Below are 54113 nucleotides of genomic sequence, written 5' to 3' on the forward strand. Positions count from 1 at the left end.
ATGCCCGTCGTCCTTGTCGAAGACCAGCATCCCGCCCTGCACCGTCGGCAGCCCCCTGGCGGCGTTCCCGTCGAACACCGTGAAGGGCTTGGCGCCGTAACCCAGCCCCGGAATGAAGGCCGACCGGGTCATCATCGTGGCCGTCGCGGGGCCAAGGAAGGTGTCCGCGATCTCGGCCCGCGGCAGGGCGTGACCGGCCCGCAGCGCCTGGACCGCGCCCGGCCAGTCCAGCCGACCGGCCGCCGTGTCAGAGGTGATGAAGCGGGGGGTGGGGGTCTGAGTCATGATGCGGCCCATTGCTGTGGCGGTTGTCGGTGCAGGTCAAGCAGATTCCAGCGGATTGATAAGGCGGCTCCGCCGGTCTGGCTTGAGGTTGGGCGGGGCGAAGGGAACTCACCTCAAAACGTGAGGTATGATACAACGCCGCTGCCGACCGTGATCAACGACAGACCGGCCAGTCTGCTGATATGGTTAGGTCTGGCGCCGGCAGGGCGGGTAATTCGTGGGCCTTACTGCACCGCCCGGATCGCCGGATAGGCGGCGCGGAACGCCTCGTATCCCGCGTCGAAGCGGTCGCGCAGCGTGGCGTCTGGGGCGATCTCCTCGACCACATCGGGGGCGGTCATCACATCGGCCAGGCTGCCCGCGCCCGCTGCGACCATGCCCAGCCGCGCCGCGCCCAGAGCCGCGCCGAATTCGCCGTCCGCAGGCAGGGTCAGCGTCACGTCCAGCGTCGTGGCGATGGCCCGCAGCCAGTACCGCGACCGCGCCCCGCCGCCGATCGCCATCATCCGGTCCAGCCGCGCGCCCGTGGCCTTCAGCGCCTGGTTGCTGTCGCGCAACCCGAAGGCCACGCCCTCCAGCACGGCGCGGACCATGTCGTCGCGCGTCGTGCCCGACCCCAGGCCGGTGAAGGCGCCGCGAATGACCGCGTCGTTATGGGGCGTCCGCTCGCCCGACAGATAGGGCAGGAACCGCACCGTGCCCGGTGGTTGCAGCGCGTCGCCCAGGTCCGCCGTCAGGTCGGCGGGCCGCGCCCCGGTGATCCGCGACAGCCAGTTGAGGCTGTCGGTCGCCGAAAGCATCACCCCCATCTGGTACCACGTCCCCGGCACCGCATGGCAGAAGGTGTGCAGCGCCGTTTCGGGCGCGGGGTGATAGCCGTCGCGCGCCGCCACCAACACGCCCGAGGTTCCCAGCGACACGAAGCCCTGGCCCTCGGCCATGGCGCCGATCCCGCAGGCGGCGGCCGCATTGTCGCCCGCGCCGCCCGCGACGATCACGGGATGCGGCAGCCCCCAGGACCGCGCCAGATCCGCGCGCAGCTGACCGGCGGCGTCGGACCCCTCGACCAGGCGGGGCATCTGGTCGCGGCGCATGCGGCCCGCCGCCAGCAGCGCGTCGGACCAGTCGCGCGCGCCGGTATCCAGCCAGGACGTGCCCGCCGCATCCGACATGTCGGTGACGTGATCGCCCGTCAGATACAGGTTCAGGAAAGCGGCTGGCAGCAGGACGCGGGCAATGCGGGCGTAATGGTCGGGTTCATGCGCCCGCACCCATTCCAGCTTGGGCGCGGTGAAGCCCGGAAAGACGATGTTGCCCGACAGATCGCGGACGCCAGGGGTCGCGTCCAGGGCGGCGGCCTCGGCATGGCTGCGGGTGTCGTTCCACAGGATGCAGGGGCGGATCACCCGGTCGTCGGCATCCAGCAGCGTCGCGCCGTGCATGTGGCCCGCCACGCCGATGCCGCGCAGGGCGGCGAATTCGGGATGGCGGTCGCGCAGCTCGGCAACCGCGCCCTCAAGCGCGGCGATCCAGTCGCCGGGTTCCTGTTCGGACCAGCCGGAATGGGGATGGCTGACGGGATAATGCCGCTCGGTCGAGCCGATGGGCCTGCCGCCGCTGTCCACCAGCAGGGCCCGCAGCCCGGATGTGCCAAGGTCGATCCCCAGAAAACTCATGCTTCCCCCTTTGGAATGCGTTCATCGGTCCGTCGGCTGCCGATCCAGAAGCGCGTCCAGCATCCCGTCCATGTCCGGCAGCACCACGGCGGCCCCGGCATCCGTCAGGCGGCGCGCGTGATCGGCCTGCATCCCGGCCAGGTGGCTGCCGCCGGTAAAGCCCACGGCGCGCATTCCGGCAGCGCGTGCGCCGACGATGCCGTGGGGCGAATCCTCCATCACCGCGCAGGCCTCGGGCGGGACGCCCAGCCGGTCGGCCGCCAGCAGGAACAGGTCGGGGGCGGGCTTGCCGCGCTTGACCTGATCGGCGCTGAAGATGCGGTCGCCGAACCGATCGGCCAGCCCCGCCACCTGCAAGGTCACGCCCAGCCGGTGGATCGAACTGCCGGTGGCGATGGCCACCGCGACGCCGCGCGCCGCCAGATCGTCCAGCAGCGCCGGAATGCCGGGGATCACCCGCAATTCGGCGGGATAGCGCGCCAGCAGCCGGGCTTCGAAATCTTGCGCGAAATGGGGCAGGTCGTCGCGGTCCAGGGACTCGGCGATGTGGCTGACGATGGACTGGATCGACACGCCCAGGAACTTGCGCCGCAACTCGTCGATGGTTGTGTCCAGCCCCTCGGCCGCCATCAGCTCGGCCAGGGTTTGCAGCGACATCGGCTCGCTGTCGACCAGGCAGCCGTCCATGTCGAAGATCACGGCGCGGATAGCGGACATGCGGCCCCCTTCGTGTTGGCGTTAACGGTCAGATCCCTACACCCATCGGGCGCGGATGACAAATGCCGCCGCCTGCGGTATGGCCGGGACCATGACCCATCCCCACCTTTCCCCCGTCCGAGAGCTTTACGTCTCGCCCGACGCCGCCGCCGCCCTGCTGGCCGAGGCGGGCAAGCTGCCCGCCTGGAGGCTGGAGGGGCGGCAGGCGGGCGACCTGGCGCTGCTGATGAACGGCGGCTTCGCCCCGCTGCGCGGCTACATGACCCAGGCAGACCATGACGCCGCCCTTCCGCAGGCGGATTGGCCGGCGCCGCTGGCCTTGCGGGTGACGCAGGATTTCGCGGCGCGGGTCCAGCCCGGCGACGACATCGCCCTGTGCGACGAGGACGGCGTGGCGGCGGTGATGTCGGTAACCGACGCCTGGGGCGATCCGGTGCTGCTGGGCGGCAAAGTCAAGGGATTGCGACGCTTGGGACAAGGTCCGACGCCCAACGCCCTGCGCGCGCTGTTCCGCGACAGGGGTGCCCACCGGGTTCTGGCGGTCCAGCCGGACCGGCCCGATCAGGTCGCTGCTGCCGCCCGGCTGGCGCGGGAACTGGACGCCGCCCTGCTGATCCAGCCGCTGCCGGGCGTGGTGGCCGATGTCCCGGACGGCGCGATCCTGGCACCGCTGCCGGTGGCCCTGCCCGGCGGTCCCCATGTCGCGCTGTGGCAGGGGATGGTCGCGCGCAATCACGGCGCCACGCATCTGATGCTGTTCGACGCCGCCGCGCTGGACAGCTATCGCCCACATCAGGACCGGATCGGGGTGAGGATGGTCGGGCCGGACAAGGCCCCGTGACGGCGCAGCCCGCCCGGTCTTGGGGGGCAGGGCGGGCGTCCGCCCCGCGGAATGTCAGTGGACGCTGACCGGCGTCAGTTCGTTCTGGCGCGCCAGCAGGAAGGCCAGCGAGCGTTCCTTGACCAGGGCCAGCCGTTCGCCGTCCGCGTCGTGGACGGCATAGAGGCTGTCGATGCCCTCAAGCTGCTTGCGGACCTCGATGGGCAGGGTGCTGGTCTCGACCTGCCGGATATAGACGGTCTTCGCGGCGTCGCTGCCGCCGAAATCGAATTTGGTATCCATGATGATCCCCTTTACTTGCGGCTGATCGGAATGGTCTGGACGATCTGCCTGGGCTGCACGCGCTTCAGATCAACATGCAGCAGTCCGTTTTCGATGCTCGCGGCCTCGACCTCGACCCCGTCGGCCAGAACGAAGCTGCGCTGAAAGGCGCGGGCTGCGATGCCCCGGTGCAGGAACACGCGGTCCCCGTCCGGTTCCGCCATCCGGCCGCGGATGACAAGCTGCCGGTCCTCGGTCGTGACGGACAGGTCCGGCTCGGCGAAACCGGCGACGGCCAGCGTGATCCGAAACCCATCGGGCGCGATATGTTCGATGTTGTAAGGCGGATAGCCCTCGGCCCCCTTGGCGGCCCGTTCGGCCAGGCGCTCGATCTGGTCGAAGCCAAGAAGATAGGGATGCGCCCCCAGTGAAATCTTCGTCATGTCAGCCCTTTGCCCATCAAGCGACTGTGGCGCGGACCCCGTTTGCGGCAATCCGCCTGGGTTCAATATGTGAACGGGCCAGGGGCCGTGCAAGGGGCAGTCAGGGCCGGATTCCGCAGGCGGCAGCGGCCTGGGCGATGGCCGCGCGCGATCCGGTCAGCGGAAAGCCCGCGCGCCGGCCTGCCGATGCGACCTCGACCCCGCTGCCCGACATCAGCGCCCGCAGCAGCGGCGATCCCGAATCCGCCGTGGTATAAAGGATGCCGTTCTGCGCGATGAAGGACTGGGAATAGGCCCGGCCGTCCACGCTGATCCGCGTGCCCTGGGCCGACCCGCCCAGTCCCGCCACGCCGATCAGCGCCTTGCCGCCGCGCTGGCAGATATAGTTCAGCGAACGGTCGCCCAGGTGGATCGCGGCGGAATGGGCGCCGCCGGCGCTGTGGGTGATCCAACGCGGCGCCACGGCGCGATCCTGGGCGGGCGCCTCGGACCCGCCGCCGCTGCATTGCCGGGCGACGCAGGCCGCATAGGCGGGGCTGGAAGCGGGGCCGTGATGGAACATGCATTGATTGACGCAAAGCTGTTCTTCATCCATCTGCGCTATCGCCGGGCCGCCCGCGAGGACAATGGCCAGCATCAAGGCCGCTTTCGGCGTCGGAACCATCGTCGCACCCCCTATGACCGCTCTCATTTTCGTGAGGTCTTGAAAATATTCAAGCCGCATTCGCGCGTCACGAAGCATCTTGTTAACATGCGCCGTGCTAACGATTATAGTCGATGCGAAGATCCTTCGCGTCCAGCCGGGCAAGCCAGATGAACATGCACCATGAAATGTCCCATGACGAGATCGCCCGCGCGAAGCTGGCGGCGCTGCGCTGCGAACATCGCGACCTGGACGAGGCGATCGCCGCCCTGTCGGCCCAGCAACTGACATCCTCGCTGGCGCTGCAACGGCTGAAGAAGCAGAAGCTGGTGCTCAAGGACCAGATCGCCCGGCTCGAGGATGAGATCACCCCCGACATCATCGCCTGATTGCGGCGACGCGCCCCCCGCGCTATGGCAGGCGGGCAGATGCGGGGGACAAGGATGGACAAACCTGTGGGCATCATCATGGGCAGCCAGTCGGACTGGCCCACGATGAAGGAGGCCGCGGCGATCCTGGAAGAACTGGGGATCGGTTACGAAGCCCGGATCGTCAGCGCGCATCGCACCCCCGACCGGCTGTGGGATTACGGCAAGACGGCGGTGTCGCGCGGGCTGCGGGTGATCATCGCCGGGGCAGGGGGCGCGGCGCATCTGCCGGGAATGATGGCGTCGAAGACCCGCGTCCCGGTGATCGGCGTGCCCGTGCAGACCAAGGCGCTGTCGGGTGTCGATTCGCTCTATTCGATTTTGCAGATGCCCAAGGGCTATCCGGTCGCCACGATGGCCATCGGCGCGGCGGGGGCGGCTAATGCCGGACTGATGGCGGCGGGGATCCTGGCGATCTCGGACCCCGCGCTGGCCGAACGCCTGGACGCCTGGCGCCAGGCCCTGTCCGATTCCATTCCTCAGGAGCCGCGCGATGAGTGATGTCAAAACAATCGGCATCCTGGGCGGCGGCCAACTGGGCCGGATGCTGTCGGTCGCGGCCAGCCGCCTGGGCCTGCGCTGCCATGTCTATGAGCCCGGCGCGGCGCCTGCGGGCGAGGTGGCCTGGCAGGTGACGAACGCCCCCTATGAGGACGCCGAGGCCCTGCGCGCCTTCGCCGACAGCGTGGACGTGATCACCTATGAGTTCGAGAACGTGCCGACCTCGGCGCTGGACCTGCTGGAAAGCCTGCGCCCGATCCGCCCCAACCGCCGCGCCCTGGCGGTGTCGCAGGACCGGCTGACCGAAAAGACCTTTTTGAACGAGATCGGGCTGGCGACCGCCCCCTTCGCCGACGTGCCGGAACAGGCCGATCTTGAACCCGCCATCACCCGGATCGGCCGCCCCTCGATCCTCAAGACCCGCCGCATGGGCTATGACGGCAAGGGCCAGGTCCGCATCGGCGAAGGCCCGGCGGACTGGACCGGCGCGCCCTCGGTCCTGGAAGGCTTCGTGGATTTCACCGCCGAGATCAGCGTCATCATCGCCCGCGGCGCCGACGGCCAGGTCGCGGCCTTCGATCCCGGCCTCAACGTCCACCGCGAAGGCATCCTGCGCACCACCACCGTGCCCTGCGGGCTGCCCGGAAAGGTCACGACCGACGCGGTTCTGATCGCCGCGCGCATCGCCAATGCGCTGGATTATGTCGGCGTGATGGGGGTCGAGCTGTTCGTGACCCCGCAAGGCCTTATCGTGAACGAGATCGCGCCCCGCGTCCACAATTCCGGCCACTGGACGCAGGCGGGCTGCGCGGTGGACCAGTTCGAACAGCATATCCGCGCCGTGGCGGGACTGCCCCTGGGCGATGGCCGCCGCTATGCCGATGTGGTGATGGAGAACCTGATCGGCGACGATCTGGACCGCCTGCCCGGCCTGCTGAAGACGCCGGACATGCAGGTTCACCTGTATGGCAAGGGTACGCCGCGTCCGGGGCGCAAGATGGGGCATGTCAACCGGATCATCCGGTGAAACCGCCCCGGCTGGCCGTCCGCGCCGCGATCCTGCGCGACGACCGGCTGCTGATGGTCAACGCCTATGCGGGGCAAAGATCCGACCTGTGGTGCCTGCCCGGCGGCGGGGTCGAACCCGGCCAGTCCCTGCCTGAAAACCTGATCCGCGAAGTGGCCGAGGAAACCGGCCTGACGATCATCGTCGGCGCGCCCATCCTGGTGAATGAATTCCACGATCCTGCCAGCGGCTTCCACCAGATCGACCTGATCTTCCGCGCGAAACTGACGACCGGCGACGTAACCCTGAACGACCCGGAAGGCGTGGTGAACCGCGTCGTGTGGGCCAGCCGCGCCGACCTTCGCAGCCTGCGCCACAAGCCCGACACCCTGGCCCGCGCGGTCTGGGGCCAGCACGCCGCCTGGTACGACCCGCTGGAACGGATCGTCCGCTGATCATCTTCTGTGCGCAAATATCCCACAGGGGGCGCGGGGGACGTGAAGTCCCCCGTTACTCCGCCGCCTCGTTCATCGCGGTTTCCGACCCCGCCTTCATGCGGAACCCGCGCTCAAGCTGGTCGAAAGGCGCCACCGGATAGTCGCCGGAAAAACAGGCGTCGCAATATTGCGGGCAGGCGTTGTTGCGGCCCTGCGCCTCGCCCACGGCGCGATAAAGGCCATCCAGCGACACGAAGGCCAGCGAATTGACGCCGATCCAGTCGCGCATCTCCTCGGGCGTCATGTTCGCGGCCAGCAGCTTGTCGCGGTCGGGCGTATCCACGCCATAGAAGCACGGCCAGGCGGTCGGGGGCGAGGCGATGCGGAAATGCACCTCGGCCGCGCCCGCGTCCAGAATCATGTCCTTGATCTTGCGGCTGGTGGTGCCGCGCACTACGGAATCGTCCACCAGCACCACGCGCTTGCCCGCGATCAGCGACCGATTCACGTTCAGTTTCAGCCGCACGCCCATGTTGCGGATCTGCTCGGTCGGTTCGATGAATGTGCGGCCCATATACTGGTTGCGAATGATCCCCATTCCATAGGGAATGCCCGATTCCTGGGCGAAACCGATGGCCGCCGGGGTGCCGCTGTCAGGGACCGGGCAGACCAGATCCGCCTCGATCGGCGCCTCGCGGGCCAGTTCCACGCCGATCTGGCGGCGGGTCTCATAGACCGAGCGCCCGCCGATGATCGAATCGGGGCGCGAGAAATAGACGTGTTCGAAGATGCAGAACCGGCCCTTGGAGGGACCGAAGGGACGCGACGATTCGACCTCTCCGCGAGAAATCACCACCATCTCGCCCGGCTCGATCTCGCGGATGAACTCGGCGCCGATGATGTCCAGCGCGCAGGTTTCCGAGGCCAGCACGAAGCCGTCGTCGCCGACCTTGCCCAGCACCAGCGGGCGCACCCCCAGCGGGTCGCGCACGCCGATCAGCTTGGTGCGGGTCATTGCGATGACGGAAAACGCCCCCTCGATCCGGCGCAGCGCGTCCTTCATCCGTTCGGGGATGTTGCGCTGGATCGACCGCGCCATCAGGTGGATGATGCATTCGCTGTCGCTGGAGGACTGGAAGATCGACCCGCGCTCGATCAACTCGCGGCGCAGGGCGGCTGCATTGGTGATGTTGCCGTTATGGGCGATCGCGCAGCCGCCCATGTGGAATTCGCCGAAGAAGGGCTGCACGTCGCGGATTGCGGTCGCGGCCTTGGTCCCGGCGGTGGAGTAGCGCACATGGCCGATGGCCAGCGGCCCCGGCAGGGTCGCCATTACCTCGGCCTTGGTGAAGTTGTCGCGGACATAGCCGAAGCGATGGGCGCTGTTGAAGCCGCTTTCGGGATCATGGGCGACGATGCCGCCCGCTTCCTGCCCGCGATGCTGCAAGGCGTGCAGCCCCAGGGCCACGAAGTTCGAGGCATCGGCGACGCCGATGGCCCCGAAAATGCCGCATTCCTCGTGCAGGCGGTCCGAATCGAACGGATGGGCCAGGAAGGGTTTCATCGCGGCATCCTGAATGGCTTTGGGCTGTCCCGCGCTATGTAGTGCGGGTGCGTCCCGAAGTCACGCCCCCACGGTGCGGCAGGGGCGGATTTTCGTCATCGAAGCGTCACGCGCAGGGCAGGCATGCAGGCCGTGCATCAGTTCGCGGCAGGCGGGGTTTCCTGGGCCGAGGGGGTGGCCGCAGCCGTGCAGCCCGCCACCATCTGCTCGTAGCGGCTGACGATCCAGCCCGGCGCGTCGTCGGGAACCTGGCTGTCCAACTGGCCGCGCATCCGTTCGAAGACCTGCGCGGACCGGCTGTTTTCCACGACCGCGACCTGCTGGCTTGTCATCACGCGGTCATAGACGATGAAGGCGATGGCGACCAGCAGGATGCCGCGCGCCACGCCGAACAGGAAGCCCATGCCCTGGTCCACCCCGCCAAGCGCCGAACGCTGCACCACGGACGAGAACAGCGGCGTGATGATGGAAAAGACCACCAGGGCCAAGGCGAAGACCACCGCGAATCCGGCGATGGTGGCCAGTTCGCAGCTGTCGCCCAGGAAACGGTCCAGCACCGGCAGTTGCGCGATCAATGGCCGCATGGCGGCGGCGAAGATGAAGGCCAGGATGGCCGCGCCGATCCAGCCCAGGATCGCCAGCGATTCGCGCACGAAGCCGCGCGACCAGGCCAGGATGGCCGAAAGGATGATGACCGCAGCCACCACCGCGTCGATGATCGTGAAACCGTCCATTGAACCTGCCCCTGCGCCGGTTATGCTTTCATTTCAGGCACTTCAGCCGGCGCCGAAGACCTCGCCCACAAATCCCGTCAGGTCGGCGATGCGCCTTGTGCCCATGCCGCCCGCACCCTCGACCTTCTGGCTGTCGGGTAAAATCGCCTGTGAAAAACCAAGTTTCTGCGCCTCTTTCAACCTGTTTTCCGCCTGCGCGACGGGACGCAGCGCGCCGGAAAGGCTGATTTCGCCGAACAGCACCGCATCGGGCGGCAGGGCGCTGTCCTCGCGCGCCGACAAAAGCGCCCCCGCGATGGCAAGGTCGGCTGCCGGTTCGTTGACCCGCATCCCCCCCGCGACGTTCAGGAATACGTCCAGCCCCGCAAAGGGAATGCCGCAGCGCGCCTCCAGCACGGCCAGGATGGTGCTGACCCGGCCGCTGTCGAGGCCCACCACCGTGCGGCGGGGGCTTGCCAGCGTCGAGGGGGCGACCAGGGCCTGAACCTCGGTCAGGACGGGTCGGGTGCCCTCGATCCCCGCGAAGACGGCGCTGCCGGGGACCGGCTGGCCGCGTTCGGACAGAAACAGGGCCGAGGGATTGGCGACCTCGGCCAGGCCGCTGCCGGTCATCTCGAAGACGCCGATTTCATCCGCCGGGCCGAAGCGGTTCTTGACCGATCGCAGGATGCGGAACTGGTGGCCGCGCTCGCCCTCGAAATAGATCACGGTATCGACCATGTGTTCGACGACGCGCGGCCCGGCGATCTGGCCCTCCTTGGTGACATGGCCGACCAGGAAGATCGCCACGCCCTTGCGCTTGGCGAAGGTCACAAGCTCATGCGCGGCGGCGCGGACCTGGGCCACGCTGCCCGGCGCTGCCTCGACCTGATCGGACCACAGCGTCTGGACGGAATCGATGATCGCCAGGTCGGGCCGTTCGTTGTCCAGCGTGGTCAGGATGTCGCGAAGGTTGGTCTCGGATCCCAGCCGGACCGGCGCATCGGCAAGGCCAAGGCGCTGCGCGCGCATGCGGACCTGGGCGCTGGCTTCCTCGCCGCTGATATAGACCGCTTGCAGCCCGCGCCGGGCAAAGGCCGCCGCGCCTTGCAACAGCAGCGTGGATTTGCCGATGCCCGGGTCGCCGCCGACCAGAACCGCGCTGCCGGGGACAAGCCCCCCGCCCAGAACCCGGTCCAGTTCGTCCATTCCGGCCAGATGGCGCGGGGGCGGGGCCTCGGTCGTTTGCAGGCTGGACAGGGGAACGGCCCGGCCCTTGTGAGCGCCGAGGCCCCGGCCTGGTCCCTGGGACAGCGGCGCCTCTTCGACGATGGTGTTCCAGGCGCCGCAGGCGTCGCAGCGCCCGGCCCATTTCTTGTGGGATGCGCCGCAGGCGGTGCAGGTGAACGCGGTGGTGGATTTTGCCATGACGGGTATGTGGCATCTGGGGGTTGCCGTCGCAAGTTGGGTATTTGGGCAAAGAAGAAGCCCTCACGCCTTTGTCGGCTTGATCTTTAGGGGCGGCGCGGTCAGGTTCCGGGCGCAAATCCAAGGCGTTCCGCATGGCCACACCCCGACCGTTCTCGCGTTACGAATTCACCATTGCCTGGCGATACCTGCGCGCCCGCCGGGCCGAGGGCGGGGTCAGTGTGATGACCTGGATCAGTCTGATCGGCATCGCTCTGGGGGTGATGGCGCTGATCGCCACGCTGGCCGTGCGGGCGGGTTTCCGGGCCGAATTCGTGGACACGATCCTAGGGGCGAACGCCCATACCACCGTCTACATGGCGCCGCAGCGGATCACCAACGAGTTCACCGACGATCTGTATGTGGTGCCGGGGCGGATCGCCGATTACGATGCGATGGCGGCCAAGCTGGCGCAGGTTCCCGGCGTCATCCGCACCGCGCCGGTGGTGCGCGGGCAGGTCATGGCGACCGCCAACGACAGTTCGAACGTGGCTGAGGTTTTTGGCATATCCCTTAATGATCTCAAGGAAATGCCGCGGATCGTGGATGCGGCGACATCGGTCGGCAGTCTTGAGGATTTCGACCGGGGAATCGCCATCGGCTCGGGCATCGCGCGGGAGCTGGCGGTCGGTCTGGGCGACAAAATCCGCCTGATCGCCCCGGAGGGCGCGCGCACCGCCATCGGCACCACGCCGCGCGTGAAGGCATACGAGGTGACCTATATCTTCAGCGCCGGGCGATACGACATCGACCGCACCCGCATCTACATGCCGATGGCCGAGGCGCAGTCCTATTTCAACCGCGAGGGCGTGGCGGACGAGATCGAGGTCTTCGTCGTGGATCCCGAGAAGGTGGACGACTGGACCCTGCCGCTGCTGGCGGCGGCGGGCGAGGGGGCGCAGGTCTGGAACTGGCGCGACAGTTCCGGCAGCTTCCTGGCGGCCCTGGACATGGAGGATGACGTGATGTTCGTGATCCTGTCGGTGCTGGTGCTGATCGCGTCGATGAACATCACCAGCGGGTTGATCATGCTGGTCAAGAACAAGGGCCGCGACATCGGCATCCTGCGCACCATGGGCCTGACCGAAGGCGCGGTGTTGCGGGTGTTCTTCCTCTGCGGGGCCTTCACTGGGGTGATTGGCACCATCGCCGGGGTGTTCCTGGGCGTGCTTCTGGCGCTGAACGTGGACAGCATCATGGCGGCGCTGAATGCGCTGACCGGCGGCGGCGCCTGGCAGCCCGAGGTTCGCGGGATCTATCGCCTGCCCGCCGAGTTGCGTGCCTGGGACATCTTCCGCGCGGTCGCCCTGTCGCTGTTCCTGTCCTTCGTGGTCACCATCTTCCCCGCGCGCCGTGCCGCGCGCATGAACCCGGTCGAGGCGCTGCGCTATGAATGACGTGTTGCGCCTGGAAGCGGTCGGCAAGACCTATGGCAAGGGCGGCCCCGCCCCGGTCGAGGTACTGCGCGGCCTGGACCTGACCGTTGCGCGGGGCGAGGTCGTGGCCCTGGTCGCGCCCTCGGGGGCGGGGAAATCGACGCTGCTGCATATCGCCGGGCTGCTGGACACGCCCGATGCGGGCCGGGTGATCCTGAACGGGCGCGACATGACCGGCCTGCCGGACAAGCCCCGAACCGAGGCGCGGCGGCGCGAGCTGGGCTTCGTCTATCAGTTCCACCACCTGCTGCCCGAATTCAGCGCGGCCGAGAACATCGTCCTGCCGCAACTGGCAAACGGCATTTCCCAACGCGACGCCGCCGCCCGCGCCGCCGATCTGTTGGGCCGGGTCGGGCTGTCGCATCGTGCCGATCACCGCCCTGCGCAACTGTCGGGCGGCGAACAGCAACGCGTGGCCTTTTGCCGGGCGCTTGCCAATGCGCCCAGCCTGCTTCTGGCGGACGAGCCGACCGGCAACCTGGATCCCGAAACCTCGGACCGGGTGTTCGACATGCTGATGGCCCTGGTCCGCGATACCGGGCTGTCGGCGTTGATCGCCACTCATAACCACGGCCTGGCCGCCCGCATGGACCGGGTGATCGGCCTGAACGCGGTTGCCTGAGCCATCCCGCCGGGGCAAACTTCCCGAAAGCAACCAGAGAGGCAGCGATGAAGGCGATATATGGGGCGGCCCTGACCGGACTGGCGATGGCGGGCGGGATCGCCGCCTGCGCGCCCACCCCGAACGACCAGGCCCAGGCGCGTAATGATTTCAATGCGCTGTGTGTGGATTGCCACGGCCCCGCAGGGCATGGTGACGGCCCCGCGGCCGAGGGGATGGTGCCGCATCCGGTCGATCTGACCCGCGTGGCCGCTGATAACGGCGGCGTCTTCCCGCGCCTTCAGGTGATGGGCCATATCTATGGCTTCACGCCGGGGCGCAGCGAATCGCCGATGCCGGAATTCGGCGACCTGCTGGACGGGCCGACCATCCCCTATGACGCGGGCGATGGCGTGCTGACGCCCACGCCCGTGCGGCTTGTGGCGCTGATGGAATATGTCGAGGGCATGCAGCGGTGAAGATCCTGCCCGCTGCGGCACTTGCGGCGATGCTGGCCCAGCCAGCAACCGCCGACCCCTTCGAGGATTTCGGCACCGCGATGAAATACGGCCTGCCCCTGGCTGCCGCCGTCTGCGCCGCCCGCGACGACCGGCTGGAGGATTTCGCGATCCGGGGCGCCCTGCAAGCCGTCGTGGTCCTGGGCCTGAAGACCTGGCTGGACGGCACACCGATCTCGGTCCGCCCGAACGGAGAGGGTAGGGGCTTTCCGTCGGGACATTCCGCGTCGGCCGCCTTCGGCGCGGCCGACTTGGCGGGCAAGTGCTTCCCCGACGACCGCGCGGCAGGGATCGGGCTTTACGGCGCGGCGGGACTGACGGCGGCCAGCCGGGTTCATGCGGGCGAACACACGATGCAGCAGGCCCTGACCGGCGCGCTGATCGGCTTCGGCTTCGGCGCCGCCGATTTCGGCATCGGCACCGAGGGCGCCAGCTTCAGTGTCGGAATGCGCTTCTAACGCCCGCAGCGGTCCAGCCAGGCGTCGATGGCGGCCAGCGACTCGGGTTCGTCCAGCCAGGGCACATGGGCGCGGCCCGGCACTTCGGCGAAGATCGTGTCGGGACGGCGGCGGAGCATGTCGGCGGCGACCTCCGCCGACAACAGGTCCGAATTGGCCCCCCGGATCAGTGCCACGGGCAGGCCCGCCGTCGCGTCCCACAGCGGCCACAGGTCGGGGGCTTCCCCTTCGAACGCCGCCAGGAATGCCTCGCGCAGCGCGGGGTCATAGCGGATCCGCAGCCCGTCCGGCGTTTCCTCGTAATGCCGCCGCGCATCCTCCAGCCAGCGGCCGTCGGCAACATCGGCAAAGCCCGGCATCGCCGCAGGCAGCCGTTCCGCAAGCGCCTGATGCGTCCGCGCCGACGGGTTGCGCCCCACATAATCGAAGATCCGCTCCAGCCCCGCCTGCTCGATCACTGGCCCCACATCGTTCAGGCACAGCCCCAGCAGCCGGTCATGCGCCACTGCGGCCAGCAGCAACCCGATCAGCCCGCCGCGCGACGTGCCCAGCACCGCCGCCCGGTCGATCCCCAGATGGTCCAGCAGCGCCAGGGCGTCCTTGCCCTCTTGCGGGACGGTATAGGTGGCGGCGCCGGTGAAATCCGACTGCCCCCGCCCGCGATAATCCATGCGGATCAGCCGCACCCCCGACAGATGCGGCGCGACATAGTCGAAATCGCCCATGTTCCGCGTCAACCCCGACAGGCACAGGACCGGCAGCCCCTCGCCCTCATCGGAATAGGCCAGCCGCGCCCCGTCACCTGCCGTAAAGACCTTGCCCATCTTCTGTGCCCAAATATCCTCTGGGGGTCCGGGGGGCGAAGCGCCCCCGGTGCGACTTCACAAATTCTCGCTCTGCGGCATTCCCAGCACATGATAGCCGCCATCGACCAGCACGACCTCTCCGGTCGTGCAGGCGGCCCAGTCCGACAGCAGCCAGACGGCGGTGCCGCCGATCGCCTCCAGCGTGGCGTTCCGGCGCAGGGGCGCATTGGCCTCGGTGTGGCGGAAGGTCTTGCGCGCCCCGCCGATGGCCGCGCCGGCCAGGGTCTTCATCGGTCCGGGGCTGATCGCGTTCACGCGGATCCCGTCCGGGCCCAGGTCGTTCGCCAGATAACGCACGGTCGATTCCAGCGCCGCCTTGGCCACGCCCATGACGTTGTAGAAGGGCGTCACCCGATTCGATCCGCCATAGGTCAGGGTGATCAGCGACCCGCCTTCAGCCATCAGAGGATGTGCGCGCCGCGCCACCTCGATGAGGGAATAGCAGGAAATTTCAAGGCTGTGCTTGAAGTTCGCCCGGCTGGTATTCATGAACCGGCCGGTCAGTTCGTTCTTGTTGGAAAAGGCGATGGCGTGGATCAGAAAATCCAGTTTGCCCCAACGTTCGGTGATGGCCGCGAAGGCCGCATCCAGCGACGCGTCGTCGGTCACGTCCACGTCCAGCAGGAAGTCCGACCCCAACTGCGCGGCCAGCGGCTGCACACGCTTGCCGAACGCCTCGCCCTGATAGGAAAACGCAAGCTCGGCCCCCTGGGCGGCCACCGCCTTCGCGATGCCCCAGGCGATGGAATGGTCGTTCGCGACCCCCATCACAAGCCCGCGCTTGCCCTTCAGAAGATCGCCCATCAATGACCTCGTTCTTATTCTTTGTATCGCGACATCAGCAGGGTGGCATTGGTGCCCCCGAAGCCGAAGCTGTTCGACAGCACGGAATCCAGTCCCGCATCGTCCACCCGGCTTGTCGCAATCTCGCCCGGCTGGATCTCCGGGTCCAGAGTAGTCACATTTGCAGATGCTGCAATGAAGTCATTTTGCAACATCAGCAGGCTGTAGATCGCCTCGTGCACACCCGTTGCGCCCAGGGAATGCCCGGTAAGCGATTTGGTGGAACTGATCGGCGGCGTGTTGCCCTCGCCCCAGATGCGGCGGATCGCCTTGACCTCGCCGATGTCGCCCACCGGGGTCGAGGTGCCGTGCGCGTTGATATAGCTGACCGACCGCCCCTCGGGCAGGGTCGCCAGGGCCAGCCGCATCGACCGCTCGCCGCCCTCGCCGGACGGGGCGACCATGTCATAGCCGTCGCTGGTCGCGCCATAGCCGGTCACTTCGGCGTAAATCTTGGCGCCGCGCGCCAGGGCGTGTTCCAGTTCCTCCAGCACGACCACGCCGCCGCCGCCTGCGATCACGAAGCCGTCGCGCGTCGCGTCATAGGGGCGCGACGCCGTCTGCGGCGTGTCGTTGTATTTCGACGACATGGCGCCCATCGCGTCGAACAGGCAGGACAGCGTCCAGTCCAGTTCCTCGCCGCCGCCGGCAAAGACGATGTCCTGCTTGCCCATCTGAATCTGTTCCACGCCATTGCCGATGCAATGCGCCGATGTCGAACAGGCCGAGGTGATGGAGTAGTTCACGCCCTTGATCTTGAAGGGCGTCGCCAGGCAGGCCGAATTGGTCGAGGACATGCAGCGCGTCACCATGAACGGCCCCATGCGCTTGGGGCTGCCCTTCTGGATGACGGTCTGGTGCGCCTCGAAGAAGTTGCTGGTCGACGGCCCGCCCGATCCCATGATCAGGCCGGTGCGCGGGTTCGACACGTCGCCGTCCTCAAGCCCCGAATCCTTGATCGCCTGTTCCATGGCGATGAAGTTGTAGGCCGCGCCCGGACCCATGAAGCGCAGGTTGCGCTTGTCGATGTGATCCTCCAGCACGATCTGCGGCATGCCGTGGACCTGGCTGCGGAATCCGTGTTCGGCATATTCGGGGGCGAAGACGATGCCCGAACGGCCCTGTTTCAGGCTTTCGGTCACCTCCTCGGCGTTGTTGCCGATGGGCGAGACGATGCCAAGGCCGGTGATGACGACGCGTCGCATGGGGCCTTCCTCCTTCTGGTTAGATGGCCGCCATCAACTGGATGACAGCGCGACCTTCATGTCCCTGACCTGATAGATGGTCTCTCCATCCGCCTCGACGCGGCCATCGGCCACACCCATGGTCAGGCGCCGTGTCTGCACGGCCTTCGTGAAATCGACGTGATAGCGCAGAAGCTTGCGGTCGGGGCGGACCATGCCGGTCAGCTTGACCTCGCCCACGCCCAGGGCATAGCCGCGCCCCTGCCAGCCCCGCCAGCCCAGGTTGAAGCCGGTCAACTGCCACAGCCCGTCCAGGCCCAGGCAGCCCGGCATGATCGGATTGCCGGGGAAATGGCAGGCGAAGAACCACAGGTCCGGGGTGATGTCGAATTCCGCGACCACATGGCCCTTGCCATGGTCGCCGCGATCCTCGGAAATGTCGGTGATGCGGTCCATCATCAGCATGGGCGGCTCGGGCAGTTGCGCATTGCCGGGGCCGAACAGTTCCCCGCGCGCGCAGGCCAGAAGGTCGCCCTTGTCGAAGCTGGTTTTCTCCATCGCCATGCGGGTCTTGCCTTTCGTGTCGGCACGCGGCCGGGCCTGTCCAAGTTGACGTTCCGTCTATCATCCGCCGCGAAGGCGGTGCAAGTCCAAGCCGCGCGGGACGTTCAGCGTTTGCGCACGAACTCGGTCCGCAGCACCAGCCCCTTGATCGTGTCGTGGCGGCAGTCGAGCTCTTCGGGGTTGTCGGTCAGGCGGATCGACCGGATCACGGTCCCCTGCTTCAGCGTCTGGCCCGCGCCCTTGACCTTCAGATCCTTGACCAGCACCACCTGGTCGCCATCGGCCAGCGGGTTGCCCGCCGCGTCGCGCACTACGGCGCCAGCCGCCGCCTCGGCCGCGATTTCCGAAGCCGGGCGCCATTCGCCGGTCGCCTCGTCATAGACATAATCCTCGTCGGCCATCGCCTGTCCTTTCGCTGCGGTTTCACCGCCCCTACGCCGCCGCCGCGCCCGGTGCAACGCTTGCATCCCGCCCCGCGCCGCGCGACAAGCATCCCAGCCCCCGCAAGGAGAACCGCATGAGCCTGTATGTCGCCCTGCAAATGGACCCGATCGAGGATGTCTCGATCACTGCCGACAGCACCTTCCGCATCGGGCTGGAGGCCCAGGCGCGCGGCCACAGGCTGTTCCAGTACACCGTGGATCAACTGCGCTATGACGAGGGCCGGGTGATCGCGCGGGGCCGCCCCGTCACGCTGCGCCGCGAACAGGGCAACCACGTCGCCTTCGGCGACTGGGCCGAGGTCGACCTGTCCGATTTCGACGTGGTCTGGCTGCGCCAGGATCCGCCCTTCGACATGGCCTATGTCACCTCGACCCACCTGCTGGACCGGGTGCATCCGGGGACGCTGGTGGTCAATGATCCGTTCTGGGTGCGCAACTGTCCCGAAAAGCTGATGGTGCTGGATTTCCCCGACCTGACGCCGCCCACCATGATCGCCCGCGACCCCGCCGCGATCCGCGCCTTCCGCGACCGGCACGGCGACATCATCGTCAAGCCGCTTTACGGCAATGGCGGGGCAGGGGTCTTCCACCTGGACCCCGAGGACCGGAATTTGTCGGCGCTGCTGGAACTGTTCGCAGGGATAAGCCGCGAGCCGATGATCGCGCAGAAATACATCCATGCCGTCAGCAAGGGCGACAAGCGCATCATCCTGGTGGACGGAGAGCCGGTCGGCGCCATCAACCGCGTCCCGCAAACGGGCGAGGCGCGGTCGAACATGCACGTGGGCGGGCGCGCGGAAAAGATCGGCCTGACCGAGCGCGAATACGAGATCTGCCGCCGCATCGGCCCGAGCTTACGCGAAAAGGGCCTGATCTTCACCGGCATCGACGTGATCGATGGCTGGCTGACCGAGATCAACGTGACCTCGCCCACGGGGATCCAGGAACTGGAGCGGTTCGACGGGATCAACGCAGCCGAGGCGATCTGGGTGGCGATCGAGCGGCGGGTAGGGGCAAGCACTTAGCCTTGGGAATCTCAGCAAGCGGATCGGCGCCTCGACGGGCTGCCATCCAGAGTGTGTAGCCGTCGAGGTTATTTGTCGCCGGATCACGCCAGATCTTGCGAAACCAGTGTCTCCATTCCACATGCAGCCCATCGACGCTGTTGAGGTGATGAGCCTGGGCGTCCGGGATCCACGGCGGCCTTCGATGGGCACTGGGTAAGGTGATCCCGCGGGCCTTAGCGATGGCTTTGTAGTGATGCGCTCCGTCTAGGAGGACGATTGCATCGGGTGCCACCTGGGGCGCAAGCGCGGCCTCGGCGGCCGCGCTGCCAGCCAAGGTCCAAGATCACACGACCACGCCCGCGCCCTCGGTCGCGGGGCCGGCGACGGCGCGGAAGGCGGCGAACAGCTCGCGGCCCATGCCCTGGCTGCTGGGGGCGGGGTCGAAGGCTGCGGCGGGGCGAGCTTCGAAGCCGGGGGCCAGGCAGTCGATGGTGCCGGACACCGCGTCCAGGCGGATCGGGTCGCCGTCCCGGACGCGCGCCAGGGGGCCGCCGGCCGAGGCTTCGGGCGAGATATGGATGGCGGCGGGAACCTTGCCCGAAGCGCCGGACATGCGGCCGTCGGTCAGCAGGGCCACCTTGAAGCCCCGGTCCTGAAGCACGGCCAGGATCGGCGTCAGCGAATGCAGTTCGGGCATCCCGTTCGCGCGCGGCCCCTGGAAGCGGACCACCACGATGGTGTCCTCGGTGAACTCGCCCGCCTTGAAGGCCGCCTTGACCTGTTCCTGGTCGGAGAAGACGCGCGCCTTCGCCTCGATGACATGGCGTTCGGGGGCGACGGCGCTGACCTTGATGACGCCGCGACCCAGGTTGCCCTGAAGCTGCTTCAACCCGCCGGTGCGGGCGAAGGGATCGTGGGCGGGGCGCAGGATCTTGTCGTTCAGGGTCTGGCGGGATCCTTCCTCCCACCGGATACGGTCGCCGTCCAGCTTCGGCTCGGCGGTATAGCCGTCCAGGCCGGTGCCGTTGATGGTCTTCACGTCGGGATGCAGCAGCCCCGCGTCCAGCAGCTGCCCGATCATGTAGCCGATGCCGCCCGCCGCGTGGAAGTGGTTCACGTCGGCCAATCCGTTGGGATAGACGCGCGCCATCAGCGGCACGGATTCCGAGATGTCGTGGAAGTCCTGAATGTCGATCAGGATGCCCGCCGCCTTGGCCATGGCGGGGATGTGCATGACCAGGTTCGTGGATCCGCCCGTCGCCATCAGGCCGACGATGCCGTTCACGAAGGCCTTTTCGTCCAGAATCTCGCCTGCGGGCAGGAAGTCGTTGCCCAGGCGGGTGATGGCGGCGGCGCGTTCGACGCCCGCGACGGTCAGGGCCTCGCGCAGCGGGGTGTTGGGGTTCACGAAGCTGGAACCGGGCAGGTGCAGGCCCATGAACTCCATCAGCATCTGGTTGCTGTTCGCGGTGCCGTAGAAGGTGCAGGTGCCGGGCGAATGATAGGACGCCATCTCGGCCGCCATCAGCGCGTCGCGCCCGACCTCGCCCGCCGCGAATTGCTGGCGGATGCGGGATTTCTCGTCATTGGGCAGGCCCGAAGGCATCGGACCGGCGGGCAGGAAGACGGCGGGGATATGGCCGAAGGTCGCGGCGGCCATCACCAGGCCCGGCACGATCTTGTCGCAGACGCCCAGATACAGCGCGGCGTCGAAACAGTCGTGCGACAGCGCCACGCCCGCCGCCAGGGCGATCACGTCGCGGGAGAACAGCGACAGCTCCATCCCCGCGCGGCCCTGGGTCACGCCGTCGCACATGGCGGGGACGCCGCCCGCGACCTGGACCGTGGCGCCCGCCGCCTGGCCCGCGCGGCGGATCAGGTCGGGGTAACGCTCGTAGGGCTGATGGGCCGACAGCATGTCGTTATAGGCGGTGACGACGCCGATATTCGGCTTGCGCGACAGGGCCAGGTCTTCCTTGTCGGGCATGGCGGCATAGGCATGGGCCTGGTTGCCGCAGGACAGATGGGCGCGGCGGGGACCATCCTCGGCCGCGCGGGCGATCTTGGTCAGATAGGCGTCCCGCGTGGTCCGGGACCGGGCGCGGATCCTGTCGGTGACGCGGTCGATGGTGGCGTGCAGGGTCATGGCTGGCTCCTTCTTCCAAGGAGTATATACGATGTTAGCGTTAACGGTTCAACTGTGCTTGTCGCGGCGGCGGGGATCGCGCGACGGCCTTGTGCCGGGCCGGGCGCCATGCCAGATCCGGGGCGCGAAAGGATGATCCGATGACCGACCTGCCCGTGCTGCGCCTGCGCCCGAAATCCAAGCCCCAGGCGATCCGCCACGGCTTTCCCTGGGTCTTCGCCGACGAGGCGGTGCTGGACCGCCGCAGCCGCGCCATCGCGCCGGGCGGTTTCGCCGTGCTGGAGGATGCCGAACGCAAGCCCCTGGGGCTGGTGACGGTCAATCCCAACTCCAAGATCGTCGGGCGGGTGATGGACACCGACCCCGATGCCCGGATCGACGGCGCCTGGCTGGCGGCCAGGTTGGCGCGCGCCTTGCAAATGCGCGAACGGTTGTATGACGCCCCGTTCTATCGGCTGGTCCATGCCGAGGCGGACGGGCTGCCGGGCCTGGTGATCGACCGCTTCGGCGATGCGGCGGTGATCCAGCCGAACGCGGCCTGGGCGGACCGGATGGCCGACGACCTGGCCGATGCGCTGATCCGGGTCACGGGCGTGTCCACGGTGATCCTGAACGGGCAGGGCCGGGCGCGCGGGCTTGAGGGTCTTGAGGAGCGGATGGAGGTTCTGCGCGGGCAGGCGCCCGCCGAACCCGTGGCGGTGCCGATGAACTGCGCGACCTATCTGGCCGACCTGATGGGCGGGCAGAAGACCGGGCTGTTCTTCGACCAGCGGCCCAACCACGCCTTCGCGCAGCGGTTGGCGAAGGACGCATCGGTGCTGGACATGTTCAGCCATGTCGGCGGCTTCGGGCTGGCGGCCCTGGCGGCCGGGGCGGCCCATGCCACCTGCGTGGACGGCAGCGCGGCGGCCCTGGAACTGGCCCAGGGCGGGGCAGCGCGCATGAATGCCGCCGACCGTCTGGAAACCGTGCAATCCGACGCCTTCAAGGCGATGGAGCAGATGGCCCTCGATGGCCGCCGATTCGATCTGGTGGTCTGCGACCCGCCTGCCTTCGCCCCCGCCAAACCGGCCCTGGAGGCGGGCCTGCGCGCCTACGAACGCGTGGCGAAACTGGCGGCGCCGCTGGTCGCTGCCGGCGGCTATCTGGTGCTGTGCAGTTGCAGCCACGCGGCCGACCTGACCGCCTTCCGCAATGTCAGCGCGCGGGGCATCGGGCGCGGCGGGCGGCGCGGGGTGCTGATCCATACCGGCCAGTCCGGGCCGGATCACCCGACGCTGCCGCAACTGGCCGAGACCGGCTATCTCAAGGCGCTGTTCTTCCGGCTGGACTGATGCGCGCGGTCCTTGACGCCAATGTCCTGTTCCCGACCGTCCTGCGGGAAATCCTGACCGATCTGGCGGGGGCGGGGCTTTACACGCCGCTGTGGTCCCCCCGGATCCTGGCGGAATGGCGCGCCGCCGCGTCCCGGCTCGGCAGCGATCAGGACGCCGTGGCGGGGGCCGAGATCGCGCTGCTGCGCAACCGCTTTCCCCAGGCCGAACTGCCCGACGGCGGCAGCCGCGCGATCGACCTGGACTTCCCCGATCCCGCCGACCGCCATGTGGTCGAGGCCGCTTTGGCGGGGCGCGCGAGCCTGGTCGTCACCGCCAACCTGCGCGACTTTCCCCAGGGGCTGATGGCGGGGCTTGGATTGCGCGCCGTCCATCCCGACGCCTTCCTGCTGGATCTGCACGCCGCCGATCCCGGCGCTGTGGCCCTGGCGGTGGGGACCGCGCGCGACAAGGCTGCGGCGATGGGCGGCGACATGACCGTCGCCCAGATGCTGAAACGCAGCCGCCTGCCCCGGCTGGCCAAAGCGCTGAAAGGTTGATCCGAGTTGCTGTTAACGCTAACAAGAGATATGGCGATCCCCAGCCTCAAGGAGGACAGCATGGTCTCGCGCGTCATTCCGGTCGATGACTTCGATCTGGTGATTTTTGGTGCCACCGGCGATCTGGCTCAGCGCAAGATCCTGCCCGGATTGTTCCGCCGCTTCGTTGCGGGACAGATCCCCGAAAGCGCGCGGATCATCGGCGCGGCGCGGACAGATCAGGACGATGCCGCTTTCCGGTCCGAGGCCGCGAAGGCCATCGTGGAATTCGGCGGCATTTCCGCCGACGATCCGCGCCTGGCGCAGTTCCTGGAATTGCTGGGCTATACCCCCATCGACGCCAAGGGCGAGGGCGGCTGGACCGACCTGAAATCGCGAATCCGGCCCGGCGCGGTCCATGCCTTCTATTTCTCGGTCGCGCCGGCGCTGTTCGGCGACATCGCCAGCCGGCTGGCCAGCCACGGCATCGCGGATGAGAAAAGCCGCATCGTGGTGGAAAAGCCGTTCGGTCGCGACCTGGAAACCGCCCGCGCGCTGAACGCGACCCTGGCGCGCCATTTTGCCGAGGAACAGATCTATCGGATCGATCATTACCTGGGCAAGGAAACCGTCCAGAACCTGATGGCCGTGCGGTTCGCGAACATCCTGTTCGAACCGCTGTGGAATTCCCAATACGTCGATCACGTCCAGATCACGGTCGCGGAAACCGTGGGCGTGGCCGGGCGCGGCAGCTATTACGACAAGTCCGGCGCGATCCGCGACATGGTGCAGAACCATATGATGCAGCTTCTGTGCCTGATCGCGATGGAGCCGCCCTATCACTTCGACCCGAACGCGGTGCGCGACGAAAAGCTGAAGGTGATCCGCGCCTTGCAGCCGGTCGAGCCGGGCGACATCGTGCGCGGCCAGTATCAGGGCGACGGCAAGTCCAGCGGCTATGTCGAGGATTCGGAAAACCCCGATTCGCGGACCGAAAGCTATGTCGCGATGAAGGTCTGCATTTCCAACTGGAGGTGGCAGGGCACGCCCTTCTATCTGCGCACCGGCAAGAAGCTGCGCGCCCGCACCAGCGAGATCGCCATCGTGTTCCGCGAGCCGCCGCACTCGATCTTTGACGACAGCGGCGCCCCCAAGGCGAATGAGCTTGTCATCCGCCTGCAACCGAACGAGGGTATGAACCTCAAGGTGATGATCAAGGAACCGGGGCCGGGGGGAATGCGGCTGGTGCAGGTGCCCCTGGACATGTCCTTCGCCGAGGCGCTTGGCGCGGATGGCAGCGACATGCCCGATGCCTATGAACGGCTGATCATGGATGTGATCCGCGGCAACCAGACCCTGTTCATGCGCGGCGACGAGGTCGAGGCCGCCTGGGCCTGGACGGATCCGATCATCGCCGCCTGGGAAGACAGCAAGCGGCGGCCGGAACCCTATGACGCGGGATCCTCTGGCCCCGAGGAGGCGTTGCGCCTGATGCATCGGGACAATCGCCGATGGAGGGAAATTCGCGCATGACCATGGAATTGAAGGAATATCCCGATCGAGAGATGCTGGCCTTGTCGCTGGCCGACCAGATCGCCTCGCAACTGGCGCAGCAACTGCGCACGGGCGACGCCGCCAGCCTCTGCGTGCCGGGCGGCACCTCGCCCACCCTGGTCTTCGAGACGCTGAGCGGGGCCGATATCGACTGGTCCCGCGTCACGGTGTTCCTGGGCGACGAACGCTGGGTGGACGGCGACCACAAGCGGTCGAACGGCCGCCTGCTGCGCCGCCACCTGCTGCGCGACCGGGCGGCCGCTGCGAACTACATCGACCTTTACACGGGGGCGTCCACGCCCGTCGAGGCCGCCCCGGCCTTGGCCGAGGCGATCCGCCCGCACCTGCCGATCAGCGTCGTGCTGCTGGGCATGGGCAACGACATGCACACCGCCAGCCTGTTCCCCGGCGCCGACCGCCTGGCCGAGGGGCTGGCCGCCGACGCCCCCCTTGTCCTGCCGATCCGCGCCGAGGGCGCCGAGGAGCCGCGCGTCACCCTGACCCGGCCCGCCCTTGCCGATGCCATGAACATCCATGTCCTGCTGATGGGACCGGAAAAGCGCGAGGCGCTGGAGCGCGCGCAGAAGCTGGACCCGATCCAGGCGCCGATCCGCGCCTTCCTGGACAACGCGACTGTTCACTGGGCCGAATGATCCGCCCGAAGGAGCCTTCCCGAATGACCGACATCTGGACCCGCCTGGGCGCCTATCGCGCGGCGCAGCACGATACGCGGATCACCGACCTGTTCGCCGCCGATCCGGCCCGCGCCCGCGCCTTTGCGACCCAGGCCGACGGCCTGGTTTTCGACTGGTCGAAGACCATGATCGACAAGGGCGCGCGCGACCTGCTGATCGAACTGGCCGAAAGTGCCGATGTGGCCGCCCGGCGCGAGGCGATGTTCTCGGGTCAGAAGATCAACGAGACCGAGGGCCGCGCGGTCCTGCACACTGCCCTGCGCAATCTGCGCGGCAGCGTGACGGTGGACGGCCGGGACGTGATGCCCGCCGTGCGCGAAACCCATGATCGCATGGCCGATTTCGCCCGCGACGTGCGCTCGGGCGCTTTCACGGGACAGGGCGGCAAGATCACCGATGTGGTCAATATCGGCATCGGCGGATCCGACCTTGGCCCCTATATGGCGGTGCTGGCGATGGCGCCCTATCACGACGGGCCGCGCACGCATTTCGTCAGCAATGTGGACGGCGCCGACATCGCCGACACGCTGAAGGGCCTGGATCCGGCGACGACGCTGGTGATTGTCGCGTCCAAGACCTTCACCACCATCGAGACGATGACCAACGCCCAGACCGCCCGCGACTGGATGGGCCGCACCGTGACCGATCCGGCGGCGCAATTCGTGGCGTTGTCCTCGGCCACCGGCAAGACGGCGGAATTCGGCATCGACGCCAGCCGCGTCTTCGGGTTCGAGGATTGGGTCGGCGGGCGCTATTCCGTCTGGGGGCCGATCGGGTTGTCGCTGATGCTGGCCATCGGCGACGAACGCTTTGACGACTTCCTGGCGGGCGCCGCCGCGATGGACGCGCATTTCCGCGCCGCGCCCTTGGCCGAAAACCTGCCGGTGCTGCTGGCCCTGGTCGGCATCTGGCACCACCAGGTTTGCGGCTATCCGACCCGCGCGGTGCTGCCCTATGACAACCGGCTGCTGCGGCTGCCCGCCTATCTGCAACAGCTGGAAATGGAATCGAACGGCAAGCGCGTGGCGATGGACGGGTCCGACCTGACCGTGGTGTCCGGCCCGGTCGTCTGGGGCGAGCCGGGCACCAACGGCCAGCACGCCTTCTATCAACTGATCCACCAGGGCACGACGCCCGTTCCCTGCGAGTTCATCCTGGCCGCGAAGGGCCATGAGGAGGATCTGGCGCATCACCACATCCTGTTGGCCGCCAACTGCCTGGCGCAGTCCGAGGCGCTGATGCGCGGCCGCACGCTGGAGGAGGCGCGCGCGCTGATGGCTGCGAAGGGGCTGGAGGGCGCGGAACTGGACCGCCAGGCGCGCCACCGGGTGTTTCCCGGCAACCGCCCCTCGACCACGCTACTGATCGAGAAGCTGACGCCCTTCACGCTGGGCCAGATCGTCGCGCTGTATGAACACCGGGTGTTCGTGGAAGGCGTGATCCTGGGGATCAACAGCTTCGACCAGTGGGGCGTGGAACTGGGCAAGGAACTGGCGCTGAAGGTGGAACCCCTGCTGAAGGGCGAGGACGCGCCGGGGCATGACGCGTCCACCGAGCATCTGGCCGCCCTGTTCCGGCAGATGCGCGGGTGAAAAAGCCGGGGGCGCTTCGCCCCCCGGACCCCCAGAGGATATTTAAGCAAAGGTGAAGAGCCTACCAATGCGGCGGGCGTTGGTCGGCCAGGGGAATCGAACCTTCGGCCTCGGCCTGCTGTTCGGCGGCGAAGCGCATCAGCATCTCGACCCGGCGGGTCAGGATCGCGATTTCGGCGTCCTGGCGGGCGATGACCTCGTTCAGGTCGTCGGTCACGCGGGTCAGGTGGGCCAGCGTTTCCTCGACGGCGCGGATTCGGTTGTCGGCGTTCTTGTCCATATCGGCCCCTTCGGTTAAGGCAGCCACGGATTGGCCGGAAAGGCAGGACCATGGCGAAAGATCAGAAAAAACAGCCCCGTCCCAAGGCGGAAACGCCCAAGGGCTTTCGCGACTATTTCGGCGCGGACGTGACCGAACGCAAGGTGATGCTGGACCGGATCGCCGAAATCTATCACCGCCACGGCTTCGATCCCCTGGAAACCAGCGCCGTCGAGACGGTTGAGGCGCTTGGCAAGTTCCTTCCCGACGTGGACCGCCCCAACGCCGGCGTCTTCGCCTGGCAAGAGGAAGCCGTGCCCGGCGGCGGGTCGGGCGACTGGCTTGCGCTGCGATACGATCTGACGGCGCCGCTGGCGCGGGTGGCGGCGCAGTTCCGCAACGACCTGCCCTCGCCCTATCGTCGCTATGCGATGGGGCCGGTCTGGCGCAACGAAAAGCCGGGGCCGGGACGGTTCCGGCAGTTCTATCAATGCGATGCGGATACAATCGGGTCGGCCAGCGTGGCGGCGGATGCCGAGATTTGCGCGATGCTGGCCGATGCGCTGGAGGCGGTGGGCATCGCGCGCGGCGATTACATCGTGCGGATCAACAACCGCAAGGTTCTGAACGGCGTCCTGGAAGCGGCCGAGGTGCGCCCCGACCAGGCCGACGACGTGCTGCGTCAGATCGACAAGTTCGACAAGGTGGGCCGCGACGGCGTGCTGGCGCTGCTGACGGTCGGCCGCAAGGATGACAGCGGTGCCGAGATCGAGGGGGTGGGGCTGTCCCAGGCGCAGGCGGCGCCGGTGCTGGCCTTCCTGACCTCGAAAGGGGCGGACAATGCGGCCACGCTGGAAAACCTGCGCGCAGCGGTGGGCGGATCGGTCATCGGCGCTGAAGGTGTGGGCGAATTGGCCCAGATCGCTGCGATGCTGGCGGCGATGGGCGTGGGCGAGGATCGTGCGATTATCGATCCGTCGATCGTGCGGGGGCTTGGCTATTATACCGGCCCGGTGTTCGAGGCCGAGCTGACCTTCGAGATTCTGGACGAGAAGGGCCGGAAGCGGCAGTTCGGGTCGGTCGCGGGCGGCGGGCGCTATGACGGGTTGGTCGAGCGGTTCACCGGCCAGAAGGTTCCGGCGACCGGCGTTTCCATCGGCGTGGACCGGCTGCTGGCCGCGCTGCGCGCCAAGGGGCTGGCGGGGGAGGAGGCCCAGGGGCCGGTGGTCGTGACGGTGATGGACCGTGACCGGATGGCCGATTACCAGGCCATGGCCGCCGATCTGCGCGCGGCTGGCATCCGGGCCGAGGTCTATCTGGGCAACCCCAAGAACTTCGGCAATCAGTTGAAATATGCCGACAAGCGCGGTGCGCCGGTGGCGGTCATCCAGGGCGGGGACGAGGCCGCGCGCGGCGTGGTGCAGGTCAAGGATCTGGTCCTTGGCGCGCGCATCGCAGCCGAGGCCAGCCACGACGAATGGAAGGCCCAGCCCGCCCAGACCGAGGTTTCCCGCGCCGATCTGGTCGCGGAAGTGCGGCGGATCCTCGGATGATCCCCAAGCGCGACAAGCAGGCGGTGGGCCAGCGCCTTCTGGCGGCGTTCCGCGCGGCGGGCGCGGTCGAGGTCGCGCCCGACCTGCTGCTGCCTGCGGGCGCCCTTCTGGATCTCTATGGCGAGGACATCCGCGCCCGCGCCTATGTCACCGCCGACCCGATCCGGGGTGAGATGATGCTGCGCCCCGATTTCACCGTGCCGGTGGTGCAGGCGCATATGGAAAACGGCGCCGAACCCGCCCGTTACTGTTACCTGGGCGAGGTTTTCCGCAAGCAGGACATGGGCGACCTGCGCCCCGAACACCTGCGCGACAACGAATACCTGCAATGCGGGCTGGAGCTGTTTTCCCGCCATCCCGGCGCCGATGCCGAGGTCTTCGCGCTGTTCCACCGGCTTCTGGCGCCCTATGGCCTGTCGGCGGAAACGGGGGACATGGGGCTTTTGATGGACGCGGTGCGCGGGTTGCCGGTGTCGGACGCGCGGCGGGCGGCCCTGCTGCACCACATCTGGCGGCCGGGGCGGTTCCAGCGGCTGCTGGATCGGTTCTCGGCACCGGCCCTGCCGCGCGACTTTCCCGCAGTCACCGCCCCCTGGGCCGGGCTGCGCGGCGAGGATGAGATGCAGGCCCGCATCGCCCGGCTGCGTGCCGATGCGGCTGAACCGCCTTTGCCGCCGCTGTGGTCCGACCGGCTGAAGCGGCTGTTCGCCCTGCGCGCGCCCGCGCCCCAGGCCGTCGCCGCCCTGCGCGACCTGGCCGGGGAAATGCCCGCCATCGCCCCCGCCGTCCAGCGGATCGAGACGCGGCTTGCCGCCATCGGCGGGCAGGGAATCGACCCTTCGGGTGTGATCTTCGACGCCAGCCACGGCCGCACGACGATGGAATATTACGACGGCTTCACCTTCAGTTTCCTTGCGACGCGGCCCGGCCTGCCGCCCGTCGCGTCAGGCGGGCGCTATGACGCGCTGACGCGGATGCTGGGCAAGGGCCGCGAGATCCCGGCGGTCGGCGGCATCATCCGCCCCGGCGTGCTGGCCGAACTGGAGGCTGCGGCATGATCCGGCTGGGCGTGCCGTCCAAGGGGCGGCTGATGGAGCAGACTTTCGACTGGTTCGCGGATCGCGGCGTCCGGCTGTCGCGCAGCGGCTCGGACCGTGAATATGCCGGCCGGGTCGAGGGTGCCGAGGGCGTCACGCTGGTGCTGCTGTCGGCGGGCGAGATCCCGCGCGAACTGGCGGCGGGCCGGATCGAACTGGGCGTCACCGGCACCGACCTGGTGCGCGAGAAGCTGGCGGGCTGGGCTTCGGACGTGGCCGAGGTCACGGCGATGGGATTCGGCCATGCCGACCTGATCCTGGCGGTGCCGGAATGCTGGACCGATTGCGATAGCCTGGACGATTTCGATTCCGTCTGCCGCGATTTCCGCGCCGCGCATGGCTTCCGGCTGCGGATCGCCACCAAATACCACCGGCTTGTCCGCGCCTGGCTGGCCGCGCATGAGGTCGCCGATTACCAGCTTGTCGATTCGCAGGGCGCGACCGAGGGCACGGTGGCCAACCAGACCGCCGAGGCCATCGCCGACATCACATCCTCCGGGGAAACGCTGCGGGCCAACAACCTGAAGATCCTGGCCGAGGAACCGATCCTGCGGTCTCAGGCCACGCTGTTCGCGGGCCGCCGGGCGATGGAATCCCCCGAGGTTCAGGCCTTTCTGGCGCGTCTGGCCGCATAAACGCTGGTCCTGCGCGGTCGATGGATCGCCTTGGCCCGGTGTGGCGTTGTCACCCTGTCATCTGCCGATAACGGCCGAGTACAGGAGAAGCGACATGGTCGATGCAAGCCAGATCAAGGAACATATGGAAGTGGTCGGCGCCGACGGCGTGCATGTGGGCAAGGTGGACCACATGGACGGCGACCGCATCAAGCTGACCCGCAAGGACGAGGCCCATGGCCAGTCCAGGGACCACCACCACTATCTGCCGCTGGCGAACGTTTCGTCGGTGGATGGCGGCAAGCTGTGGCTGTCCGCCGATGCGGCCAACGCCGCGCAGCTGTTCGAGGAAAAGGACGGCTCGCCCATTCAGGACAGGCTCTGACCCCGGAGCGGGCCGGATGGCGTCATCCGGCCTGTCCGCTAAAGGCCGACCAGGGCGCGGGCGAAATCGTCCGCGTCGAAGGCGTCCAGATCGTCGATCTGTTCGCCCACGCCGATGGCATGGATGGGCAGGCCGAAGCGGTCGGCCAGGGCCACCAGAACGCCGCCGCGCGCCGTGCCGTCCAGCTTCGTCATCACCAAGCCTGACACATCCGCCAGTTGGCGGAAGGTTTCCACTTGGTTCAGCGCGTTCTGTCCCGTGGTCGCATCCAGCACCAGCAGCGTGTTGTGCGGCGCGGTCGGATCCTTCTTGCGGATCACGCGGACGATCTTGGCCAGTTCCTCCATCAGATCCTGGCGGTTCTGCAAGCGGCCCGCCGTGTCGATCATCAGCAGGTCGGCGCCTTCGGATTCGGCGCGGGACATGGCGTCGAAGGCGAGGCTGGCGGGGTCGCTGCCCTGGGCCGCGACCATCACCGGCACACCCGCGCGCTGGCCCCAGATCTGCAACTGTTCCACCGCCGCCGCGCGGAAAGTGTCGCCCGCCGCGATCATCACCGACTTGCCCGCCGCGCGGAACTGGCTGGCCAGCTTGCCGATGGTGGTGGTCTTGCCCGCGCCGTTCACGCCCACGACCAGCACGACTTGCGGTTTTTTGGGATAAAGGGGCAGGGGGCGGGCGACCGGAGTCATGATGCGCGCGATCTCGGCCGCCAGCAGTTCCTTGAGTTCGGTCGAGGACAGGCGGCGGCCCATCCGGCCCTCGGCGATGTTGGCCGTCACGCGCAGCGCGGTGTCCACGCCAAGATCGGCCTGGACCAGCATGTCCTCCAGTTCCTCCAGCATCTCGTCGTCAAGCGCACGGCGCGGTTCCTCGGGCTTGGCGGGGGTCGTGCCGAACAGGCGGCCGACCAGACCGGGCGCGGGCGCGGGAACAGGCGCGGGGGCGGGTTCGGCGGCTTGGGGCGCGGCCTCGACAATGCCGTCCAATCCTTCGCCGATCTTCGCGGAGGATCGCGTCAGCCGATCCCGCAGCTTGGTGAAAAACGACATGCCTGCACCTTTCCAATCCGGCCGCGACCCTAATCGCTGCGGGGCGAAAGGGAAAGGGCGGCAAATCGCGGCTTTCCCCCGGCCCGGCCTTGCGCTAGACCCGGCGCCGGACTTTTTCGTGGAATGGAAGGACCGTTCATGGCCAATGTGGTGGTTGTCGGCGCGCAATGGGGCGACGAGGGCAAGGGCAAGATCGTCGATTGGCTGTCCGAACGGGCCGATGTCATCGCCCGCTTCCAGGGCGGCCATAACGCCGGGCATACGCTGGTCATCGGCAACACGGTCTTCAAGCTGTCGCTGCTGCCATCGGGCATTGTCCGGGCGGGCAAGCTGGCGGTGATCGGCAATGGCGTCGTCCTGGACCCGTGGTCGCTGTTCGCAGAGATCGACAAGCTGACCGCGCAGGGCGTGGCGATTTCCACCGAGAATCTGATGATCGCGGAAAACACCCCGCTGATCCTGCCGCTGCACCAGGATCTGGACAAGCTGCGCGAGGAAGCCGCGGGCAAGGCCAAGATCGGCACCACCGGGCGCGGCATCGGCCCCGCCTATGAGGACAAGGTGGGCCGCCGCACCATCCGCGTGGCCGACCTGGGCGACGAGGAAACGCTGGACGCGCGCCTGGACCGGCTGCTGGCCCATCACGACGCGCTGCGCCAGGGGCTGGGCGCCACCCCCATCGACCGGGCCGAGCTGAAGGCCAAGCTGATGGAGATCGCGCCGAAGCTGCTGCCCTATGCCCAGCCGGTCTGGAAGATCATGGCCGACGCCCGCAAGGCCGGAAAGCGCATCCTGTTCGAGGGCGCGCAGGGTTCGCTGCTGGACATCGACTTCGGCACCTATCCCTATGTCACCAGTTCGACCACCATGTCGGGGATGGCGGCATCGGGGACCGGCATGGGGCCGTCGGCCATCGGCTTCGTTCTGGGGATCGTCAAGGCATACACCACCCGCGTGGGCGAAGGCCCGTTCCCGACCGAATTGCACGACGCGGACGGGCAGCGGCTTGGCGAGCGCGGCCATGAATTCGGCACCGTCACGGGCCGCAAGCGGCGCTGCGGCTGGTTCGACGCGGTGCTGGTGCGCCAGACCTGCGCGATTTCCGGCGTGAACGGCATCGCGCTGACCAAGCTGGATGTGCTGGACGGCTTCGACACGCTGAAGATCTGCGTGGGGTATGAAATCGACGGGGTGAAATACGACTATCTTCCGACCGCCGCCGCGTTGCAGGCCAGGGTCACGCCGATCTATGAGGAAATGGACGGCTGGCAGGAATCGACCCAGGGCGCGCGGTCCTGGGCCGATCTTCCGGCGGCGGCGATCAAGTATGTCCGCAGGGTCGAGGAACTGATCCAGTGCCCGGTCGCGCTGCTCTCGACCAGCCCGGAACGGGACGATACGATCCTGGTGACGGATCCTTTCGCGGATTGAAGCGGGGGTCGGCGACCCCCGGGATATTTGAACCAAGGCAAAGGGCAGCGCCGATGAACCTGAAGACGCGCAAGAGGCTGTCGCTGCTGATCCTGGTGGTCGGGCTGCCCCTCTACATCGTCGCGGCGGTGACGCTGGTCAACTGGATGGACGCGCGCTTCGGCCGCCAGCCGATTCTGGTCGAGATCGCCATCTATGTCGGTCTTGGCGTCCTGTGGATCCTGCCCTTCAAGCGGATCTTCTCTGGCATCGGGCGCGAGGAATGATCCCGCCCCTGGTCATTTCCGACCGGGGCGTCACCGTGATCGGCGGCGGTGTCGCCACCCCTTATGACCTGCAAACCGCGCTGGCGGTGGCGCCGACGCTGGTCGCGGCGGATGGCGGCGCGGACCGGGCGCTTGCCTTGGGGCAACCGCCCGATTGGGTGATCGGCGATCTGGACAGCATCACGGTGGGCGCGCGCAAGCTGATCCCGGCCGGGCGCATCCATCATGTGGCCGAGCAGGACAGCACCGATTTCACCAAATGCCTGACCCGGATCGCCGCGCCCTTCGTGATGGCTGTGGGCTTTTCCGGGCTGCGGCTGGATCACACGCTGTCGGCGCTGACCGCGATGGCTTCCACGCCCCGGCCGCTGGTGATCATGCTGGCCTCTGACGATGTGGTGTTTGTCGCGCCCCCCCGGCTGACCCTGCCGCTGATGCCGGGAACGCGAGTGTCTCTGTATCCGATGGGGCCGGCGCGCGGGATCAGCACCGGGTTGGAATGGCCGATCGAGGGAATCGAATTCGCGCCGGGCGGGCGGGTCGGCACCTCGAACCGGGCGAACGGGGTGGTGACCCTGCGGATCGAGGGCAAGATGCTGCTGATGCTGCCGCGCAACACGCTGGCCAGTGTCATGACCGCGCTGCGCCTGCCTGCCTGAACGATCAAAGCCCCGTGCGGCGGTTGCCGCCCTGGCCTTGATGCCTTATCTGCAAGGGGCGAACCGCCCGGAGGCATCCATGTCGCTGAACCCGATCCGTCCCTGGCGCAACATTCAGCGTCGGAAGTCGCGCCAGATCATGGTGGGCCGCGTTCCGGTGGGCGGCGACGCGCCGATCAGCGTGCAGACCATGACCAATACGGACGGCCACGACGTGCGCGCGACGCTGGACCAGGTGATCCGGGCCGCCGATGCGGGCGCTGACATCGTGCGGATTTCGGCCCCCGACCAGGAAACCACGCGGGCGCTGCGCGAGATTTGCCGCGAAAGCCCAGTGCCGATCGTGGCCGACATCCATTTCCACTACAAGCGCGCCATCGAGGCGGCCGAGGCGGGCGTGGCCTGCCTGCGCATCAACCCCGGCAATATCGGCGACGCCGCCCGCGTGCGCGAGGTCATCAAGGCCGCCAAGGACCACGGCTGCTCGATCCGCATCGGCGTGAATGCCGGGTCGCTGGAGCGGCACCTGCTGGAGAAATACGGCGAACCTTGCCCGGACGCGATGGTCGAATCCGGGCTGGATCACATCAAGATCCTGCAGGACAACGATTTCCACGAATTCAAGATCAGCGTGAAGGCCAGCGACGTGTTCCTGGCCGCCGCCGCCTATCAGCAACTGGCGGACGCCACCGACGCGCCGATCCATCTGGGCATCACCGAGGCGGGCGGATTCGTCGGCGGCACGGTGAAATCAGCCGTGGGACTGGGCAACCTGCTGTGGTCCGGGATCGGCGACACGATCCGCGTCAGCCTGTCCGCCGATCCGGTCGAGGAGGTCAAGGTCGGGTTCGAGATCCTCAAATCCCTGGGCCTGCGGACGCGGGGGGTGCAGATCATCTCCTGCCCGTCCTGCGCACGGCAGGGCTTTGACGTGATCAAGACGGTCGAACGGTTGGAAAAGCGGCTGGAACACATCAAGACCCCCATGTCGCTGTCGATCATCGGCTGCGTCGTCAACGGTCCGGGCGAGGCGCTGATGACCGATATCGGCTTCACCGGCGGCGGGGCAGGCAGCGGCATGGTCTATATGGCCGGGCGGCAGAGCCACAAGATGACCAACGACCAGATGGTCGATCATATCGTGCAACTGGTCGAGGAACGCGCGCAGAAGATCGAGGACGAGGCAGGGGCGCAGACGGCGGCGGAGTGATTGCGTCCCGCCGTGGCCGGGGGCGCTTCGCCCCCCGGACCCCCCGAGGATATTTTCGCACAGAAGAGGGTCTCAACCGCCGGTATGGCTCATATGACGGGTCATCTGGCCCGCGACGGTCTGGCGGGAATAGTCGAAATCATGGCCCTTGGGCTTTTTCGCGATGGCGGCGCGGATGGCGTCCTTCAGAAACCCGTCATCGGATGATGCCCGCAGCGGGCCGCGCAGGTCGGCCATGTCCTCTTGCCCCAGGCACATGAACAATTCGCCGGTGCAAGTCAGGCGGACGCGGTTGCAGCTTTCGCAGAAATTATGGGTCAGCGGCGTGATGAAGCCGATCTTCTGGCCGGTTTCCTGCAGGCGGACATAGCGGGCCGGGCCGCCGGTGCGTTCGGCGAGTGGAGTCAGCGTGAAGCGTTCCGCCAGCCGGGCGCGCAGGTCCGAAAGCGGCCAATACTGGTCCAGCCGATCCTCGTTGCCCAGGTCACCCATCGGCATGACCTCGATGAAGGTCAGGTCGTGGCCCTGGTCGCCGCACCAGCGGACCAGATCGAACAATTCTGCGTCATTCACGCCTTTCAGCGCGACGGCGTTGATCTTGACCCGCAGCCCGGCGGCCTGGGCGGCGCGGATGCCGTCCAGCACCTGGGGCAGGCGGCCCCAGCGGGTGATCGCGGCGAACTTTTCGGGATCCAGCGTATCCAGCGAGACGTTCACGCGACGGATGCCGCAATCGGCCAGCTCACCGGCATATCGGCCAAGCTGGCTGCCGTTCGTGGTCAGCGTCAATTCGTCCAAGCCCTGGCCAAGATGCCGGGACATGGCCCGGAAAAAGCTCATGATGTTGCGTCGGACCAGAGGCTCGCCCCCGGTGATGCGCAGCTTTCTGACGCCCAGATCGACGAAGGTGCCGCACAGCCGCTCCAGTTCCTCAAGCGTCAGCAGGTCGGCCTTGGGCAGGAACTGCATATGCTCGGCCATGCAATAGACGCAGCGGAAATCGCAGCGATCCGTCACCGATACCCGCAGATAGGTGATCGGCCGCGCGAAAGGGTCGATAAGGGGGGCCGCGTTCTGCATCCCCCCAATCTAGGGGCGCGCGGGGCCGCGCACAAGCCGCGACTGGCTGTGGACGGGATCGCGCCATGCAGGCTAGGTTCGATGCTGATTACACGACAGAAGGGACAATCCATGCGCATCATCACCGTCGCGCCGCCGCTGATCCTGACCGCGACCTTGCTGGCGGGTTGCACTCAGGGGGCGATGACCGCGAACCGACCGGCGTCCGAAGCCGCCGCCCCGCAGACGCAGATGACCACCGAACAAGTGGCAGCGGCGACTGCCATCACCCGCGCGCCCGCGCCGCGTCCGGCAGCCCGCGCGACGGCGGCGCAATTGGATACCACCACCCCCGAACAGCGCGCCGCCGCCGCCAAGCCCGCCGAGGCGGCCGAGACGAAGCTGGGCAACACCATCGCCTCTCTGGGGAATCCGTCCGAAGGCGGGTTCTGGATCAAGACGCCGCTGGTCAAGGAACGCGGGCTGGGCCGGATCGTCAATCCGGCGACCGGCAAATCCGCCAAGGTCGATCTGATCCCGCTGGACGGCCCGGCCAGCGGCGGATCGCAGGTGTCGCTGCCAGCCCTGCAATTGCTGGGCGTGTCGCTGACCGACCTGCCCACGATCGAGGTCTATCGCTCCTGAACCGGCCGTTGGGCTTCCTTGCGCGCGAAGGGTTTCATCCGTGCCCCGTGGTCGGCCAGAAAGGCCCGGACGCGGGGCGCATCGCGTTTGGACAGATCGCGCAGCCACCAGGCGATGGCCTTCTGGATGAACCAGTCGCGATCATCGGCCAGTCGCGCGGCCCAGTCCAGGACGCGTTCGCGGGTGGCGATGTCGTCGGGCTTGGGGTTGTTCATCTTGGCCCAGGGCAGGGTGCCCACCAGGGCGGCGCGGCGGGTCCATTTGTTCGGATGATCCAGCCATCCTTCGACCGGGTCCAGCCGTGCGGGATCGGCCACCAGCCGCTTCTGCCCGGCGATCATGGCGGCATCGGCGATGGCCCAGCCGTCGAAATCAGGCGCCCAGGCCGCGATCAGAGTCCAGACGGCATTGTCGGGCCGGATCCGGGCCTGGGTCAGCAGCTTGGCGGCGGCGATGCGGGCCTCGTGGATGTCGCTGGCCCACAGGTCGCGGGCGAGGGCGATCCGGCCGTCCAGGTCGCGGGACGCGCGCCAGTCTGCCACCAGGGCGTCGATCTGCGGATTGGGCACCCCCAGATAGGTCCGCGCTGCCTTGTGATAGGCGGCCATCTGTCCGGCCTTTTCGGCATCCGCCTGGGCTATCAACGCGTCCAGTTCGATCATCGGCCCCTCCTGTTCCGGCGGTTCTAGGGGTGGCAGAGGCCGCGCGCCAGCGATAAAAGGTTTGCGCAATCAACAGGTGTGCCCATGTCCCATTCCACTGATCCCCGCCCGATGACCGCCCGCCGCAGCGGCCCGCTGCGGGGCGTGGCCCAGGTGCCCGGCGACAAGTCGATCAGCCACCGCGCCCTGATCCTGGGTGCGCTGTCGGTGGGCGAGACGCGGATCACCGGCCTGCTGGAGGGTCAGGACGTGCTGGACACCGCCAAGGCAATGGCGGCTTTCGGCGCGCAGGTTGAGCGGCTGGCCGAGGGTGAATGGTCGGTCCACGGCGTCGGCGTCGGCGGGTTTTCGGAACCCGAAGGCGTGATCGACTGCGGCAATTCGGGGACCGGTGTGCGGCTGATCATGGGCGCCATGGCCACGACGCCGATCACCGCGACCTTCACCGGCGATGCCAGCCTGTCGCGCCGTCCCATGGCGCGCGTTACCGACCCCCTGGCGCTGTTCGGCGCGCAGATCGCCGCGCGCGAGGGCGGGCGGCTGCCCATCACCATCCAGGGCGCGGCCGATCCGCTGCCGGTGCGGTACCGTACGCCCGTCGCCAGCGCGCAGATCAAGTCGGCCATCCTGCTGGCGGGGCTGAACGTGCCGGGCGAAACCGTGGTGATCGAGGCGGAGCCGACCCGCGACCATTCCGAACGGATGCTGGCTGGGTTCGGCGCCGACATCCGCACCGAGACGACCGCCGAAGGCCATGTGATCACGCTGCAAGGCCGCCCCGAACTGCGCGCCCAGCCGGTCGCGGTGCCGCGCGATCCCTCAAGCGCGGCTTTCCCGGTGGCGGCGGCGCTGATCGTGCCGGGGTCGGAAATCCGCGTTCCCGGCGTCAGCCGCAACCCGACCCGCGACGGCTTGTATGTCACCCTGCTGGAGATGGGGGCCGACATCGCCTTTGAGAACACGCGCGAGGAAGGCGGAGAGCCGGTTGCCGATCTGGTCGTCCGGCATGGCCCGCTGAAGGGCGTGACGGTGCCCGCCGACCGCGCGGCCAGCATGATCGACGAATTTCCGATTCTGTCGGTCATCGCGGCCTTTGCCGAAGGCGCGACGGTCATGAACGGCGTGGCGGAACTGCGCGTCAAGGAAAGCGACCGGATCGACGCGATGGCGCGCGGGTTGGAAGCGAACGGCGTCCGGGTCGACGAGACGAAGGACAGCATGACCGTTCACGGCATGGCGCAGGTTCCCGGCGGGGGCATGGCGGTCAGCCATCTGGATCACCGGATCGCCATGTCCTTCCTGGTGCTGGGGCTGGCGACCCAGGCGCCGGTTTCCGTGGACGACGGATCGCCCATCGCCACGTCCTTCCCGGATTTCCTGCCGCTGATGCAGGGCCTGGGCGCCGATCTGGGCTAGGTGTCGCGTTCGTCGAACTTGGCTTCGATATTGTTGCCGTCAGGATCCAGCAAGAAGGCGGCGTAATAGCCGGGGTGGTAATCGCGCAGCCCCGGCGCGCCGTTGTCGGTGCCGCCCGCCTTCAGGCCTGCGGCGTAAAAGGCCTGGACCTCGGCTCGCGACCGCGCGCGGAAGGCCAGGTGGATGTGGCTGGGCGGGGTATTGGCGTCGGCCTGGTCCAGATAGAACTCGTCCAGCTCGACCCAGTCGCGCCCCGCATGGGCGTCGGCGGCCCGGCCCAAGGCTTCGAAGATCGCCAGATAAAAGCTGCTGGCCCGGTCGAAATCTGCGGCCCGCAGATGGATGTGGTCGATCAGTTGGGTCGGTTTTCGTATCATCAGAGCGCCTCCGCGACGGGAACGCAGGGACGCCCTGATGGTTCACGGAACTTTTGTTAGACTGCGGCCTGCGGATAGCCGACCGCGCGCAGGGCCGCGGCGATTTCGTCCAGGATCGCCGGGTCGTCGATGGTCGCCGGGGTCTTGAACGGTTCGCCATCGGCGATCTTGACCATCGTCGCGCGCAGGATCTTGCCCGACCGGGTCTTGGGCAGGCGGTCCACCACGCAGGCGGTCTTGAAGGCGGCGACGGGGCCGATCTGGTCGCGGACCATGCCCACCACCTCTTTCACGACCTGGGCGTCGGGCGTGTTCGTGCCTTTCTTCAGGCACAAGAGGCCCAGCGGCATCTGTCCCTTGAGGCTGTCGGCCACGCCGATCACCGCGCATTCGGCCACGGCGGGATGGGCGGACAGAACCTCCTCCATCGCGCCGGTGGACAGGCGGTGGCCTGCGACGTTGATCACGTCGTCGGTGCGCGCCATGATGTAGAGATAGCCGTCCTGGTCGATATAGCCCGCGTCGCCGGTTTCGTAATAGCCGGGGAAATGCGACAGATAGGATTTCCTGAACCGATCCTCGGCATTCCACAGGGTCGGCAGGGTGCCGGGCGGCAGGGGCAGCTTGATCGCGACCGCGCCCAGCGTTCCGGCCGGGACCGGGTGGCCAGCCTCGTCCAGAACCTGCACGTCATAGCCCGGCAGCGCGACCGAGGGGCTGCCGTGCTTGACCGGCAGAAGCTCTATCCCGACCGGGTTGGCGACGATGGGCCAGCCGGTTTCGGTCTGCCACCAGTGGTCGATGACCGGGACGCGCAGCTTTTGCTCGGCCCATTGGATCGTGTCGGGATCGGCGCGTTCGCCCGCCAGATACAGCGTCTTGAAATGGCGCAGGTTGTAGTCCTCGATCAGCTTGCCCTCGGGATCCTCGCGGCGGATGGCGCGGATCGCGGTGGGGGCGCTGAACACGCTTTTGACGCGGTGGTTCTGGATCACCCGCCAATAGGCGGCGGCGTCGGGGGTGCCCACGGGCTTGCCCTCGAACACGATGGTGGTGGCGCCGACCGTCAGCGGGCCATAGCAGATATAGCTGTGGCCGACGACCCAGCCCACGTCCGAGGCCGCCCAGAACACGTCGCCCGCCTGAATGTCATAGACGTTCTTCATCGTCCAGGCCAGCGCGACCAGATGCCCGGCCGTATGGCGCACCACGCCTTTCGGCTGGCCCGTGGTCCCCGAGGTATAGAGGATATAGGCCGGATGGTTCCCCTCGACCGGGACGCATTCGGCGGGCTCGACCCCATACTGGAAGCTGTGCCAGGCCACGTCGCGGCCGGGGGTCAGTTCCGCGACCTCTTGTTCCCGTTGGAAGATCACGCAGAAATCGGGCTTGTGGGTCGCTTCCTCGATGGCGCGGTCCAAAAGCGGCTTGTAATGGACGACCCGGCCCGGCTCGACCCCGCAGGATGCCGCGATGATCGCCTTCGGGGTGGCGTCGTTGATGCGGACCGCCAGCTCATGCGCCGCGAAGCCGCCGAACACGACCGAATGGATCGCGCCCAGCCGGGCGCAGGCCAGCATCGCCTCCAACGCCTCGGGGACCATGGGCATGTAGATGATGACCCGGTCGCCCTTCTGGATGCCCTTGGCGCGCAGCGCACCGGCAAGGCTGGCGACCCGGTCGCGCAATTCGCGATAGGTGATGCCGCGCATCGACCGGGTGATCGGGCTGTCATGGATGATCGCCACCTGGTCGCCGCGCCCGGCCTCGACATGCCGGTCCACCGCGTTCCAGCAGGCGTTGAGGGTGCCGTCCGCGAACCATTCCCCTGCCGGTCCCTGGTCGAAGAAGGCGCGGCTGGGCGGGCGATCCCAGTCGATCTTTCCGGCGGCCTCCATCCAGAATGCTTCGGGATCCGCCTGCCAGGCGGCATAGGTGTCGCGATACGACATGATCGTGTCTCCTCACTCCTGCCGTTTGTTACGCAGCGGAAGGGCGCGTGCGCAACAATGTTAGCGGAGCAGGTCGGAGCCACGCGGCAAAATGTAGCAAATATATGCCGGATCCGTTTGCAAACTAAAAACGCCTGCAAAACGGGTCATGCGGGGTTGCTGACTTTGCAAATGCCAGCCGCGCTAAGCCAGCGCGCCGGACGATCATCAGCCGAATCGCCCGGCGCTGTCAGTCTCAACTGTAATGGGCGACCGGGGTTCCGGCCAAGGCGCTCATGTTCAGCAGGCCGCGTGCGGTGATCGAAGGCGTGACGATATGCGCGCGGTTGCCCATGCCCATCAGGATCGGTCCGACCTCCAGCCCGTTGGCGCGCATCTTCAGGGCGTTGCGCACGCCGGACGCCGCATCGGTGCCGGGGAAGACCAGCACGTTCGCCACCCCTTCCAGCCGGGATTTCGGGAAGATCCGCTCTCTCAGGTCGGGATCCAGGGCCGCATCGACATGCATTTCGCCGTCGTACATGAAATCGGGCTGCCGCGCGTCCAGCAGCGCCAGGGCCTCGCGCATCTTGCGGCCGGTATAGCTGTCCATGTTGCCGAACTGCGAATGGCAGCACAGCGCGATCTTGGGCGTCAGGCCGAAGCGGCGGACGTGGCGCGCGGCGCCCACGACTGTCTCCATGACCTGCATCGGCGTCGGATCGTCGTGGCATTGCGTGTCGGCGATGAACAGCGGCCCGTCTTCCAGGATGATCATCGACAGCGCGCCGACCGGCGACAATCCGTCGCGGGCCAGGATTTCCCGGATATAGCGCAGGTGCCAGGTATACTGGCCGAAGGTGCCGCAGATCAGGCTGTCGGCTTCGCCCCGATGGACCATGACGGCGCCGATGGCGGTGGTGTTGGTGCGCATGATCGCGCGGGCGATGTCGGGGCTGACGCCGCGCCGCGCCATCAACTGGTGATAGGTTTCCCAGTAATCGCGATAGCGGGGGTCGTTCTCGGGGTTCACGATCTCGAAATCGCGTTCGGGACGGATCGGCAGGCCCGCGCGTTCGCAGCGGGTGGCGACGACCTCGGGGCGGCCGATCAGGATCGGCACGTCGGTCGTTTCCTCCAGCATGGCGTTGGCGGCGCGCAGCACGCGTTCATCCTCGCCCTCGGCGAAGACGATGCGGCGGTCGGCGGCGCGCGAGGCCTCGAAGACGGGGCGCATGATCAGGGCCGAGCGGAAGACCGAGCTGTCCAGCTTGCGCTTGTAGGCGTCCAGGTCGTCCAGCGGCCGGGTGGCGACCCCGGTTTCCATCGCGGCGCGCGCCACGGCGGAACTGACGATGCCGACCAGGCGTGGATCGAAGGGTTTCGGGATCAGGTAGTCGGCGCCGAAGGTCAGCGTCTCGCCGCGATAGGCGGCGGCGGCCTCGGCCGCGGTGGTGGTCCGGGCCAGCTTGGCGATTCCGTCGATGCAGGCCAGCTCCATTTCCGCGTTGATGGTGGTTGCGCCCACGTCCAGCGCGCCGCGGAAGATGAAGGGGAAACACAGGACGTTGTTGACCTGGTTGGGGAAATCGCTGCGCCCGGTGGCGATGATCGCATCCGGGGCCACGGCGCGGGCGTCGTCGGGCAGGATTTCCGGCGTCGGGTTCGCCAGCGCGAAGATGATCGGGCGACGGGTCATCTTCGCCACCATCTCGGGTTTCAGGACGCCGGGGCCGGACAGGCCCAGGAACAGGTCGGCGCCCTCGATCACCTCGGCCAGGGTGCGGGCCGTGCTGTTCTGGGCGAAGGCGGCCTTCTGGGCAGTCATGTCCTCGACCCGGCCCTTGTAGACCAGGCCGTGGATGTCGCACAGCCAGACGTTCTCGCGCTTGACGCCCAGCTTCAGCAGCATGTTGAGGCAGGCGATCCCCGCCGCCCCGCCGCCGGTCGAGACGACCTTGATATCCTCGAACCGCTTGCCCGCGACATGCAGGGCGTTGGTGGCGGCGGCGCCGACGACGATGGCGGTACCGTGCTGGTCGTCGTGAAAGACCGGGATGTTCATCCGCTCGCGGCACAGCTTTTCGACGATGAAGCAGTCGGGCGCCTTGATATCCTCAAGGTTCACCGCGCCGAAGGTGGGTTCCAGCGCGCAGACGATCTCGGCCAGCTTTTCGGGGTCGGATTCATTCACCTCGATGTCGAAGCAGTCGATATTGGCGAATTTCTTGAACAGGACGGCCTTGCCTTCCATCACCGGCTTGGACGCTGCCGCGCCGATATTGCCCAGGCCCAGGACCGCCGTGCCGTTCGACACCACCGCGACCAGGTTCGCGCGCGAGGTATAGCGGCTGGCCGTGGCGGGATCGGCCTTGATCTCCAGGCAGGCCTCGGCCACGCCGGGGGAATAGGCGCGGGACAGGTCGCGGCCGTTCGCCAGGGGCTTGGTGGCGCGGATCTCCAGCTTACCGGGACGCGGGAATTCGTGATAATCCAGTGCCTCTTGCCGGGCGTTGTCCTGCCTGCGTTCGTCCATCTCGGCCCCCTTGGTCGCAAATTAGTTGAGCGTTAAACCATTTCTGGAACGGGGAACAGGCGGCTTCGTCTTGCGTTAGCGGAAACCCTGCGCAAAACTGCGCAACGAATGGTGAGGATGCCCCATGTCGCTGTTGGATGCCGCGCGCGCGGTCCGGGAAATGGCCTATGTGCCCTATTCGCGCTTCAAGGTCGGCGCGGCCATCCGGGGCAGGTCGGGCGCGATCTATCGCGGCTGCAATGTCGAGAACGTCGCCTATCCCGAAGGCACCTGCGCCGAGGCCGGGGCCATCGCAGCGATGGTCGCCGCCGGAGAGACGGAGCTGATCGAGGTCGCGGTGATCGCCGACAGCCCGTCGCCCGTGCCGCCCTGCGGCGGCTGTCGTCAGAAGCTGGCCGAATTTGCCCGTGCCGACACCCCGGTCCTGCTGGCCACGACCGAGGGCGCGACGCTGGCGACCACGGTGGGCGAACTGCTGCCGGGCCGGTTCGACGCCGGGCACATGGCCAGGGCGGAATGACCGACCCGCGCCCCGTCATCGCCGCGATCCGCGATGGCCGCGGCCTGGACGGGCCGGGCGCGGCGCTGATCGCGCAGGGCCTGGCGAACGGGTCGATCAGCGACGCGCAGGCGGGGGCCTTTGCGATGGCGGTGCTGCTGAAGGGCACGGGCGTCCAGGGGCGCGTGGCGCTGACGCGGGCGATGCGCGATTCGGGTCATGTGCTGCACTGGGATCTGCCGGGGCCGGTGGTGGACAAGCATTCGACCGGCGGCATCGGCGACGCGGTCAGCCTGGTCCTGGCGCCCCTGCTGGCGGCGCGGGGGATGTTCGTGCCGATGATCTCGGGGCGCGGCCTGGGCCATACCGGCGGCACGCTGGACAAGCTTGAGGCGATCCCCGGTTATCGTTGCGACCAGTCCGAGGACGATTTCCGGCGCATCACCCGCAGCGTCGGCTGCGCCATCGTGGCCGCCAGCGGCGATTTCGCGCCTGCCGACCGCAGGCTGTATGCGATCCGCGACGAATCCGCGACGGTGGAATCGATCGACCTGATCACCGCGTCCATTCTGTCCAAGAAGCTGGCGGCGGGATTGCAGGCGCTTGTGCTGGACGTGAAGGCGGGATCGGGGGCATTCCTGCGCAAGGCCGAATCGTCGCAGCGGCTGGCGCAGGCCTTGGTGGAAACCGCCAACGGCGCCGGTTGCGCGACATCGGCGCTGATCACCGACATGGACCAGCCGCTGGCCCGCAGCGCCGGTAACGCGCTGGAAGTGGCCGAGGCGATCCGCGTCTTGCGGGGCGAGCCCGGCGCGCTGCGCGACCTGACGTTGGCCTTGGGGTCCGAAGTCCTGCGGCTAGTGGGGCAGGGGGATGCCGGGCTGGCCGACCTGCTGGACGTCTGCGCTGCGGCGGAAATCTTTGGCCGCATGGTCGCGGCCCAGGGTGGGCCCGCCGACCTGCTGGACCGCCCCGATGCCCACCTGCCGCCTGCGCCGGTGATCCGCCCGGTTCCCACGCCCGAGGGCAAGGTGGCGCAGATCGACGTGACCGCCCTGGGCCATGCGGTCGTGGCGCTTGGCGGCGGCCGCGTCCGCGCGGGCGAGGCGATCGACCCACGCGTCGGCCTGTCCATGCTGGCCAAGCTGGGCGAGGAGGTCGGCCCCGGTCGCCCCCTGGCCCTGGTCCACGCCGCCGACGACACCGCGGCCGAGGTCGCCATCGCCGCCGTCGCCGCCGCCTATCGCCTGGGAGAGGGCGCGGAACCCGGCCCCCTGGTGCGCGAACGGATCGCGCCGTGACGGATTGCCGCGCCTTCCTGATCGTCATGGACAGTGTCGGCATCGGCGGCGCGCCGGATGCCGACCAGTTCTTCAACGGCAATCGCCCCGATACCGGCGCCAATACCGTGGGCCATATCGCCCAGGCACGACCGCTGCACATGCCGGTCCTTGCGCGGCTGGGCCTCGGCGCGGCGGTGCGGCTGGCATCCGGGCAGGACGCGCCCGGCCTGATGAGTCCACCGCAAGGCCTGTGGGGGGGCGCGACCCAGATCTCTCGCGGCAAGGATACCCCGTCGGGACATTGGGAAATCGCGGGCGTGCCGGTGCCCTGGGACTGGCACTATTTCCCCGACACCGCCCCGGCCTTTCCGCCCGAGGTGACCGCGCGGATCTGCGACCTTGCGGGGACCCAGGGGATCCTTGCCAACTGCCACGCCTCGGGCACCCAGGTGATCGAGGATTTCGGGACCGACCATATCCGCACCGGCTGGCCGATCTGCTATACCTCGGTCGACAGCGTGTTGCAGATTGCCGCGCATGAAGAGCATTTCGGCCTGGATCGGCTGATTGCGCTGTGCCAGTCGCTGGCGCCGATGCTGCACGCGATGCGCGTCGGCCGGGTGATCGCCCGGCCCTTCCTGGGCGAAGCACCGGGCGAGTTCCGCCGCACCGGCAACCGCCGCGACTTCGCCATCGCCCCGCCGGGGCGCACGATCCTGGACATCGCCCAGAATGGCGGTCGCGTGACCCATGCCATCGGCAAGATCGGCGACATCTTCAGCCATCGCGGCATTTCTCATCTGCACAAGGGCAAGTCCGACGCCGACTTGGCGGATCACCTGATCCGCCTGGGGTCCGAGGCCGAACCCGGCAGCCTGACCTTCGCCAATTTCGTCGAATTCGACACGAATTTCGGCCACCGCCGCGACCTTCCCGGCTATGCCGCGCAGCTGGAGTGGTTCGACGGAATCGCGGGCCGGTTCCTGGACACGCTGCGCCCCGGCGATCTGGCGATTTTCACCGCCGATCACGGCAACGACCCGTCCTGGCACGGCACCGACCATACCCGCGAACGGGTGGCGGTGCTGGGTCACGGGGTTGGGACGCGCGCCATCGGGCTGGTGGGGTTCAGCGACATCGGCGCCTCGGTCCTGGCGCATCTGGGCCTGCCCGCGCCCGATCATGGAAGGTCGTTCCTGTGAAGAAGATCGAACTGCACCTGCATCTGGAAGGCGCAGCGCCGCCCGGCTTCATCCGGGGGCTTGCCAATGAAAAAGGCGCCGACCTAAGCGGCGTGTTCGACCCGCAGGGCCATTATGCCTATGACGGCTTCGACGGTTTCCTGCGCTGCTACGAGGCCGCGACCAGCGTCCTGCAAACCCCACGGGACTACGCCCGCCTGCTGGCCGAGGTGCTGGAACGCAGCGCCGAACAGGGCGTCATCTATACCGAACTGTTCGTGTCCCCCGAATTCTGCGGTGGGGCCGACCTGTCCGCTTGGCGCGACTATCTGGCGGCGATGACCGAGATCGCCGACAAGGCCCGCGCGGACGGCATCGACAGCCGCGCGATCCTGACCGCGATCCGCCATTTCGGCCCCGACCACGCCCGCAAGACCGCGATCTGCGCGGCGGAAACGGCGGGCGGCTGGGTCGCGGGCTTCGGCATGGGCGGGGCGGAAAGCGTCGGCCGGGCTACGGATTACGCCTGGTCCTTCGACTGCGCGAAGGAGGCGGGGCTGGGCCTGACCTGCCACGCAGGCGAATGGGGCGGGCCGGACAGCATCCGCGACGCCCTTGCGCTCGGCTGCACGCGCATCGGCCACGGCGTCCGCGCCATCGAGGACGCAGCCCTGATCCGCGTCTTGGCCGACACGGCGGTGACGCTGGAGGTCTGCCCCGCATCCAACGTCGCGCTTGGCGTCTTTCCGTCATGGCCCGCCCATCCCATTGCCCGGCTGGCCGATGCGGGGGTGCGCGTCACCGTCTCGACCGACGATCCGCCGTTTTTTCACACGACGATGCGTCACGAATACGACCGTCTTGCCGATGCCTTCGGTTGGGGCGATACGGAGTTCGCGCAGATCAACCGCTGGGCCGCCGAGGCCGCCTTTTGCGATCCTGCCACCCGCGACCGGCTTTTGAAGGAGTTTCCGTGACCCAGCACCTGACCGTCATCGATCACCCGCTGGTCCAGCACAAGCTGACGATCATGCGCCAGAAGGACGTATCGACCGCGGGCTTCCGCCGCCTGCTGCGCGAAATCAGCCTGCTGCTGGCATACGAGGTGACGCGCGAACTGGAACTAACCACCACGCGGATCGAAACCCCCCTGTGCGAGATGGACGCCCCCACGCTGGAAGGCAAGAAGCTGGCGCTGATCTCGATCCTGCGGGCGGGGAATGGGCTTCTGGACGGGATTCTTGAGATGATTCCCGGCGCGCGGGTGGGCTTCGTGGGTCTGTACCGCGACCCTGAAACGCTGATGCCGGTCGAATATTACTGCAAGGTTCCCAAGGAACTGGACGTGCGACTGACGATCGTCGTGGATCCTATGCTGGCGACCGGCAATTCGTCCGTCGCGGCCATCGACATGCTGAAGGCGCGGGGCGCCACGAACCTGCGGTTCCTGTGCCTGCTGGCCGCGCCCGAAGGGGTGGAGCGGATGCGCCAGGCCCATCCCGACGTGCCGATCTTCACCGCGTCTCTGGACGAACGGCTGGACGATCACGGCTATATCGTACCGGGCCTTGGCGATGCGGGCGACCGGATGTTCGGCACGAAATAGCCGCGTTAACCCTCGGTTCACGCAATGTGCCTATCCCTGATTCAGGAAGTCGAATCGCGGGTGGCTGATGCGGGTGTTGATCTGGGTGGTAATGGTGCTTCTGCTGCCGGGACGTGTCATGGCCGCGCCCGATCCGCCCCCGCCCGGAGATTATCCGGGCGCGCAATATATCGACCGAACCGGCTGCGTCTTTGTCCGGGACGGCAAGGACTGGACGCCCCGGCGCGACAAGCAGGGCGCGTCCATCTGCGGCTTCCCGCCCAGCCAGCCCGCGCTGTCGGACACGGCATTGCGAGAGCCTGTTTCGCCCGAAGAAGCCCTGGCCGAAGTCCTGGCCCAAGGCTTGAGGTCCGGCGATCTCGTCACCGATGCACCGATGGCTCCCTTGGCCGACATTGCCCCCGATTCGGGCCAGGCGGCGCTGGACGCGACCTTGCAGAACCAGATCGACACCGAGGCCAGGCTTCGCAGCGCCATGACCGGAAAGGCGCCCGACGGGCTTTGCGCGCGGCTGGGCTATCGTCCGGCCAGCGACGCAACGCCGATCATCGGCGGTGATGTGACCCAGGGCCTGTGCCCCGGCATGACCGCGCCCCAGCCCTTGCCGCAGATCACTGCGCGTGCCGCATCCACCTTGGCGGAACCGGCGACGGCGGCTGACCCGCAGGCCCCCGCGGCCGAGTCGCCCCCTGCTTCCAAGCCCGTGCATCGGGCCGAACGGGCAGCCAGGCCCGCCTCGGTCGTCGCCCGCAGGCCCGCCGCGGCATCCCCGGCCGAAAAGCCGAACCCCGTCGAGATGATCCCCGCCAATGCCCGCTATGTCGAGATCGGCATCTATGCCGACCCGGCGAACGCCCTGGCGGCGCTGCGGCGCCTGTCCGGCCTGGGCTATCGCACGGCGCAACGCGATCAGAAACTGGGGGACAAGCTGGGCAAGGCGATTCTCGCGGGGCCGTTCGCGGACCGGCAGGCACTGGTCGCGGCGCTCGCGCGGCTGCGGGCCAACGGTTATCCCCGCGCGGTGGCGCGCTGATCGGCAGACATGCGAAGGGGGCGCGAACGCCCCCGGAAAATCCTGTGCTGGTCTGGTGTGTCAGGCCGCGCGGCGGGTGTTGTCCACGACAACGCGGGGCGCTTCCTCGCGGGTGAAATACCCGAACATCTGGTCCAGCACGGCATCGGCTTCGGCCTGCAACTTGCGGGCGGCGATGCTGAGGGGTTGTACGGTGTTCTGTGCCATTGTCCTGTCTTTCGGGTCGGAGTGATCCTCCCGCGACGGAACATAGGGATCCGGCCCGGCGCTGTCTATTGCTGCGACGCAGCGTCAACCGGGCTTGCAATGCTGCCATGCGGCAAGCGCATCACCCCAGCGTCACCATGCGATGCTTCTTCTTGCCGATGGACACTTTCAGCCCGTTCCCGATCAGCAACTGATTAACAGTCAACTGCGGATCGCCGACCGGCTCGTTGTTCAGGCGCAGGCCGCCCTCGGCGATCAGCCGCTTCGCCTCCTTGCCCGAGGGCGTGATGCCGGTCTGCACCAGAAGCTGGACCACCGACAGCCCGTCGCCCAGGACGCTGGCGGGCAGGACCGCGACCTCCAGGTCGCCGCCCGCGCCGCCCTGCTCGAACACCTCGCGCGCGGTGGCCTCGGCGCTTGCGGCGGCATCGGCGCCGTGCAGCAGGGTCGTCACCTCGTTGGCCAGGCGCACCTTTGCCGCGTTGATCTCGGACCCCTGCAACGCGCCGAGACGGTCGCATTCCTCGACCGGCAGCTCGGTATACAGCTTCAGGAACCGGCCCACATCGGCATCGGTGGTGTTGCGCCAGAACTGCCAGAACTCATAGGGCGACAGCATCGCCCCGTTCAGCCAGACAGCACCCCCGGCCGACTTGCCCATCTTGCGCCCGTCGCTGGTCGTCAGCAGCGGCGAAGTCAGCCCCCAGATCACCGCGTCATCGACCCGCCGCGTCAGGTCGATGCCGTTGACGATATTGCCCCATTGATCCGATCCGCCCATCTGCAACCGGCAATCATAACGGCGATGCAGTTCGAGGAAATCATAGGCTTGCAGGATCATGTAGTTGAATTCCAGGAAGGACAGCGACTGTTCGCGGTCCAGCCGGGACTTGACGGATTCGAAGGACAGCATCCGGTTGACGCTGAAATGCCGGCCGATGTCGCGCAGGAATTCCAGATAATTCAGCCCGTCCAGCCATTCGGCATTGTTCAGCATCAGCGCGCCGTCGCCGCCATAGGACAGATAGCGCGCAAAGACCTGCTGCATCCCGTCGATATTGGCCTGGATCGCGGCCTCGTCCAGCAGCGGGCGTTCCTCGGACCGGAACGAGGGATCGCCCACCTTGGTCGTGCCGCCGCCCATCAGCGTGATGGGGCGGTTGCCGGTCTTCTGGAACCAGCGCAGCATCATGATGTTCAGCAGGTGCCCCACATGCAGCGATGCCGCCGTCGCGTCATAGCCGATATAGGCGGTGACCGGCCCGTCCAGCAGCGCCTGATCCAGCGCCGCATAGTCGGTGCAGTCGGCGACATAGCCGCGCTCGATCATCACGCGCAGGAAATCGGACTTGGGGCTGTAGGTCATCGGCTTTTTCCTTCTGGTCGGCGGGGATATACCGGCTGAGGCAGGCAAGGGAAAGCGCGATGATCCGGGTTCTGGGAATGATGTCGGGCACGTCGATGGACGGGGTGGACGCGGCGATGATCGAAACCGACGGGGTGCGGATCGCGGGCTTCGGGCGCAGCGGCTTTCGCGCCTATTCCGACAACGAATCCGCCGTCCTGCACGCGGCGCTTGGCCGTTGGCCGGGCGAGGCGGGCGTGGCCGAGGCCGCGGATCTGTCGGTCCGAAACCATGCCGCGATGGCCGCCGGTTTCCCCGAGGCCGAACTGATCGGCTATCACGGCCAGACGCTGGCCCATGAGCCCCAGGGCAGAGGCACCCACCAGGCGGGCGACGGGGCGGCCCTGGCGCGCGTGGCGGGGCGTCCGGTGGTCTGGGATTTCCGCCGCGAGGATGTGCGGCAGGGCGGCGAGGGCGCGCCGCTGGCGCCCTTCTTCCATTGGGCCTGCGCGGGCTGGGCCGTGAGGCAGGGCCGCTTGCCCGCCCGGCCGATGGCCTTCCTGAATCTGGGCGGCGTCGGCAACATCACCTGGGTCGATCCGACCGCCTCCGCACCCGAGGCGCCGGGCGCCTGCCTGGCCTTCGACACCGGCCCCGCCAATGCCCCGATCAACGACCTGATGCGGCGGCGCCTGCGGCAAAGCCACGACCGCGACGGCGTCTTGGCCGCAACGGGCCGGGTCAATGACGGCCTGGTGGCCGAGTTCCTGCGCCATCCCTGGTTCGACCGCCCGCCGCCGAAATCGCTGGATCGCGACCAGTTCGCGGGCCTTGCCGCCGCCGTCGCACCGCTGGTGGACGCGGATGCCGCCGCCACCCTGGTCGCGGCGCTTGCGGGGGCGGTCGCGGCGGGGATGCGCTGGATGCCGACCGTTCCTGCCACGGTGCTGGTCTGCGGCGGCGGGCGGCGCAACCCCGCGATCATGGCGCGGCTGTCGAAGGTATTGCCCTGCAATGTGCAGCCGGTCGAGGCGGCCGGCCTGAACGGCGACATGCTGGAGGCCCAGGCCTTCGGCTGGCTGGCGGCGCGGGTGATGCGCGGGTGGCCGACCTCGGGTCCGGCGACGACGGGGGTCGCGGAGCCCTGCTGCGGGGGGCGGATCAGTTATCCTCGCGCGCGTGGCGATTTTTCGTGACGCGCCCTTGACGGGGGGCTGCGGTCTGCGTAAACCGCCCCTCACCCCGAAGGGCGATCTGTCGGGGTGGTGAGTGTGCGGTTGTAGCTCAGTTGGTTAGAGTACCGGCCTGTCACGCCGGGGGTCGCGGGTTCGAGCCCCGTCAACCGCGCCACACACACCATCGCCCAGGATAATGCGCGGTTGTAGCTCAGTTGGTTAGAGTACCGGCCTGTCACGCCGGGGGTCGCGGGTTCGAGCCCCGTCAACCGCGCCATTTCCCCCATTTCGGATCTAACGTCCGCTTTCCATATTCGCTATGACGCAATCCCACGGCAGGGGATGAAGGCGAATGGATACGGCAATGACGGACCTCGACGATGCAGCGGCGCTGATCGGGCGCATGGGCGAAGCCGCGCGGGCGGCCGCGATCGACCTTGCCCAGGCATCGGCCGAACGCAAGCGCGCGGCCCTGATCGGCGCGGCCGAGGCGCTGCGCCTGCGGCAGGCCGAGATCCTGGCCGCGAACGACAAGGACATGCAGTTCGGCCGCGAAAAGGGCCTGGCCGATTCGATGCTGGACCGGCTGCGGCTGGATCCCGACCGTCTGCGCGGGATCGCGGACGGCTTGCGCGCGGTGGCCGAACAGCGCGACCCGGTGGGCGAGGTGGTGGCCGAATGGGACCGCCCCAACGGGCTGCATATCCAGCGGGTCCGCACCCCCATCGGCGTGATCGGCGTGATCTATGAAAGCCGCCCCAACGTGACGGCGGATGCGGGCGCCCTGGCGCTGAAATCCGGCAACGCGGTGATCCTGCGCGGCGGGTCGGAAAGCCTGCATTCCAGCCAGGCCATCCACGCCTGCATGGTCCAGGGCCTGCGCCAGGCCAACCTGCCCGAGGCCGCGATCCAGCTTGTCCCAACCCGCGACCGCGCCGCCGTGACCGCGATGTTGCAGGCGCAGGGGCTGATCGACGTGATCATCCCGCGCGGCGGCAAGGGGCTAGTCGGGCTGGTCCAGCAGCAGGCGAGGGTGCCGGTCTTCGCGCATCTGGAGGGCATCTGCCACATCTATGTCGACCGCGACGCCGATCCCGACAAGGCGCGCCGTGTGCTGTTGAACGCCAAGACCCGGCGCACCGGCATCTGCGGCGCCGCCGAATGTCTGCTGATCGACCGGGGCTATTACGCCAAGCATGGCTCTGCCCTGGTCCAGGCCCTGCTGGATGCGGGGGTCGAGGTTCGCGCGGACGGCGATCTGGCGGCCATTCCCGGCACCGTCGCGGCCCAGCCGGACGATTTCGGGCGCGAATTTTTGGACATGATCATGGCCGCCACGCTGGTCGACGGCGTGGACGGGGCCATCGCGCATATCCGCCGCTATGGCAGCCAGCACACCGAATCGATCCTGACCGAAAACGATGCGACGGCGCGGCGGTTCTTTGCCGGGCTGGACAGCGCGATCCTGATGCACAACGCCTCGACCCAGTTCGCCGATGGCGGGGAATTCGGGATGGGCGCGGAAATCGGCATCGCCACCGGCAAGATGCACGCGCGCGGCCCGGTCGGGGCCGAGCAGCTGACCAGCTTCAAATACCTGGTGCGGGGCGACGGGACGGTCCGGGCCTGATCCGTCCGCCGGGGATCAGAACGCGATCTCGGCCCCCTTGTCGTCCAGATCCCAGCTTGGCTGGCGGTTTGCGGCGGCAAGGGCCTGGGCCAGAAGGGCGAAGTGAACCTCGGACGGGGCGGGGGGGCGGGGGGCGTCGCCGCCCAGCCAGGCCCACAGCGCCGCATCCTGCTTGACCCGGTCGGCCTGTCCCACCAGCCGCCAGCGGCCCCCGTCATGCAGCACGGTGATCGCGCCGCCCCAAGGCAGGGCGCTTTCCAG

The 54113-nt window shown here is 67.9% G+C and carries 58 protein-coding genes, 2 tRNA genes and 1 pseudogene (1 of these 61 running past the window's edge); 36 read left to right on the top strand and 25 right to left on the bottom strand.

Going from position 1 to position 54113, the window contains the following annotated elements; translation table 11 throughout:
• The 3 genes and pseudogenes from PARHAE_RS14085 to PARHAE_RS14095 all read right to left on the bottom strand — a co-directional run.
• Positions 1-285 (bottom strand): annotated as a pseudogene (locus tag PARHAE_RS14085) (ornithine cyclodeaminase); the annotation flags it as partial.
• A gap of 224 nt (positions 286-509) precedes the next feature.
• Positions 510-1961: a xylulokinase gene (gene xylB / locus PARHAE_RS14090; RefSeq protein WP_126155224.1), complete on the bottom strand. Its 1452-nt coding sequence runs from the start codon at positions 1959-1961 to the stop codon at positions 510-512.
• A gap of 21 nt (positions 1962-1982) precedes the next feature.
• On the bottom strand, positions 1983-2678 hold the full coding sequence (locus tag PARHAE_RS14095; RefSeq protein WP_126155225.1) for an HAD family hydrolase: 696 nt from the start codon (positions 2676-2678) through the stop codon (positions 1983-1985).
• Positions 2679-2769: 91 nt separating this feature from the next.
• On the opposite strand from PARHAE_RS14095, the gene PARHAE_RS14100 reads away from it, so the two are divergent.
• Positions 2770-3519, top strand: coding sequence for a bifunctional sulfate adenylyltransferase/adenylylsulfate kinase (locus PARHAE_RS14100; RefSeq protein WP_126155226.1), 750 nt, complete (start codon positions 2770-2772; stop codon positions 3517-3519).
• Between the two features lie 54 nt (positions 3520-3573).
• Here PARHAE_RS14100 and PARHAE_RS14105 read toward each other — a convergent pair whose 3' ends face one another.
• The 3 genes from PARHAE_RS14105 to PARHAE_RS14115 form a co-directional block, all read right to left on the bottom strand.
• A complete protein-coding gene (locus PARHAE_RS14105; RefSeq protein ID WP_126155227.1) occupies positions 3574-3801 on the bottom strand; it encodes a DUF1150 family protein in 228 nt (75 codons plus the stop codon).
• A gap of 11 nt (positions 3802-3812) precedes the next feature.
• Complete coding sequence (locus PARHAE_RS14110; protein WP_126155228.1) at positions 3813-4223, bottom strand: Hsp20 family protein; 411 nt, start codon at positions 4221-4223, stop codon at positions 3813-3815.
• A 100-nt stretch (positions 4224-4323) separates the two neighbouring features.
• Positions 4324-4785, bottom strand: coding sequence for a hypothetical protein (locus PARHAE_RS14115; protein ID WP_164555259.1), 462 nt, complete (start codon positions 4783-4785; stop codon positions 4324-4326).
• Here PARHAE_RS14115 and PARHAE_RS21160 point away from each other — a divergent pair.
• Genes PARHAE_RS21160 through PARHAE_RS14135 form a run of 5 tightly spaced genes read left to right on the top strand, consistent with a single transcriptional unit; the run spans position 4777 to position 7256 of the window.
• Entirely contained in the window at positions 4777-5040 is a 264-nt protein-coding gene (locus PARHAE_RS21160) for a hypothetical protein (RefSeq protein WP_164555260.1), read from the top strand. The two genes, PARHAE_RS14115 and PARHAE_RS21160, sit on opposite strands and share 9 nt — an antisense overlap.
• The gene (locus PARHAE_RS14120; RefSeq protein WP_126155230.1) at positions 5037-5255 is read left to right on the top strand and encodes a YdcH family protein; all 219 of its coding nucleotides are present in this window, start codon (positions 5037-5039) and stop codon (positions 5253-5255) included. Before PARHAE_RS21160 ends, PARHAE_RS14120 begins: the two co-directional genes overlap by 4 nt.
• Before the next feature lie 54 nt (positions 5256-5309).
• Positions 5310-5795, top strand: coding sequence for a 5-(carboxyamino)imidazole ribonucleotide mutase (purE, locus tag PARHAE_RS14125; protein WP_126155231.1), 486 nt, complete (start codon positions 5310-5312; stop codon positions 5793-5795).
• Entirely contained in the window at positions 5788-6822 is a 1035-nt protein-coding gene (locus PARHAE_RS14130; RefSeq protein WP_126155232.1) for a 5-(carboxyamino)imidazole ribonucleotide synthase, read from the top strand. The genes purE and PARHAE_RS14130 overlap by 8 nt, the downstream gene beginning before the upstream one ends.
• Positions 6819-7256: an NUDIX domain-containing protein gene (locus tag PARHAE_RS14135; protein ID WP_126155233.1), complete on the top strand. Its 438-nt coding sequence runs from the start codon at positions 6819-6821 to the stop codon at positions 7254-7256. The genes PARHAE_RS14130 and PARHAE_RS14135 overlap by 4 nt, the downstream gene beginning before the upstream one ends.
• Positions 7257-7311: 55 nt before the next feature.
• On the opposite strand, the gene purF is transcribed toward PARHAE_RS14135, so the two are convergent.
• The 3 genes from purF to radA form a co-directional block, all read right to left on the bottom strand.
• Positions 7312-8802 (bottom strand): amidophosphoribosyltransferase, encoded by a 1491-nt coding sequence (gene purF, locus PARHAE_RS14140; protein WP_126155234.1) that lies wholly within the window; start codon positions 8800-8802, stop codon positions 7312-7314.
• 137 nt (positions 8803-8939) lie between these two features.
• Positions 8940-9536, bottom strand: a complete 597-nt coding sequence (locus PARHAE_RS14145; RefSeq protein ID WP_126155235.1) for a CvpA family protein — start codon at positions 9534-9536, stop codon at positions 8940-8942.
• A gap of 42 nt (positions 9537-9578) precedes the next feature.
• Entirely contained in the window at positions 9579-10943 is a 1365-nt protein-coding gene (gene radA / locus PARHAE_RS14150) for a DNA repair protein RadA (RefSeq protein WP_126155236.1), read from the bottom strand.
• Between the two features lie 134 nt (positions 10944-11077).
• Between radA and PARHAE_RS14155 the strand changes: the two genes are divergently transcribed.
• From PARHAE_RS14155 to PARHAE_RS14170, 4 genes are read left to right on the top strand one after another with little or no spacing between them, the layout of a single operon-like run.
• The gene (locus tag PARHAE_RS14155; RefSeq protein ID WP_126155237.1) at positions 11078-12379 is read left to right on the top strand and encodes a lipoprotein-releasing ABC transporter permease subunit; all 1302 of its coding nucleotides are present in this window, start codon (positions 11078-11080) and stop codon (positions 12377-12379) included.
• A complete protein-coding gene (locus PARHAE_RS14160; protein ID WP_126155238.1) occupies positions 12372-13040 on the top strand; it encodes an ABC transporter ATP-binding protein in 669 nt (222 codons plus the stop codon). Before PARHAE_RS14155 ends, PARHAE_RS14160 begins: the two co-directional genes overlap by 8 nt.
• Before the next feature lie 47 nt (positions 13041-13087).
• Positions 13088-13498 (top strand): c-type cytochrome, encoded by a 411-nt coding sequence (locus PARHAE_RS14165; protein ID WP_241232822.1) that lies wholly within the window; start codon positions 13088-13090, stop codon positions 13496-13498.
• The gene (locus PARHAE_RS14170; protein ID WP_241232823.1) at positions 13495-13995 is read left to right on the top strand and encodes a phosphatase PAP2 family protein; all 501 of its coding nucleotides are present in this window, start codon (positions 13495-13497) and stop codon (positions 13993-13995) included. Before PARHAE_RS14165 ends, PARHAE_RS14170 begins: the two co-directional genes overlap by 4 nt.
• Here the strand turns inward: PARHAE_RS14170 and PARHAE_RS14175 are convergent.
• The 5 genes from PARHAE_RS14175 to PARHAE_RS14195 all read right to left on the bottom strand — a co-directional run bounded on the left by PARHAE_RS14175 (position 13992) and on the right by PARHAE_RS14195 (position 17853).
• The gene (locus PARHAE_RS14175; RefSeq protein ID WP_126155239.1) at positions 13992-14819 is read right to left on the bottom strand and encodes an alpha/beta fold hydrolase; all 828 of its coding nucleotides are present in this window, start codon (positions 14817-14819) and stop codon (positions 13992-13994) included. The genes PARHAE_RS14170 and PARHAE_RS14175 overlap by 4 nt on opposite strands.
• A gap of 57 nt (positions 14820-14876) precedes the next feature.
• Positions 14877-15665 (bottom strand): enoyl-ACP reductase FabI, encoded by a 789-nt coding sequence (locus tag PARHAE_RS14180; RefSeq protein WP_126155240.1) that lies wholly within the window; start codon positions 15663-15665, stop codon positions 14877-14879.
• A gap of 14 nt (positions 15666-15679) precedes the next feature.
• Positions 15680-16909, bottom strand: coding sequence for a beta-ketoacyl-ACP synthase I (fabB, locus tag PARHAE_RS14185; protein ID WP_126155241.1), 1230 nt, complete (start codon positions 16907-16909; stop codon positions 15680-15682).
• Between the two features lie 33 nt (positions 16910-16942).
• Complete coding sequence (gene fabA / locus PARHAE_RS14190) at positions 16943-17452, bottom strand: bifunctional 3-hydroxydecanoyl-ACP dehydratase/trans-2-decenoyl-ACP isomerase (protein WP_126155242.1); 510 nt, start codon at positions 17450-17452, stop codon at positions 16943-16945.
• Between the two features lie 104 nt (positions 17453-17556).
• Complete coding sequence (locus PARHAE_RS14195) at positions 17557-17853, bottom strand: alkylphosphonate utilization protein (RefSeq protein ID WP_126155243.1); 297 nt, start codon at positions 17851-17853, stop codon at positions 17557-17559.
• Between the two features lie 116 nt (positions 17854-17969).
• Here PARHAE_RS14195 and gshB point away from each other — a divergent pair, with 116 nt between their 5' ends.
• The gene (gene gshB, locus PARHAE_RS14200) at positions 17970-18920 is read left to right on the top strand and encodes a glutathione synthase (RefSeq protein WP_126155244.1); all 951 of its coding nucleotides are present in this window, start codon (positions 17970-17972) and stop codon (positions 18918-18920) included.
• A 325-nt stretch (positions 18921-19245) separates the two neighbouring features.
• Here the strand turns inward: gshB and edd are convergent, their stop codons facing one another.
• Positions 19246-21048, bottom strand: coding sequence for a phosphogluconate dehydratase (edd, locus tag PARHAE_RS14205; protein WP_126155245.1), 1803 nt, complete (start codon positions 21046-21048; stop codon positions 19246-19248).
• Positions 21049-21188: 140 nt separating this feature from the next.
• On the opposite strand from edd, the gene PARHAE_RS14210 reads away from it, so the two are divergent.
• Genes PARHAE_RS14210 through pgi form a run of 5 tightly spaced genes read left to right on the top strand, consistent with a single transcriptional unit; the run spans position 21189 to position 26741 of the window.
• Entirely contained in the window at positions 21189-22382 is a 1194-nt protein-coding gene (locus PARHAE_RS14210; protein WP_126155246.1) for an RSP_2647 family RNA methyltransferase, read from the top strand.
• Complete coding sequence (locus PARHAE_RS14215; protein ID WP_126155247.1) at positions 22382-22921, top strand: RSP_2648 family PIN domain-containing protein; 540 nt, start codon at positions 22382-22384, stop codon at positions 22919-22921. The genes PARHAE_RS14210 and PARHAE_RS14215 overlap by 1 nt, the downstream gene beginning before the upstream one ends.
• Before the next feature lie 60 nt (positions 22922-22981).
• On the top strand, positions 22982-24433 hold the full coding sequence (zwf, locus tag PARHAE_RS14220; RefSeq protein WP_126155279.1) for a glucose-6-phosphate dehydrogenase: 1452 nt from the start codon (positions 22982-22984) through the stop codon (positions 24431-24433).
• 2 nt (positions 24434-24435) lie between these two features.
• Positions 24436-25107 (top strand): 6-phosphogluconolactonase, encoded by a 672-nt coding sequence (gene pgl / locus PARHAE_RS14225; protein ID WP_126155280.1) that lies wholly within the window; start codon positions 24436-24438, stop codon positions 25105-25107.
• A gap of 23 nt (positions 25108-25130) precedes the next feature.
• Positions 25131-26741: a glucose-6-phosphate isomerase gene (gene pgi, locus PARHAE_RS14230; RefSeq protein ID WP_126155248.1), complete on the top strand. Its 1611-nt coding sequence runs from the start codon at positions 25131-25133 to the stop codon at positions 26739-26741.
• A 61-nt stretch (positions 26742-26802) separates the two neighbouring features.
• On the opposite strand, the gene PARHAE_RS14235 is transcribed toward pgi, so the two are convergent.
• The gene (locus PARHAE_RS14235; RefSeq protein WP_126155249.1) at positions 26803-27021 is read right to left on the bottom strand and encodes a SlyX family protein; all 219 of its coding nucleotides are present in this window, start codon (positions 27019-27021) and stop codon (positions 26803-26805) included.
• 50 nt (positions 27022-27071) lie between these two features.
• On the opposite strand from PARHAE_RS14235, the gene hisS reads away from it, so the two are divergent.
• The 4 genes from hisS (at position 27072) to PARHAE_RS14255 (ending at position 30649) form a co-directional block, all read left to right on the top strand.
• A complete protein-coding gene (gene hisS / locus PARHAE_RS14240) occupies positions 27072-28553 on the top strand; it encodes a histidine--tRNA ligase (protein ID WP_126155250.1) in 1482 nt (493 codons plus the stop codon).
• Positions 28553-29611: an ATP phosphoribosyltransferase regulatory subunit gene (locus tag PARHAE_RS14245; protein ID WP_126155281.1), complete on the top strand. Its 1059-nt coding sequence runs from the start codon at positions 28553-28555 to the stop codon at positions 29609-29611. Before hisS ends, PARHAE_RS14245 begins: the two co-directional genes overlap by 1 nt.
• Positions 29608-30285, top strand: a complete 678-nt coding sequence (gene hisG, locus PARHAE_RS14250; protein ID WP_126155251.1) for an ATP phosphoribosyltransferase — start codon at positions 29608-29610, stop codon at positions 30283-30285. The genes PARHAE_RS14245 and hisG overlap by 4 nt, the downstream gene beginning before the upstream one ends.
• A 94-nt stretch (positions 30286-30379) precedes the next feature.
• Positions 30380-30649 (top strand): DUF2171 domain-containing protein, encoded by a 270-nt coding sequence (locus tag PARHAE_RS14255; protein WP_126155252.1) that lies wholly within the window; start codon positions 30380-30382, stop codon positions 30647-30649.
• A 38-nt stretch (positions 30650-30687) separates the two neighbouring features.
• Here the strand turns inward: PARHAE_RS14255 and ftsY are convergent, their stop codons facing one another.
• Positions 30688-31701, bottom strand: coding sequence for a signal recognition particle-docking protein FtsY (ftsY, locus tag PARHAE_RS14260; protein WP_126155253.1), 1014 nt, complete (start codon positions 31699-31701; stop codon positions 30688-30690).
• A 138-nt stretch (positions 31702-31839) separates the two neighbouring features.
• Between ftsY and PARHAE_RS14265 the strand changes: the two genes are divergently transcribed.
• From PARHAE_RS14265 to ispG, 4 genes are all read left to right on the top strand, one after another.
• A complete protein-coding gene (locus PARHAE_RS14265) occupies positions 31840-33132 on the top strand; it encodes an adenylosuccinate synthase (protein WP_126155254.1) in 1293 nt (430 codons plus the stop codon).
• A gap of 53 nt (positions 33133-33185) precedes the next feature.
• Positions 33186-33398: a DUF2842 domain-containing protein gene (locus tag PARHAE_RS14270; protein WP_126155255.1), complete on the top strand. Its 213-nt coding sequence runs from the start codon at positions 33186-33188 to the stop codon at positions 33396-33398.
• Positions 33395-34057, top strand: coding sequence for a thiamine diphosphokinase (locus tag PARHAE_RS14275; RefSeq protein WP_126155256.1), 663 nt, complete (start codon positions 33395-33397; stop codon positions 34055-34057). Before PARHAE_RS14270 ends, PARHAE_RS14275 begins: the two co-directional genes overlap by 4 nt.
• Positions 34058-34136: 79 nt before the next feature.
• On the top strand, positions 34137-35267 hold the full coding sequence (gene ispG / locus PARHAE_RS14280) for a flavodoxin-dependent (E)-4-hydroxy-3-methylbut-2-enyl-diphosphate synthase (RefSeq protein ID WP_126155257.1): 1131 nt from the start codon (positions 34137-34139) through the stop codon (positions 35265-35267).
• Between the two features lie 72 nt (positions 35268-35339).
• Here ispG and moaA read toward each other — a convergent pair whose 3' ends face one another.
• On the bottom strand, positions 35340-36347 hold the full coding sequence (gene moaA, locus PARHAE_RS14285; RefSeq protein ID WP_126155258.1) for a GTP 3',8-cyclase MoaA: 1008 nt from the start codon (positions 36345-36347) through the stop codon (positions 35340-35342).
• Positions 36348-36458: 111 nt separating this feature from the next.
• Between moaA and PARHAE_RS14290 the strand changes: the two genes are divergently transcribed.
• Positions 36459-36971, top strand: a complete 513-nt coding sequence (locus PARHAE_RS14290; protein ID WP_338142928.1) for a hypothetical protein — start codon at positions 36459-36461, stop codon at positions 36969-36971.
• Here the strand turns inward: PARHAE_RS14290 and PARHAE_RS14295 are convergent.
• Positions 36959-37633, bottom strand: a complete 675-nt coding sequence (locus PARHAE_RS14295) for a DNA alkylation repair protein (RefSeq protein WP_126155259.1) — start codon at positions 37631-37633, stop codon at positions 36959-36961. The two genes, PARHAE_RS14290 and PARHAE_RS14295, sit on opposite strands and share 13 nt — an antisense overlap.
• Before the next feature lie 84 nt (positions 37634-37717).
• Here PARHAE_RS14295 and aroA point away from each other — a divergent pair, with 84 nt between their 5' ends.
• A complete protein-coding gene (gene aroA / locus PARHAE_RS14300; RefSeq protein ID WP_126155260.1) occupies positions 37718-39049 on the top strand; it encodes a 3-phosphoshikimate 1-carboxyvinyltransferase in 1332 nt (443 codons plus the stop codon).
• Here the strand turns inward: aroA and PARHAE_RS14305 are convergent.
• The 3 genes from PARHAE_RS14305 to PARHAE_RS14315 form a co-directional block, all read right to left on the bottom strand.
• Positions 39046-39426 (bottom strand): VOC family protein, encoded by a 381-nt coding sequence (locus PARHAE_RS14305; protein WP_126155261.1) that lies wholly within the window; start codon positions 39424-39426, stop codon positions 39046-39048. The two genes, aroA and PARHAE_RS14305, sit on opposite strands and share 4 nt — an antisense overlap.
• A gap of 56 nt (positions 39427-39482) precedes the next feature.
• Positions 39483-41378 (bottom strand): propionyl-CoA synthetase, encoded by a 1896-nt coding sequence (locus PARHAE_RS14310; protein WP_126155262.1) that lies wholly within the window; start codon positions 41376-41378, stop codon positions 39483-39485.
• Between the two features lie 235 nt (positions 41379-41613).
• Entirely contained in the window at positions 41614-43893 is a 2280-nt protein-coding gene (locus tag PARHAE_RS14315) for an NADP-dependent malic enzyme (protein WP_126155263.1), read from the bottom strand.
• Between the two features lie 124 nt (positions 43894-44017).
• On the opposite strand from PARHAE_RS14315, the gene PARHAE_RS14320 reads away from it, so the two are divergent.
• The 6 genes from PARHAE_RS14320 to PARHAE_RS14345 all read left to right on the top strand — a co-directional run bounded on the left by PARHAE_RS14320 (position 44018) and on the right by PARHAE_RS14345 (position 49495).
• Positions 44018-44413, top strand: a complete 396-nt coding sequence (locus tag PARHAE_RS14320; RefSeq protein WP_126155264.1) for a cytidine deaminase — start codon at positions 44018-44020, stop codon at positions 44411-44413.
• Positions 44410-45693 (top strand): thymidine phosphorylase, encoded by a 1284-nt coding sequence (locus PARHAE_RS14325; RefSeq protein ID WP_126155265.1) that lies wholly within the window; start codon positions 44410-44412, stop codon positions 45691-45693. Before PARHAE_RS14320 ends, PARHAE_RS14325 begins: the two co-directional genes overlap by 4 nt.
• Positions 45690-46877 (top strand): phosphopentomutase, encoded by a 1188-nt coding sequence (locus PARHAE_RS14330; protein ID WP_126155266.1) that lies wholly within the window; start codon positions 45690-45692, stop codon positions 46875-46877. Before PARHAE_RS14325 ends, PARHAE_RS14330 begins: the two co-directional genes overlap by 4 nt.
• Complete coding sequence (locus PARHAE_RS14335; protein WP_126155267.1) at positions 46874-47833, top strand: adenosine deaminase; 960 nt, start codon at positions 46874-46876, stop codon at positions 47831-47833. Before PARHAE_RS14330 ends, PARHAE_RS14335 begins: the two co-directional genes overlap by 4 nt.
• Positions 47830-48462: a uracil phosphoribosyltransferase gene (upp, locus tag PARHAE_RS14340; protein WP_126155268.1), complete on the top strand. Its 633-nt coding sequence runs from the start codon at positions 47830-47832 to the stop codon at positions 48460-48462. Before PARHAE_RS14335 ends, upp begins: the two co-directional genes overlap by 4 nt.
• 67 nt (positions 48463-48529) lie before the next feature.
• Positions 48530-49495: an SPOR domain-containing protein gene (locus PARHAE_RS14345; protein ID WP_126155269.1), complete on the top strand. Its 966-nt coding sequence runs from the start codon at positions 48530-48532 to the stop codon at positions 49493-49495.
• Positions 49496-49555: 60 nt separating this feature from the next.
• Here PARHAE_RS14345 and PARHAE_RS21165 read toward each other — a convergent pair whose 3' ends face one another.
• Both PARHAE_RS21165 and tyrS read right to left on the bottom strand, forming a co-directional pair.
• Positions 49556-49702 carry a hypothetical protein gene (locus tag PARHAE_RS21165; RefSeq protein WP_164555263.1) on the bottom strand — a complete coding sequence of 49 codons (147 nt, stop codon included), beginning with the start codon at positions 49700-49702 and terminating at the stop codon, positions 49556-49558.
• A gap of 121 nt (positions 49703-49823) precedes the next feature.
• A complete protein-coding gene (tyrS, locus tag PARHAE_RS14350) occupies positions 49824-51068 on the bottom strand; it encodes a tyrosine--tRNA ligase (protein WP_126155270.1) in 1245 nt (414 codons plus the stop codon).
• Positions 51069-51127: 59 nt separating this feature from the next.
• Between tyrS and PARHAE_RS14355 the strand changes: the two genes are divergently transcribed.
• From PARHAE_RS14355 to PARHAE_RS14370, 4 genes are all read left to right on the top strand, one after another.
• The gene (locus tag PARHAE_RS14355) at positions 51128-52243 is read left to right on the top strand and encodes an anhydro-N-acetylmuramic acid kinase (protein WP_126155271.1); all 1116 of its coding nucleotides are present in this window, start codon (positions 51128-51130) and stop codon (positions 52241-52243) included.
• A gap of 77 nt (positions 52244-52320) precedes the next feature.
• Positions 52321-52397: transfer RNA gene (locus PARHAE_RS14360), tRNA-Asp, on the top strand.
• A 25-nt stretch (positions 52398-52422) separates the two neighbouring features.
• Positions 52423-52499 (top strand) — tRNA-Asp (locus PARHAE_RS14365).
• A gap of 87 nt (positions 52500-52586) precedes the next feature.
• Positions 52587-53852 (top strand): glutamate-5-semialdehyde dehydrogenase, encoded by a 1266-nt coding sequence (locus PARHAE_RS14370; RefSeq protein ID WP_126155272.1) that lies wholly within the window; start codon positions 52587-52589, stop codon positions 53850-53852.
• Positions 53853-53867: 15 nt separating this feature from the next.
• Here the strand turns inward: PARHAE_RS14370 and PARHAE_RS14375 are convergent, their stop codons facing one another.
• Positions 53868-54113, bottom strand: partial view of a histidine phosphotransferase family protein gene (locus tag PARHAE_RS14375; RefSeq protein WP_126155273.1) — the final stretch only. Its footprint extends 378 nt past the window's final position; the window shows 246 of its 624 coding nt (coding positions 379-624); the start codon falls outside the window, past its right edge; its stop codon occupies positions 53868-53870.

The sequence above is a fragment of the Paracoccus haematequi genome, from assembly GCF_900631945.1.
GTDB classification, from domain to species: Bacteria; Pseudomonadota; Alphaproteobacteria; order Rhodobacterales; family Rhodobacteraceae; genus Paracoccus; species Paracoccus haematequi_A.

Coding starts and splice junctions, on each gene's coding strand:
- xylB (WP_126155224.1), bottom strand. CDS start 1,961: ATGAGTTTTCTGGGGATCGACCTTGGCACATCCGGGCTGCGGGCCCTG.
- PARHAE_RS14095 (WP_126155225.1), bottom strand. CDS start 2,678: ATGTCCGCTATCCGCGCCGTGATCTTCGACATGGACGGCTGCCTGGTC.
- PARHAE_RS14100 (WP_126155226.1), top strand. CDS start 2,770: ATGACCCATCCCCACCTTTCCCCCGTCCGAGAGCTTTACGTCTCGCCC.
- PARHAE_RS14105 (WP_126155227.1), bottom strand. CDS start 3,801: ATGGATACCAAATTCGATTTCGGCGGCAGCGACGCCGCGAAGACCGTC.
- PARHAE_RS14110 (WP_126155228.1), bottom strand. CDS start 4,223: ATGACGAAGATTTCACTGGGGGCGCATCCCTATCTTCTTGGCTTCGAC.
- PARHAE_RS21160 (WP_164555260.1), top strand. CDS start 4,777: ATGGAACATGCATTGATTGACGCAAAGCTGTTCTTCATCCATCTGCGC.
- PARHAE_RS14115 (WP_164555259.1), bottom strand. CDS start 4,785: ATGTTCCATCACGGCCCCGCTTCCAGCCCCGCCTATGCGGCCTGCGTC.
- PARHAE_RS14120 (WP_126155230.1), top strand. CDS start 5,037: ATGAACATGCACCATGAAATGTCCCATGACGAGATCGCCCGCGCGAAG.
- purE (WP_126155231.1), top strand. CDS start 5,310: ATGGACAAACCTGTGGGCATCATCATGGGCAGCCAGTCGGACTGGCCC.
- PARHAE_RS14130 (WP_126155232.1), top strand. CDS start 5,788: ATGAGTGATGTCAAAACAATCGGCATCCTGGGCGGCGGCCAACTGGGC.
- purF (WP_126155234.1), bottom strand. CDS start 8,802: ATGAAACCCTTCCTGGCCCATCCGTTCGATTCGGACCGCCTGCACGAG.
- PARHAE_RS14145 (WP_126155235.1), bottom strand. CDS start 9,536: ATGGACGGTTTCACGATCATCGACGCGGTGGTGGCTGCGGTCATCATC.
- radA (WP_126155236.1), bottom strand. CDS start 10,943: ATGGCAAAATCCACCACCGCGTTCACCTGCACCGCCTGCGGCGCATCC.
- PARHAE_RS14155 (WP_126155237.1), top strand. CDS start 11,078: ATGGCCACACCCCGACCGTTCTCGCGTTACGAATTCACCATTGCCTGG.
- PARHAE_RS14160 (WP_126155238.1), top strand. CDS start 12,372: ATGAATGACGTGTTGCGCCTGGAAGCGGTCGGCAAGACCTATGGCAAG.
- PARHAE_RS14165 (WP_241232822.1), top strand. CDS start 13,088: ATGAAGGCGATATATGGGGCGGCCCTGACCGGACTGGCGATGGCGGGC.
- PARHAE_RS14175 (WP_126155239.1), bottom strand. CDS start 14,819: ATGGGCAAGGTCTTTACGGCAGGTGACGGGGCGCGGCTGGCCTATTCC.
- PARHAE_RS14180 (WP_126155240.1), bottom strand. CDS start 15,665: ATGGGCGATCTTCTGAAGGGCAAGCGCGGGCTTGTGATGGGGGTCGCG.
- fabB (WP_126155241.1), bottom strand. CDS start 16,909: ATGCGACGCGTCGTCATCACCGGCCTTGGCATCGTCTCGCCCATCGGC.
- fabA (WP_126155242.1), bottom strand. CDS start 17,452: ATGGCGATGGAGAAAACCAGCTTCGACAAGGGCGACCTTCTGGCCTGC.
- PARHAE_RS14195 (WP_126155243.1), bottom strand. CDS start 17,853: ATGGCCGACGAGGATTATGTCTATGACGAGGCGACCGGCGAATGGCGC.
- gshB (WP_126155244.1), top strand. CDS start 17,970: ATGAGCCTGTATGTCGCCCTGCAAATGGACCCGATCGAGGATGTCTCG.
- edd (WP_126155245.1), bottom strand. CDS start 21,048: ATGACCCTGCACGCCACCATCGACCGCGTCACCGACAGGATCCGCGCC.
- PARHAE_RS14210 (WP_126155246.1), top strand. CDS start 21,189: ATGACCGACCTGCCCGTGCTGCGCCTGCGCCCGAAATCCAAGCCCCAG.
- PARHAE_RS14215 (WP_126155247.1), top strand. CDS start 22,382: ATGCGCGCGGTCCTTGACGCCAATGTCCTGTTCCCGACCGTCCTGCGG.
- zwf (WP_126155279.1), top strand. CDS start 22,982: ATGGTCTCGCGCGTCATTCCGGTCGATGACTTCGATCTGGTGATTTTT.
- pgl (WP_126155280.1), top strand. CDS start 24,436: ATGGAATTGAAGGAATATCCCGATCGAGAGATGCTGGCCTTGTCGCTG.
- pgi (WP_126155248.1), top strand. CDS start 25,131: ATGACCGACATCTGGACCCGCCTGGGCGCCTATCGCGCGGCGCAGCAC.
- PARHAE_RS14235 (WP_126155249.1), bottom strand. CDS start 27,021: ATGGACAAGAACGCCGACAACCGAATCCGCGCCGTCGAGGAAACGCTG.
- hisS (WP_126155250.1), top strand. CDS start 27,072: ATGGCGAAAGATCAGAAAAAACAGCCCCGTCCCAAGGCGGAAACGCCC.
- hisG (WP_126155251.1), top strand. CDS start 29,608: ATGATCCGGCTGGGCGTGCCGTCCAAGGGGCGGCTGATGGAGCAGACT.
- PARHAE_RS14255 (WP_126155252.1), top strand. CDS start 30,380: ATGGTCGATGCAAGCCAGATCAAGGAACATATGGAAGTGGTCGGCGCC.
- ftsY (WP_126155253.1), bottom strand. CDS start 31,701: ATGTCGTTTTTCACCAAGCTGCGGGATCGGCTGACGCGATCCTCCGCG.
- PARHAE_RS14265 (WP_126155254.1), top strand. CDS start 31,840: ATGGCCAATGTGGTGGTTGTCGGCGCGCAATGGGGCGACGAGGGCAAG.
- PARHAE_RS14270 (WP_126155255.1), top strand. CDS start 33,186: ATGAACCTGAAGACGCGCAAGAGGCTGTCGCTGCTGATCCTGGTGGTC.
- PARHAE_RS14275 (WP_126155256.1), top strand. CDS start 33,395: ATGATCCCGCCCCTGGTCATTTCCGACCGGGGCGTCACCGTGATCGGC.
- ispG (WP_126155257.1), top strand. CDS start 34,137: ATGTCGCTGAACCCGATCCGTCCCTGGCGCAACATTCAGCGTCGGAAG.
- moaA (WP_126155258.1), bottom strand. CDS start 36,347: ATGCAGAACGCGGCCCCCCTTATCGACCCTTTCGCGCGGCCGATCACC.
- PARHAE_RS14290 (WP_338142928.1), top strand. CDS start 36,459: ATGCGCATCATCACCGTCGCGCCGCCGCTGATCCTGACCGCGACCTTG.
- PARHAE_RS14295 (WP_126155259.1), bottom strand. CDS start 37,633: ATGATCGAACTGGACGCGTTGATAGCCCAGGCGGATGCCGAAAAGGCC.
- aroA (WP_126155260.1), top strand. CDS start 37,718: ATGTCCCATTCCACTGATCCCCGCCCGATGACCGCCCGCCGCAGCGGC.
- PARHAE_RS14305 (WP_126155261.1), bottom strand. CDS start 39,426: ATGATACGAAAACCGACCCAACTGATCGACCACATCCATCTGCGGGCC.
- PARHAE_RS14310 (WP_126155262.1), bottom strand. CDS start 41,378: ATGTCGTATCGCGACACCTATGCCGCCTGGCAGGCGGATCCCGAAGCA.
- PARHAE_RS14315 (WP_126155263.1), bottom strand. CDS start 43,893: ATGGACGAACGCAGGCAGGACAACGCCCGGCAAGAGGCACTGGATTAT.
- PARHAE_RS14320 (WP_126155264.1), top strand. CDS start 44,018: ATGTCGCTGTTGGATGCCGCGCGCGCGGTCCGGGAAATGGCCTATGTG.
- PARHAE_RS14325 (WP_126155265.1), top strand. CDS start 44,410: ATGACCGACCCGCGCCCCGTCATCGCCGCGATCCGCGATGGCCGCGGC.
- PARHAE_RS14345 (WP_126155269.1), top strand. CDS start 48,530: ATGCGGGTGTTGATCTGGGTGGTAATGGTGCTTCTGCTGCCGGGACGT.
- PARHAE_RS21165 (WP_164555263.1), bottom strand. CDS start 49,702: ATGGCACAGAACACCGTACAACCCCTCAGCATCGCCGCCCGCAAGTTG.
- tyrS (WP_126155270.1), bottom strand. CDS start 51,068: ATGACCTACAGCCCCAAGTCCGATTTCCTGCGCGTGATGATCGAGCGC.
- PARHAE_RS14355 (WP_126155271.1), top strand. CDS start 51,128: ATGATCCGGGTTCTGGGAATGATGTCGGGCACGTCGATGGACGGGGTG.
- PARHAE_RS14370 (WP_126155272.1), top strand. CDS start 52,587: ATGACGGACCTCGACGATGCAGCGGCGCTGATCGGGCGCATGGGCGAA.